The 57,671-nt window shown below is 51.3% G+C and carries 41 protein-coding genes (2 of these 41 cut by a window edge); 8 read left to right on the top strand and 33 right to left on the bottom strand.

The genetic code is table 11. The features are described from left to right. From ACEVG1_RS15895 to pckA, 5 genes are all read right to left on the bottom strand, one after another. Positions 1-878 carry the 5' portion of a putative sugar nucleotidyl transferase gene (locus ACEVG1_RS15895; protein ID WP_374744701.1) on the bottom strand. 313 nt of this gene lie to the left of the window's left edge, so 878 of the gene's 1,191 nt are visible here — the first part of the coding sequence; the start codon lies at positions 876-878; its stop codon lies beyond the left edge, outside the window. A gap of 77 nt (positions 879-955) precedes the next feature. Continuing rightward, on the bottom strand, positions 956-1,204 hold the full coding sequence (locus ACEVG1_RS15890; RefSeq protein WP_374744700.1) for a type B 50S ribosomal protein L31: 249 nt from the start codon (positions 1,202-1,204) through the stop codon (positions 956-958). 106 nt (positions 1,205-1,310) lie between these two features. Further along, positions 1,311-1,955, bottom strand: a complete 645-nt coding sequence (locus ACEVG1_RS15885; protein WP_374744699.1) for a carbohydrate-binding family 9-like protein — start codon at positions 1,953-1,955, stop codon at positions 1,311-1,313. A gap of 34 nt (positions 1,956-1,989) precedes the next feature. Beyond that, complete coding sequence (locus ACEVG1_RS15880; protein ID WP_374744698.1) at positions 1,990-3,114, bottom strand: phosphotransferase enzyme family protein; 1,125 nt, start codon at positions 3,112-3,114, stop codon at positions 1,990-1,992. A gap of 180 nt (positions 3,115-3,294) precedes the next feature. Further along, the gene (gene pckA / locus ACEVG1_RS15875; RefSeq protein ID WP_374744697.1) at positions 3,295-4,911 is read right to left on the bottom strand and encodes a phosphoenolpyruvate carboxykinase (ATP); all 1,617 of its coding nucleotides are present in this window, start codon (positions 4,909-4,911) and stop codon (positions 3,295-3,297) included. Between the two features lie 277 nt (positions 4,912-5,188). On the opposite strand from pckA, the gene ACEVG1_RS15870 reads away from it, so the two are divergent. Further along, complete coding sequence (locus tag ACEVG1_RS15870) at positions 5,189-6,040, top strand: MBL fold metallo-hydrolase (RefSeq protein ID WP_374744696.1); 852 nt, start codon at positions 5,189-5,191, stop codon at positions 6,038-6,040. Positions 6,041-6,048: 8 nt separating this feature from the next. Here the strand turns inward: ACEVG1_RS15870 and ACEVG1_RS15865 are convergent, their stop codons facing one another. The 3 genes from ACEVG1_RS15865 to rbsK form a co-directional block, all read right to left on the bottom strand. Further along, positions 6,049-7,056 (bottom strand): nucleoside hydrolase, encoded by a 1,008-nt coding sequence (locus ACEVG1_RS15865; protein WP_374744695.1) that lies wholly within the window; start codon positions 7,054-7,056, stop codon positions 6,049-6,051. A 113-nt stretch (positions 7,057-7,169) separates the two neighbouring features. Continuing rightward, positions 7,170-8,174 (bottom strand): GRP family sugar transporter, encoded by a 1,005-nt coding sequence (locus ACEVG1_RS15860; protein WP_374744694.1) that lies wholly within the window; start codon positions 8,172-8,174, stop codon positions 7,170-7,172. A gap of 36 nt (positions 8,175-8,210) precedes the next feature. After that, positions 8,211-9,131, bottom strand: a complete 921-nt coding sequence (gene rbsK, locus ACEVG1_RS15855) for a ribokinase (RefSeq protein ID WP_374744693.1) — start codon at positions 9,129-9,131, stop codon at positions 8,211-8,213. A gap of 178 nt (positions 9,132-9,309) precedes the next feature. On the opposite strand from rbsK, the gene ACEVG1_RS15850 reads away from it, so the two are divergent. Then, positions 9,310-10,797: a hypothetical protein gene (locus ACEVG1_RS15850; RefSeq protein ID WP_374744692.1), complete on the top strand. Its 1,488-nt coding sequence runs from the start codon at positions 9,310-9,312 to the stop codon at positions 10,795-10,797. 774 nt (positions 10,798-11,571) lie between these two features. On the opposite strand, the gene ACEVG1_RS15845 is transcribed toward ACEVG1_RS15850, so the two are convergent. The 3 genes from ACEVG1_RS15845 to ACEVG1_RS15835 form a co-directional block, all read right to left on the bottom strand. After that, positions 11,572-13,506 (bottom strand): OmpA family protein, encoded by a 1,935-nt coding sequence (locus ACEVG1_RS15845; protein WP_374744691.1) that lies wholly within the window; start codon positions 13,504-13,506, stop codon positions 11,572-11,574. Between the two features lie 50 nt (positions 13,507-13,556). Further along, positions 13,557-14,519, bottom strand: coding sequence for a PorP/SprF family type IX secretion system membrane protein (locus ACEVG1_RS15840; protein ID WP_374744690.1), 963 nt, complete (start codon positions 14,517-14,519; stop codon positions 13,557-13,559). Positions 14,520-14,606: 87 nt separating this feature from the next. Beyond that, positions 14,607-25,793 carry a gliding motility-associated C-terminal domain-containing protein gene (locus ACEVG1_RS15835; protein ID WP_374744689.1) on the bottom strand — a complete coding sequence of 3,729 codons (11,187 nt, stop codon included), beginning with the start codon at positions 25,791-25,793 and terminating at the stop codon, positions 14,607-14,609. An 807-nt stretch (positions 25,794-26,600) separates the two neighbouring features. Here ACEVG1_RS15835 and ACEVG1_RS15830 point away from each other — a divergent pair. Then, the gene (locus ACEVG1_RS15830) at positions 26,601-29,111 is read left to right on the top strand and encodes a hypothetical protein (RefSeq protein WP_374744688.1); all 2,511 of its coding nucleotides are present in this window, start codon (positions 26,601-26,603) and stop codon (positions 29,109-29,111) included. A 13-nt stretch (positions 29,112-29,124) separates the two neighbouring features. Here ACEVG1_RS15830 and ACEVG1_RS15825 read toward each other — a convergent pair whose 3' ends face one another. The 6 genes from ACEVG1_RS15825 to radC all read right to left on the bottom strand — a co-directional run bounded on the left by ACEVG1_RS15825 (position 29,125) and on the right by radC (position 35,458). Further along, a complete protein-coding gene (locus ACEVG1_RS15825; protein WP_374744687.1) occupies positions 29,125-29,667 on the bottom strand; it encodes a hypothetical protein in 543 nt (180 codons plus the stop codon). A gap of 34 nt (positions 29,668-29,701) precedes the next feature. Continuing rightward, positions 29,702-31,252 (bottom strand): ribonuclease Y, encoded by a 1,551-nt coding sequence (gene rny, locus ACEVG1_RS15820; RefSeq protein WP_374744686.1) that lies wholly within the window; start codon positions 31,250-31,252, stop codon positions 29,702-29,704. 323 nt (positions 31,253-31,575) lie between these two features. After that, entirely contained in the window at positions 31,576-31,866 is a 291-nt protein-coding gene (locus tag ACEVG1_RS15815) for a cell division protein ZapA (protein ID WP_374744685.1), read from the bottom strand. A 36-nt stretch (positions 31,867-31,902) separates the two neighbouring features. Next, entirely contained in the window at positions 31,903-32,211 is a 309-nt protein-coding gene (locus tag ACEVG1_RS15810; protein WP_374744684.1) for a hypothetical protein, read from the bottom strand. Between the two features lie 113 nt (positions 32,212-32,324). Further along, on the bottom strand, positions 32,325-34,721 hold the full coding sequence (gene pheT / locus ACEVG1_RS15805; RefSeq protein ID WP_374744683.1) for a phenylalanine--tRNA ligase subunit beta: 2,397 nt from the start codon (positions 34,719-34,721) through the stop codon (positions 32,325-32,327). A gap of 41 nt (positions 34,722-34,762) precedes the next feature. Then, complete coding sequence (gene radC / locus ACEVG1_RS15800; protein WP_374744682.1) at positions 34,763-35,458, bottom strand: DNA repair protein RadC; 696 nt, start codon at positions 35,456-35,458, stop codon at positions 34,763-34,765. 126 nt (positions 35,459-35,584) lie between these two features. Between radC and ACEVG1_RS15795 the strand changes: the two genes are divergently transcribed. Together ACEVG1_RS15795 and ACEVG1_RS15790 are read left to right on the top strand one after the other, a co-directional pair. Beyond that, on the top strand, positions 35,585-36,034 hold the full coding sequence (locus ACEVG1_RS15795) for a peptidylprolyl isomerase (protein WP_374744681.1): 450 nt from the start codon (positions 35,585-35,587) through the stop codon (positions 36,032-36,034). After that, positions 36,031-36,468, top strand: a complete 438-nt coding sequence (locus ACEVG1_RS15790) for a DUF5606 domain-containing protein (RefSeq protein ID WP_374744680.1) — start codon at positions 36,031-36,033, stop codon at positions 36,466-36,468. Before ACEVG1_RS15795 ends, ACEVG1_RS15790 begins: the two co-directional genes overlap by 4 nt. Before the next feature lie 47 nt (positions 36,469-36,515). Here ACEVG1_RS15790 and ACEVG1_RS15785 read toward each other — a convergent pair whose 3' ends face one another. The 5 genes from ACEVG1_RS15785 to rlmH form a co-directional block, all read right to left on the bottom strand. Further along, positions 36,516-36,707, bottom strand: a complete 192-nt coding sequence (locus ACEVG1_RS15785) for a hypothetical protein (protein ID WP_374744679.1) — start codon at positions 36,705-36,707, stop codon at positions 36,516-36,518. Further along, a complete protein-coding gene (locus ACEVG1_RS15780) occupies positions 36,697-37,866 on the bottom strand; it encodes a PepSY-associated TM helix domain-containing protein (protein WP_374744678.1) in 1,170 nt (389 codons plus the stop codon). The genes ACEVG1_RS15785 and ACEVG1_RS15780 overlap by 11 nt, the downstream gene beginning before the upstream one ends. Positions 37,867-37,899: 33 nt before the next feature. Then, positions 37,900-40,317: a TonB-dependent siderophore receptor gene (locus ACEVG1_RS15775; RefSeq protein ID WP_374744677.1), complete on the bottom strand. Its 2,418-nt coding sequence runs from the start codon at positions 40,315-40,317 to the stop codon at positions 37,900-37,902. A 122-nt stretch (positions 40,318-40,439) separates the two neighbouring features. Then, on the bottom strand, positions 40,440-40,562 hold the full coding sequence (locus ACEVG1_RS15770) for a hypothetical protein (RefSeq protein WP_374744676.1): 123 nt from the start codon (positions 40,560-40,562) through the stop codon (positions 40,440-40,442). Between the two features lie 87 nt (positions 40,563-40,649). After that, the gene (gene rlmH, locus ACEVG1_RS15765; protein ID WP_374744675.1) at positions 40,650-41,123 is read right to left on the bottom strand and encodes a 23S rRNA (pseudouridine(1915)-N(3))-methyltransferase RlmH; all 474 of its coding nucleotides are present in this window, start codon (positions 41,121-41,123) and stop codon (positions 40,650-40,652) included. A 73-nt stretch (positions 41,124-41,196) separates the two neighbouring features. Between rlmH and ACEVG1_RS15760 the strand changes: the two genes are divergently transcribed. After that, a complete protein-coding gene (locus ACEVG1_RS15760) occupies positions 41,197-42,093 on the top strand; it encodes a DUF3078 domain-containing protein (RefSeq protein ID WP_374744674.1) in 897 nt (298 codons plus the stop codon). A 71-nt stretch (positions 42,094-42,164) separates the two neighbouring features. On the opposite strand, the gene ACEVG1_RS15755 is transcribed toward ACEVG1_RS15760, so the two are convergent. The 8 genes from ACEVG1_RS15755 to ACEVG1_RS15720 form a co-directional block, all read right to left on the bottom strand. Next, a complete protein-coding gene (locus ACEVG1_RS15755; RefSeq protein ID WP_374744673.1) occupies positions 42,165-42,464 on the bottom strand; it encodes a septum formation initiator family protein in 300 nt (99 codons plus the stop codon). 124 nt (positions 42,465-42,588) lie between these two features. Further along, positions 42,589-43,881 (bottom strand): phosphopyruvate hydratase, encoded by a 1,293-nt coding sequence (eno, locus tag ACEVG1_RS15750; RefSeq protein ID WP_374744672.1) that lies wholly within the window; start codon positions 43,879-43,881, stop codon positions 42,589-42,591. A gap of 130 nt (positions 43,882-44,011) precedes the next feature. Beyond that, complete coding sequence (gene carA, locus ACEVG1_RS15745) at positions 44,012-45,133, bottom strand: glutamine-hydrolyzing carbamoyl-phosphate synthase small subunit (RefSeq protein ID WP_374744671.1); 1,122 nt, start codon at positions 45,131-45,133, stop codon at positions 44,012-44,014. Positions 45,134-45,456: 323 nt separating this feature from the next. Next, positions 45,457-47,328 carry an ATP-binding protein gene (locus ACEVG1_RS15740; RefSeq protein WP_374744670.1) on the bottom strand — a complete coding sequence of 624 codons (1,872 nt, stop codon included), beginning with the start codon at positions 47,326-47,328 and terminating at the stop codon, positions 45,457-45,459. 401 nt (positions 47,329-47,729) lie between these two features. Then, positions 47,730-48,785 carry a hypothetical protein gene (locus tag ACEVG1_RS15735; RefSeq protein WP_374744669.1) on the bottom strand — a complete coding sequence of 352 codons (1,056 nt, stop codon included), beginning with the start codon at positions 48,783-48,785 and terminating at the stop codon, positions 47,730-47,732. Continuing rightward, positions 48,775-49,680, bottom strand: coding sequence for a hypothetical protein (locus ACEVG1_RS15730; RefSeq protein ID WP_374744668.1), 906 nt, complete (start codon positions 49,678-49,680; stop codon positions 48,775-48,777). Before ACEVG1_RS15730 ends, ACEVG1_RS15735 begins: the two co-directional genes overlap by 11 nt. Further along, complete coding sequence (locus tag ACEVG1_RS15725) at positions 49,677-49,898, bottom strand: hypothetical protein (protein WP_374744667.1); 222 nt, start codon at positions 49,896-49,898, stop codon at positions 49,677-49,679. Before ACEVG1_RS15725 ends, ACEVG1_RS15730 begins: the two co-directional genes overlap by 4 nt. A 241-nt stretch (positions 49,899-50,139) precedes the next feature. Then, complete coding sequence (locus ACEVG1_RS15720; protein ID WP_374744666.1) at positions 50,140-50,331, bottom strand: cold-shock protein; 192 nt, start codon at positions 50,329-50,331, stop codon at positions 50,140-50,142. Positions 50,332-50,469: 138 nt separating this feature from the next. Between ACEVG1_RS15720 and ACEVG1_RS15715 the strand changes: the two genes are divergently transcribed. Further along, positions 50,470-51,678 (top strand): exo-beta-N-acetylmuramidase NamZ domain-containing protein, encoded by a 1,209-nt coding sequence (locus tag ACEVG1_RS15715; RefSeq protein ID WP_374744715.1) that lies wholly within the window; start codon positions 50,470-50,472, stop codon positions 51,676-51,678. Between the two features lie 11 nt (positions 51,679-51,689). Here ACEVG1_RS15715 and metA read toward each other — a convergent pair whose 3' ends face one another. From metA to ACEVG1_RS15700, 3 genes are all read right to left on the bottom strand, one after another. Continuing rightward, positions 51,690-52,634 (bottom strand): homoserine O-succinyltransferase, encoded by a 945-nt coding sequence (gene metA / locus ACEVG1_RS15710; protein WP_374744665.1) that lies wholly within the window; start codon positions 52,632-52,634, stop codon positions 51,690-51,692. A gap of 124 nt (positions 52,635-52,758) precedes the next feature. Beyond that, the gene (locus ACEVG1_RS15705; RefSeq protein ID WP_374744664.1) at positions 52,759-53,541 is read right to left on the bottom strand and encodes a GLPGLI family protein; all 783 of its coding nucleotides are present in this window, start codon (positions 53,539-53,541) and stop codon (positions 52,759-52,761) included. Between the two features lie 5 nt (positions 53,542-53,546). Next, complete coding sequence (locus ACEVG1_RS15700; protein ID WP_374744663.1) at positions 53,547-56,345, bottom strand: outer membrane beta-barrel family protein; 2,799 nt, start codon at positions 56,343-56,345, stop codon at positions 53,547-53,549. A gap of 459 nt (positions 56,346-56,804) precedes the next feature. Between ACEVG1_RS15700 and ACEVG1_RS15695 the strand changes: the two genes are divergently transcribed. Further along, positions 56,805-57,671, top strand: the 5' portion of a protein-coding gene (locus ACEVG1_RS15695) for a dipeptidase (RefSeq protein WP_374744662.1). 501 nt of this gene lie beyond the right edge of the window; 867 of the gene's 1,368 nt are visible here — the first part of the coding sequence; it begins with the start codon at positions 56,805-56,807; the stop codon falls past the right edge of the window.

Genomic DNA, 57,671 nt, shown 5'->3' with positions numbered 1-57,671 from the left:
GCCCGCGTATAATCATATAAACGTACGGATTTATAATTGTTCTTTAAATTAGAATTATTGGTATCTGCGCCCCAATTGCACCCCTCACCCAACACGGAGCTTCCGAGGTAGCCGTCGTGCCCCTTGGCCGAGCGGCCCCAGATCACGCAGGTATTCAGTTCGCCCCCTACCCGCGAGTAGGGCCCTACCGACACATTGCTATAGATCCTGGTTCCCATTTTCACTTGCGCATTTTCGCCCAGTGCAAATGCACCCCTGATGAGGCTGCCCTCCCACACTTCGCTATTTCTACCCAAGTAGATGGGGCCCTTGGTGCTGTTGAATGTCGCACATGTTGCCTGAGCTCCTTCCTCGGCAAAAAGCCGGTCACCAATGAAACGGTTGCTTCCGCATAATATTGCCGAGTGCCGCCCCTTGGTGAGCCGCTCGAAATCGAGGCCGATCTGTTCGCCGTTCTGCAGGAAAATATCTTCGGGATGGTTGATCGTTACTACCGGGTGGTGGTATGGCATGGGGGAATAGCTGGCCAAAGCGGGAAAGCCTCCACCCTGTACTTCCGCCGAAACCGTGCGTATGGCAACCATATCGTCCCCATGCAACAACGCCTCACCGGTGCGCAATGCCGCTACCGCATCGACCAACCGGCTATCCGGGCAGCAATTGCCCCGTATTAACAGGATATCTCCGTTCAGGTGGCCCAACGGGTATTTCTCCTGCAAATAGTCTTCCGTGAGAAAGGAATAGGAAGCCCCCAGCCATTTCGCCCACTTGTCGGCGATGGTGAGGATGCCCACGCGCAGGTCGGCCACGGGGCGTGTCAGCGCCAATGGATAAAGCCCTATCCGCCATTCCGCCTTGTCAAATAAAACGATATGCATAGGTTTCCATTTAGAACGGCTAAAATAAAAAAGTCCCGATAAAATATCGGGACTAATATTTTTTACCTATCGTAGTGTTACTTTTTACTGTAACGGCTACGGAATTTGTCGATACGCCCTGCGGTGTCGACCAATTTCATTTTACCGGTATAAAAAGGGTGGGAAGTATGTGAAATTTCAAGTTTCACCAATGGATATTCATTTCCATCCTCCCATTGAATGGTTTCTTTGGCGTCGATGCATGATTTCGTTACGAACGAATAATCGTTTGACATATCCTTGAAAACCACCAATCTGTAATTCGCTGGATGCAAGTCTTTCTTCATTTTATCTCGAGTTACTATATTCCTAATGAGCGTGCAAAGATAGGTTATTAGAATTTAAATTCCAACAATACTTCGTTTAATCCTCAGCTAATTTATCGCACCGGGCCTATTGGAACACCAACTCGCCGAAATATTGGGGCAGGTGGAAATTAGGTGTTGGGTAGTCGATGGGATTCCAGGCCACATAATGCGGTTCGGGCAGGTCATCCCCGCACTTATAGAAATTGCCGGTACAGCGCATCCCCGCAAGCGAGTCGATCGCATCGGCCTCAAATACCGTATAAGGGATATGCAGCAATAGACGCCACTCCGTATCGCCGCTATCTGTGGGCCGCGATGAGATGCTGCTGTATGTTTTCACCCGCTCGATGGTCGCCTCGGGCAATCGCTTCCGCTCCATCCGCTGTGCCGGGCCATATCCGATTAGTCCGGTTCCCAAGCAGTTGAACTCCAGGTTGTAATAATTGGTACCATCAAACGAAAGGAAGAACTCCACACAACTATCCTTATAAACGGGATCGTTTGTATTTCGGTATACCGCTTTTACATGCTTTTCCCGCACTTCGTACAAGAGCAGCACACCCACTGCCGTATGGGCTATCTTGAAGTGGACCGAAGGGCGGTACGGGAAAGCCGCCCATGGCACCTCCCTCAGCTCATTGGCGGCCAGGGGAGCCGTGGTGGCCAGGAGTTCTTCGATTGTCGTATGCTGATTGATCCCTTCGAGGAAAGGGATGGTTATCGTATCCATGGGGTATCATTTTAATTAACTAGGTTCGCCTTATTCATTGGTACCGGGCGGCCACCCGCGCTACGATATCCCGCAATTCAGGCTCGTGTGCTTCCAGTTCGCTCACCAACTTGAGCTGGGCGCGCGTGCGCTGCAAATTATGGTCAGCATGGTGGGTTTTATAGTAATGGTCACCTTCCAGAAAATCGGTAAGGAACCGTACCGCTTGCATGTAGGGAAACAGCAACACACCTTCCATCAGCGAAGCTACCTCATCACCGGTCAAAAATTGGTGTGCTTCTTCGAAATACCCATCGGCATAGGCCTCAAATAGCGGGATATTCAGTTGTACGTTATCCAAATCGGCCTCATCCTCGGCAGCGCGGTTGATGATGGTCCGTATGGCATCGCCAAAGTCATACGCCACGTATCCCGGCATCACCGTGTCCAAGTCGATTACACACTGTGCGCGGTCTCCGTCATCCAGCAATACGTTGTTGAATTTGGTATCGTTGTGGGTAATCCGCACGGGTAACCGACCTTGGGCCGCCAGCTCCAGAATAGCGTGCATACGCCGTTCCCGGTCCTTGATAAAGCTCAGTTCTTCCTGCACGCGCCGAACGCGGCCTACCGCATCCGAGTCAACGGCGCGGCCAAGTTGGCCCAAACGATTCCCGATATGGTGGAAATCGGGCAGCACTTCATGGATAAGGCCGACGTCCAAATCGGCCAGCAGCCGCTGGAACTGTCCGAATGCGCGCCCCCCTTCCCTCGCTTGCTGCGGGGTTTCCACGATGTCATAGCTGCGCGTGCCATCGAGCAGTATAAACATCCGCCAGAAATTGCTGCGCTCGTCCCGGTGGTACGATTCGGCATCCTTTGCCGGAATCAATGTCAGCACCCGGCGGTCAAGGTGATTGCACCCCTCAAATTCAGTGGCATAGCGTGCCTTCAAGTGGTTGGTTACGCGCTGGATGTTTTCCATCACCGCGGCTACATCCTTGAATACATGATGATTCACCCGTTGGAGTAGGTAACGTGCGCCCCCCGACCCATCGGTTATCACCCGGAAGGTATCGTTGATGTGTCCCGACCCGAACGGCGAAACATCCATTACCTCACCCTCTATATCAAATTCATTCGCTAGCTTGGCTAATTGCGCTGGACTAAAATCATTCATAAAAAGAAAAGGAAAACCGTGTTTTCTGTTTAATTGACGCGCAATATGCAAATTAGCGCACGAATAACCATATCATTTCACCAAACAATCGTTTGCGCTATTTACCAAGTGGTTGGTCGCCGCAAAAAAAGCCCCTTGAGGCGAGTGCTCCAAGGGGCCTACGTGCGATTTATTAAACTATCAAACCAGCGGAGTAGGTTCCATCACCATGGGCGATACATCCAGTACGTCTTTGCTCACCTCCTGGCCGTACCGCTTGAAATTATGGATGAAAAGCTTAGCCAATTGATTGGCTTTTGCGTAGTACGCATTTTCATCGGGCCACAACTGCACCGGATCAAGCACCGCATCGGGCACGTCGGGGCAGCTCGTGGGGTAACGAAGCCCGAAAACGGGGTGCGTGTTGAACGCCGTTTCTTTCAGCACACCCGTTAGCGCGGCCTTGATGATGGACCGTGTGTATGCCAGCTTGATCCGGCGGCCCACCCCATATGGGCCTGCGATCCATCCCGTATTCACCAGCCATACGTTGACGGCATTATCTGCCAGGCGTTGCCGCAACAGCTCGGCATAGTGCGTAGGGTGCAATGGCAAAAACGCTTCACCAAAACAGGCCGAAAAAACCGCTTTGGGTTCCTTGACCCCTTCCTCGGTACCCGCCACCTTGGCGGTATAACCCGACATGAAGTGATACATGGCCTGCGTGGTCGACAGCAGTGATACCGGCGGCAGCACACCGAACGCATCGGCGGTAAGGAAGAAAATATCTTTCGGTGCGGATGCTTGGCCAATCGTCACACTGTCCATGATATGGTTAATCGGATAAGCCACGCGGGTGTTTTCCGTCTTCGATACATCGTCGTAATTCGGCGAGCGCGTACCCGGTACGTATCGGATATTCTCTACGAGTGCACCGAATCGTACCGCATGGAATATTTCGGGTTCCTTACTTTCATCCAACCCGACACATTTGGCGTAACAACCGCCTTCGAAATTAAAGATACCTTTGTCGCTCCAGCCATGCTCGTCGTCGCCCACCAGCATCCGGTCCCGATCTGCAGACAGTGTTGTCTTACCGGTACCCGAAAGCCCGAAAAACAATGCCGTATGCCCTTGGGTATCCGTGTTGGCCGCACAATGCATGGAAAGCACCTGTTCCTGCAGCGGCAGTATAAAGTTCATGACCGAGAAAATGCCCTTTTTTATCTCACCCGTATACCCTGTACCGGCAACCAACACCACTTTCCGGGTAAAATTGATCACTACAAAATTAGGGTGGTGCAGTCCATACCGCTCCGGATCGGCACAGCAGTAACCCGGCGCCGCAAGGATGGACCATTCCGGGCGGGCGGACGGATCGGGTGACGCCGGTCGGATGAATAGGTTATTGACAAATACACTTTGGTAAGCCGTTTCGGTTACGGCCCGAATCCCAATGCTATAACTTGGATCAGCACCGGCAACGGCATCACGGACGAAGATATCCCTGCCGCTCAGGTATGCGCCGACCTCTTCCAACAGGTGCTCAAAAGATGCCGTTGATATCGGCTGGTTGATGTCGCCCCACCATACGGTGTTTTCGGTCAGCGCATCGGAAACGATGAAACGGTCGTAAGGTGTGCGCCCCGTAAAACGCCCGGTGTCTGCCGCCAAGGCACCGGATTCCGACAGGGTTCCTTCCCCCGCGAGAACGGCGTACTCAACCAGCTCCGCTACGCTTTGTTGATAGTGTACCTTTTCACTTTCCTTGATAAAAAGGTAATCTAGCTTTGGAATAGCTTTCTTGGAAGCATTCATGGCAATTTATTCTATAGTGTGCATTGATTCAATGCGGCAAATGTAGGGATTAAAAACAGATAAAATAAAGCAAAAATAACTGAAAATCAGCTTTTTGTATAAAATACACTAAGTCAACTAACTGTAAAACAGCACCATTTATCGTTTTAGCCCAATTTCATAAAAAACCAAACATCCGGGTAGCGCAGACGTTTTACATAGCGTACTCGTATTTTTTAGGGTTGAGGCCCGGTATTTAGCGGGTATTTTTTACCTTTAGCAATTAGACAGATGACATATGGAACTGTATCCAATTGATACCGGATTTTTCAAGCTCGACGGCGGTGCGATGTTCGGTGTGGTCCCCAAATCGATTTGGCAGCACGCAAACCCGGCAGACGATCGGAACATGTGCACGTGGGCAGCACGGCTATTGCTTATCAAGGAAGGTGGCCGCCTTACCTTGGTCGATACCGGGCTGGGCGACAAACAGGGTGAAAAGTTTTTCAGCCATTATTACCGCCATGGCGACGACACGCTGGATGGATCGCTCGCCAAGCATGGCTTCCATCGTGATGACATCACGGACGTAATCCTCACCCACCTCCATTTCGACCACGTGGGGGGCGCCGTCATGCGCGAAGCGGGCCGTTTGGTTCCCGCATTCAAAAATGCCACCTATTGGAGCAATAAACAACATTGGGAGTGGGCGCTTTTCCCAAACCACCGCGAAAAACCTTCATTCCTGCAGGAAAACATCATACCGCTCTACGATAGCGGGCAATTGCGCTTCATTGATGTGGAAGACGGCATCAGCTTTTCCGACCATATTACCGTCCGGTTTGCTTACGGCCATACCGATGCCATGATGCTCCCACAGATTGGCTACGGAGGAAGGACATTGCTCTATATGGCCGACCTCCTGCCATCCGCCGGCCACATCCCCCTCCCCTACGTGATGAGTTACGATGTGCGGCCATTGATTACGATGGAGGAACGCAAGCGGTATTGGCAGGAGTCCGTAGACAACGACTATGCCCTGTTTTTGGAACACGACCCGTTCAACGAATGCTGCACCATCCAACTGACGGACAAAGGGTACCGGCTGAAAGACACGTTTTCGCTCAGCGATTGGCTAGCTAAGGGGTAAGCACTGCCCTATTTTGCGGGATTGTGCAACATCAACCTTTCAACCACATCCGAAATATGCTGGTACGGGTATTTATGTACAACAAAATAATGTCCAGCGTCGGTTGTGGGATCCCATTTGTTGAAGCCCTTTTCATCCACCGTAAACTTGCCCGGCCCGTTTACGTAGAAATAGTCCGACGGATTGCGGACAGCGATCAGCACCGCCGTCTGGTCCCACGACTGGCGGTTGGTTTCGCCACCCTCGGCATAGGTTTTCAGGTTATAATCGTAAGCTTTCGTTACGGGGCCGCTATCGGTGCGCGCACCTACCCTGCAACCCGTGAAAATATTCGCTCCAATCTCAAAACCACTGAACAGGATCGGTGTAGGCCAGTTGTCAAACACGTTGGCAGATGCCGAAGGGTCTTTGTAAACGTTAAATTCAATCCCTTCGGGAAATAGCCCAGCCATCGAAACGAGCTGTTTCACTTTGGCTTTTACAAGTTCTACGCCATTAAGCGCTGAATACGCATCCGGCTGCGAATCCAATAGCGCACTAAGGTTTGAAAGAAACCCTACGGTAACAACCGTTACGCTTTGGTCGGGCTGGCCTGCCAATGCCTGCCGGTACACGCTCACGGCATCCGGATAGCTTTTATTCCGTAAATCCGGTGCATATGTATGGATGAGTGTATCATTCCATCCATTTTCCGCCGTAAAATCGGGGGCACCGTGGGGGGCTATACCCACTGGCAGGCCGTCACGACCAAAATACCGGTTGAACACCTCAATGGTGGGCGCAATGGATGGATGTGCATCGCTGGCCACCGTGGCTAGGATCTCGCATTCGCCGCTGTCGGCGAGTGCATGCAGCACCGCAATCGCTCCAACATCGTCATAATCGGGGCCCATATCGGTGTCGAAGATTATTTTAGGGGGTTGTGTGACCGACCGTTTAACCTGATCATCTGATTGCGTAGAACAGGCCGTACACCAAAGAACAGTACTCAAAAGGAAAATTGCATTAGTTTTCATCTGTATATAATTTGTTTATTCATCATTGTTTTGTTTTTAAAGGCATTCATGCTGCCTTCGGCGGTTTTAATGGCGATGAAGCTATCAGATTTTTCAATCCCGTGTGTGATCCTCTACCCTCCCGCGGAAATAACCAGCCCCAATCCTACGACAAATAGCACGAACATCGCGGCCACAAGTACCTTTACGGATTTTGTCCCCCCTTTAAATTCTTTCCAGATCAATACGCCCCACAACGCGGCAACCAAGGTAGCACCTTGTCCCAGCCCATACGAGATGGCAGGACCCGCTTTGCCGGCGGCTAGGAGATTGAACAGATTACCCAAGCCCCAGACACCGCCGCCAAGGATACCCACCAAATGGATGGAGAACCGGCCACGGAAATATTCGCCATAGTTGATGGGCGCTCCTTCAAGTGGCCTACGCATCAAAACGGTATTGAACACCAGATTACTTACCACAATACCCGCAGCAAACACCACAAATGCCGTGTAAGGTGTCATTTTGCCGGCTGCTGGGTCTACGAAGTTCTCCAGGTCCATACCGGCTGCAATAAAGGGGTAGAAGGTAGACATCAGAATCCCGGCTATGACCGAGACGGCAATCCACTTGCCCACCTTCTTCTTACCGGCACTACCCGAATGCTTCCCGTATGCCACCGCATTGAGGATAATAGCCAGTGTAACCAAGCCAACGCCCAGGAAAAGCAATACGGGGTCGCCTTTGCTCAACATCAAGTAGTTAATCAACACACCGATAACCAACGCCAAGCCGATACCCACCGGAAAAGCGACAGCCATGCCAGCACCTGCAATGGCCGCCGTGAGCAGGATATTCGCTAGGTTGAACACCACCCCGCCGATGAGTGCACTGCGGATATTCCCTCCATCAGCCTGAGCCAGATCGACCAGAAATGACCGACCCGAATCGCCCATGCTGCCCATGGTGAATGCGCCGACAAGTGCCAAGAAAAAGATTCCCCATACATAATCCCAGTAAAACAGCTCGAAACGCCATTCACGCTGCACCAATTTCTGCGTGTTGGCCCACGAGCCCCAGCACAGCATCGTAACGATGCAGAACAGGACCGCCAGCCCATAATTTTCTACGATAAACATAATTTGATGGTCTTAAAATTGGTTTACAACGAACTATTATTTCATACGATTCAGCAACACCTCATTACGAAATGGTATCGATGACTGCGCGCCCATCTTGGTAACTGCGATCGATGCCGCACGGCACGCAAAGGATGTCGCATCCGTCAACCCTTTACCTTCGGCCAACGCTACCGCCAATGCGCCGTTGAACACGTCACCAGCCGCCGTGGTATCCACCGTCTCCACTACGGGAGCCGGAATGTGATAGAACACGCCATCCTCCAACAATGCCGCCCCCTGTTTCCCCAAGGTGACAATGACATGTCTCACGCCTTGGGCATGTATGCTTTCCGCGGCCTGCCGTGCACTCGGAATATCCACGATACGTACACCCGATAACATCTCCGCTTCATTCACATTCGGTGTGAGAATATCCACTAGATGGAATACACCGGGCACCAACTCATTGGCGGGAGCAGGGTTCAGGATGACCTGCATCCCCCGATGCCGTGCAATGCGGGCTGCGTGCTCCACCGTCCGCATCGGGATTTCCAATTGCATCAACAATATGTTGCTGTCCGAATACTTGTCAAGCACGCGTTCCACATCCGCTGGTTCAAGGTGCGCATTCGCTCCCGGCGCCACCACAATGCTGTTTTCACCTCGCTCATCGACCGTAATGAGCGCAATGCCCGATGGGCTATCGTGGTCGGATAGTATACCATTCGTGTCTACCCCCTCTTCATCGAAGAGTTGGGCCGATTGCTTTCCAAAAATATCGTCGCCTATCTTTCCCACAAATGCGACGTCCCCTCCTAGCCGCGCCACCGCGACGGCCTGGTTGGCCCCTTTCCCACCAGGATTCATAAAAAACGATCCGCCCAACACCGTCTCTCCGGGTTGGGGAATATGACTGGTTTTTACCACCATATCCATGTTCATACTTCCTACTACGATGATGATTTTATTACTCATATAACTGGTCACAAAAACAATAACTGGTTTAATACAATAGCAAAAGTAAGTGGGATTTCTGTTAGGAATTAACCATTTTTTATTAATTTTATGAATTATAAAATTCAATTTAAAACAACATATACTTAGTTAATCACTATTAATAAGACAGTTAAATATTTAATAATAGCTAAATAAAATGCTGACATTCGAACTAGAAAAGCTTATTTTGTCACTTTCCGCCGCGGAGAAAAAACATTTCCAACTCCATTGCGCTAGGCTCAACGGACCAAAAGATTATCTACTACTGTATGAATTGGTTCTCAATAAGAGCCCGAATGTCGGCGACAGATCGTGGGAACAGCAATTCCGCGAAAATTATCCGTCCAAGTCATTCGAGAACACCGCCAGCTACCTATATAAAGTGCTTACCGATACACTCGTACAGATACGCATCGAACAGGATACCTGGTACGCACAATACCACTATTTGATGAAGGCTCGGTTATGTTTCGAGCGCTCCATGCCAAACCGCGCACACAAAGCATTGAAAAAGGCAGTTAAACTGGCCGCTGAAAGCCAGAACCATGCAGTTGCCTACCAGGCATCGCGGATGGAGCTCACGGCATTGGCGGACGTGGGTTTCCCCGGCGTGAGCGAACAGCAACTGGTGGACAAGCAAATGAAAGCCAAACACACGCTGCAATCGCTCCGACAGCTACATGAACATTATTCGTTGTATGAATTATTGAGCTATCGTTTGACGAGAGGTTCGTTAACTGTTAGCGGCAAGAGCGACAAGAAAATCAACGACTTAATCTTAAGTGAGCTAAGCCTGACCACCCGCGGTAGCCAGCATGAATTCGAACCGCAGAAACTCCATTTGTTATTCCAGTCGTTCTTTTTCATCCATACCGGCGAGTACAGCTCAGCTTTACGGATTTTCAACGAGCTTAACAAGCTGATTGAATCCAATGAATCGATGTGGGATTACCCACCATACGACTACTTATCTGCATTAGACGGTATTTTAGATAGCTTGCGAAGCATCGGATATTACAAAGAGATGGCACTATTTATAGAGAAAGCATGGTCTCTTTCCAAACGGCCGTATCCCGATCATTTCAGCAACTTCGCCATGCTCACTGCACAAGTATACCAGTTGAATATGCTACTCGGTTCCGCCAATGTTCAAGAAGCCTTATTGTTGCTAAACCGATACCACGACGACCCCCAATCGGCTTCTGCCATCGAGGGCCATGAAAAACAATTGGAATACAACTACTTCGAAGGATTGACTTATTTTCTTGCACAACAATGGACCAAAGCCAACCGATGCATCAATCGCTTATTGACAGCAGAAAAACAGCACATGCGGCTACCGGCTTTCCGCGCAACACGACTTTTGCATATCCTTATCGGCTACGAACTGGACGACCTCAGCTATCTCGACTATGAAATCCGTTCCTACAAACGTGCATTCAGCAAGTTCGGAAAAGCCTACAAAACAGAAAAACTAGTATTCGATACCATCGCAGCCGACCCGAAGCGCCGGGGAAATGCATGGAAGGAAACAGCCCGGAAAAAAATATCCGAAAAACTATTGGACATACAAGCAGAGAAACAGGAAAACCAGCTACGGAAGTATTTCGACTTTGGACAATGGGCTCTGGACAAACATCGGTAATTCATCTCGCATGATACGATGTGAGTAAACTTCATCTAATCTACTTCATTTCCGATCTGGAAACCGTAGTTCCCGACCGGGGATTAGGCGCTTTGATATATGTCTTGAGCCTCATGTATTACCTATCAGGCGCCATGTGTTACACCGTATGACACATGACATATGTCATAAGTCCCATGCAGCACGTCATAGGCGCTACGTAATATCTCATGAACCTCATGTAGTACGTCACAAGCTCCGTGTAGTACGTCAGAGCCCCTATGCTATATGCCATAAGTCCCATGTAGTACATCATAGGCGCTGTGTAATATGCCACGAACCTCATGTACTACGTCGTAAGCCCCATGTAGTACGTCAGAGTCCCTATGCTGTATGCCGTAAGTCTTAAGTAAACACATCATGGGTGCTATGTAATATGTCATGAACCTCGTGTAGTACGCCATAAGCCCCATGTATTACGTCAGAGTCCCTATGCTGTATGCCATAAGTCCCAAGTAATACATCATAGGCACTATGCTTCATGTCTTAGGCGCTATGTAATATGCCATAAGTCCTGTGTACTACATCATAAGTCCCCGTGTAGTACGTCATAATCACTATGTATTATATCGTAAGTTCCATACCATATGTCATAGCACTCGTACTATACGGCAATGGCGCTATGACATACGGAAACTATCCGGAAGCATACATCACCTTTGCACGTACATACCGCAAAGCAAAGGCATAAACCGTTTACACAATCTTTTTTTAACCCTCCTCGCTCAGAAGTCCTTAATTGCTCTCAATCACAAAAAATTCCACTCGCCTATTCCACTGGTGCTCTTCTTCGGTACATTCCACGCCCTTGGCGCAATGGTTGGCCAACTTCGTAAACCCATAGCCTTTAGCCACCAAGCGGTCGGCAGCTATCCCTTTACTCACGAGGTAAGCAACGGAAGAATCGGCACGACGCTGTGTCAGTTTCATGTTGTATTCATGCGTGCCGCGTGAGTCGGCATGGGCACTCAGCTCGATCCGAACACTGGGATCACTGTTTAGGAATGCCGCGATCTTATCAAGTTCCAATGCTGCATCCGGCCGGATATCCGCTTTATCGAAATCAAAATAGATGTTGCGGAGCACCACCACCTCTTTCTCTTCGACCGGATCGAGAAAGATATCCTTAACCAGCGTTGTGCTCGAGTCGATTCCCGAAGTAGAGAATGCCATCGGCGTGAACGGCCGGAACCCGGTTTGCTCTGCCGTCAGCGTATAGTCGGCATCCTCGGCTAGGTTGAATTTGAATTTACCGTCGGCACCCGAACTCACCACCACGGCATTGGCATCATCACCTGCCGGCGTCAACGTTACCTTTGCGCCGGTTACCGGCAGTTTGGTCTTGGCGTTGTACACACCGCCTTCGAGGTCGATCTGTACGATTTTGTTCAGGTTAAACCAATAGATGTCGTCCGCTCCTGCGCCACCGCTCCTGTCTGAAGCTACATACCCTTCCAGTTCCTTATCAAACCGGATGGAAAAATCGTCATAAGGTGAATTAAACGGAAACCCTAGATTCACGGCTTTAGCACTGCGGCCACTCCGATCCAATCGATACACGTCCAACCCGCCCATCCCCAAATGGCCGTTGGACGAGAAATAGAAATCGCCTTTCTCGTCTATACCGGGAAACCGCTCATCGCCAGGCGTGTTCACACCCGGCCCCATGTTGACAGCTTCGCCCCAACTACCCTCCGACTGGCGTACCACGTAGTAGATATCTGTGGCACCAAGGCCGCCCGGCATATCCGACGTGAAATACAGCGTATCGCCGGAAGCGCTCAGAAAGGGGTCACCTACCGACCACTTCGTGATGTTATTGTAGCGGAAGGGAGTTGCGTTTTCACCCCAGTTTGCCGCATCCAGCGAATTGGAGAATATCTCGATGTTTACCGTTACATCCTTGCCTGCATTGCGTTTTTCATCGCGGGTGAGGTTGCGTGTCACAGCGAAATAAACCTCTTTCCTTCCCGTGGAGAATGTCGCCGGCCCGAAATGGTTGGCGCCGTCGCTCCATTTGGCGTCGACCTTGCTGACGGAGGCATCTTTAGCCACGTACATCGCCAGGTACGGATTGCCTGTCCAGCCGTATATCACATCGGGGTGTGAAGCCCCGTCAAACCTATCGGACGCAAAGTACAGGCCCTCAGGCCCTTTGGTGGCGCCAAATTCGGCCTGTGCCGAGTTCCATTTCTTCTGGTTCTTGATTTCCACGGCCTTTATGGGGTTCTCTAACCACACCACCGCCGAATCGCACGACGCATACAATACCGCCAACTCCTCTGGGGTAATGATACCTTCGGCCTTAAGGGCTACCCGCTGGTATTGGGCCTTCGCCTCCCGGAATTTCGAATTATTGCGTAATATATGACCATACTGGAGGATATGGTCTATCTTCGCTTCATCGTGGTTTGCCAAACGGGCATACCATATTTCCGCCTCGCGGTAGTTGCGGATGTGGTAATAGGATTCAGCCAAGCGCTCTGCCGTGCGGATATCGGGTTTCACCTCATAGGCCCGCTGGTAGAGCTCAATGGCATTGATGAAGTTGAACGTATCAAATTCGCGATCGGCAGACTTCAGCAGGGAGTACTGTGCCTGTAATGGCAGTACAGCCAATAAGCAAAGTGCCAGGATCAAGTTAAACTTATTGTCGAAATATAATTTCATGGGTCGGTATGGTTTTGTACGTATCAGCATTGAATAAATGAATTTCCCGGTTAGAAATATCGTGGCGTACGAACCCGCTGTGTTCCTTTTTGGAGGGTATACCCGAGTGATATCTCATGCGTACTCCCCACCTGGTTATGTAGTTTGCTCAACGCATAGTCGAACGAATAACCCACCCTGAATTGCCCCCCGGCAACGAACTCGGCCAGCGCGATGACGGAATTGGGACGGGAAAGGTCATTGGCCAACTTCTTACCGCTCGATAGCGCAGTACGATACGACACGCCGAATGTGAATTGTTCGGCAAAGATGACCGCGGCATTCAAGTCGGTCGTCCACGCACGGCTGCCCGCATTATTGGCGTTCTTCACCAATACCGATGGCTTGAACAACATGTCTGTGGTGAAGGGAACGATTCCGCCCACGTTAAGGTAATACTGGGTTACCGGCGGCACCTTCGTTGAGCTCGCATCTTCATTGAAGAGGAGCTGTGAAATGAGGTTATCCACCCCTATTCCGGCAAAGAATGTATTATTTGAATAATGGATACCGAACCTTGCATCGGGCAGGAACGAATTTTCGACGTTCAGTGCCTCTGCGTCGCCGGGGTCCCATTTGGCGTTATCGAACGCCGAGTGGATAACGCCCACCCCCAGGCCGAATGCGAGCCGATCTTCCGGATCCCATCCCACGCGCAAGCGGTAGGCATAGTTTGCATAGGCATAGATGCGTTTTTCCAATCCCACCCGGTCACTCATCAGGTTAAACCCGAGCCCCACGTTATCGGTTGAGGTGCGCATATCAGCCGCCAACGCCAACGTGCGCGGACCATCGGGCATGCCGGTCCACTGCGAACGGTAATACGTATGTAGGTTGATCGGCCCCCTGTACCCTGCGTAGGCGGGATTGATGTATAATGCGTTGAACATATACTGACTATATTGTGCCACCTGCTGAGCTACGGCGGGAGCGGCGAATGCGGTAATCAGTACGAGAAAAAATATCCTTTTCATCTTAGTTTTCCTTTATTGAGGGGTAATCGTTTCAGCTTGCTATTGGTCATGCCTGCCGGGGTGTTACGCCCCGGCAGGCCTTCCCTTCTATCGGTTGGTTACGCGGATAATTGCCACAGGACCCTTAGCCGTTTTCCATTCGCCACCATTGCGGTAACGGAGGATGTAATAGTAAGTGCCTTCAGCCAGGCTTCCGCCGTCCCAATCGTTATTGTAGTTATCGCTCTTGTACACTTGGTTACCCCATCTGTTGACCACCGTCAGTTCCCTGCCTTGGTATTGCAGCAGGTTTTTGATAACGAAGCGGTCGTTCAAACCATCCCCATTCGGGGTGAATACATTCGGGATGTGCAAGGTTGCGTCCACCGGAATCGGATCCGTATCGTCCTCGTCGTCCGGGTCGTCCGTATCGGGATTGCTGTCGGGGCCCCAAACGGTAATGCCATTCGTAATGGTTCCCGTGGCCGTTTCCGCCACTGTGGCAGTGATCCGTACGGATATCGTTGCTCCCACACCCACTACGCCTGTTGTGGTCAACGTTGCCGTGTTTCCTGTACCACTCACCGTTGCCGCACCCGAAATGATTTCATACCCGGTGATGGTAACACCGGTTCCCGGGCGCTCTCGTAACGGGATGACCTTACCGGCCTCGATAGCCAGCGGGCCATTGTTTGTTACGGTTACGGTGAACGTAGTAGATTCGCCCGCGGTTACCAGCGACTGATCCGCCACCTTCTCAATGCTGAGCGTGTAGGGCCGATCCACCGGAATCTCGGGGGTTTCATCTTCATCATCTTCGTCGTCCGTCCCGGGATCTTTATCCGGTCCCCATACAGCAATGCCGTTGGAAATCGTCGCTCCAGCCGGGGCCGTAACGTCTGCCGACACCGTAAACGTAATGGTCGCTCCCACCCCGATTGCGGCGGTGGTTGTGAGTTGCGGAGTGTTTCCGGTTCCGTCTACCGTCGCATTGCCCGAGGTCACTGCATAGCCGGTGATGGTTATCCCGTTGCTTGGCCGCTCTTCCACAGCGATCGTTTCGCCCACCGCAATGGTGGCCGGACCGTTGTTCGTTACCGTTACGGTAAACGACGTGGTGCCACCTGTTATCACGCGTTCGTCGTTGGCCACCTTGGTGACACTCAGTACGGACACGTGGTCTACCGGAATCGGCGGGGTATCGTCATCGTCATCTTTCGGATCGGTATCCGGATCTTTATCCGGACCCCATACGTCGATGCCGTTGGTGATGGTTTCGCCCGCGTTCGCGGCGATGTCGGCAGTCACTTTCACCACAATCGTTCCGCCCACAGCGATGGCTGCGCTGGTGGTTACGGTGGCGGTATTGCCGCTACCATTAGCCGTACCGTTGCCACTGGTCACTTCGTAGCCGGTGATGGTAACACCCGCACCGGGTCGCTCTGTCAAGCTGATTACCTCACCACTGGCAACCACGGCTGGCCCATTGTTGGTGATGGTCAGCGTAAAGGTAGTGCTCTCACCTGCTCTCACACGTGCTTGGTCAGCTACCTTTGTGATGCCCAACACGGCATCACGATCAACCGGAATGGGTGGTGTATCGTCCTCATCATCTTCCGGATCGGTATCGGGATCCTTATCCGGTCCCCAAACCGTAATACCATTGGTGATGGTTTCACCTGCGTTCGCCGCGATATCGGCGGTCACCTTCACCACAATCGTCGCACCCACGGTAATCTTGCCGGTGGTTGTCAACACCGCCGTATTGCCATTGTCGATTACCGTCGCCGCACCACTAGTTACTTCGTAGCCCGTTATGGTTACGCCGTCGCCGGGGCGTTCCGTGAGGTTGATGTCCTTGCCTACTTCAATGACCGATGGTCCGTTGTTGGTAATGGTCAGGGTGAAGCTGGTGCTTTCACCTGCCTTTACACGCGCTTCGTCGGCCACTTTCGTAATGCTCAGGTTCGACTTGCGATCAACCGGAATCGGCGGCGTATCGTCGTCGTCATCTTTCGGATCGTTTTCCGGGTCCTTATCCGGTCCCCATACGTCGATGCCGTTGTTCACCGTCGCCGGCGCATCGGCGTCGACATCCGCCGTTACGGTCAGAGCGATGGTGCCACCCACCGGTATGGTGGTATTCGTAGTTACCGTTGCGGCATTGCCACTACCATTGGCTGTCGCGTTGCCGCTGGTTACTTCGTAATCCGTAATCGTAAGTCCAGGGCTCGGACGTTCGCCGAGTTTGATGACATCGCCGCTGTGCATGGCTCCTGGCCCTTCGTTGGTGATGGTCACCGTGAAGGTAATGGGTTCTCCCGCGGTCGCACGGTCGGCATCCGCTGTTTTCGTAATAGATAGCAGCGAAGTACAATCGTTTATAACGGGAGTCACAGCTAGACGTTCTACACTTTCACAGTTGTCGCCCGTTTGCGTTGCGTAATAGGTTACGCCATCCTCAAGTACGGTCGTTTCCGGCAGTACGTCGGTTGACGTAGCGGAAGCGTACCACTTGATTGCCGTACCGATGGCGTCTAGGTCCGCCAGCGTCCTATTGTCGGTTTCGCAGAACTCAGGTGCATTATTGTCTATGGTGGGTGCTGGCGTAACCGTAATCGTCACTTCGACGGCCGTGCGCGCTATGCTCTCACAGTTGTCGCCAACCTGGGCGGCGTAATAGGTACCGTCTACCAGTGCGGTTGTCGGCGCGAGTGGTGTACCGCCCGTAGCCGCCGTATACCAGATCACCGTGCCCGTAGCTCCGTCCTCGTTCAAATCAGCTACCGTGGCCGCATCGATCTCGCAGAAGACCTGCTCAAGCTCGGTCAATGCCGGCGGCGGGGTCTTGGTGATCGTCACTTCGACCGCCGTACGCGATACACTTTCGCAGTTGTCGCCAACTTGTGCGGCATAGTACGTGCCGTCAACCAATGCAGCCGTCGGAAGGAGTGCTGTGCCGCCCGTAGCCGCCGTATACCAGATCACCGTGCCCGTAGCGCCATCGTCGTTCAGGTCAGCTACCGTAGCCGCATCGATCTCGCAGAAGACCTGCTCAAGCTCGGTCAATGCCGGTGGCGGGGTCTTGGTGATCGTCACTTCGACCGCAGTGCGCGATACACTTTCGCAGTTGTCACCTACTTGTGCGGCATAGTACGTGCCGTCAACCAATGCAGCCGTCGGAAGCAGCGGTGTGCCGCCCGTAGCCGCCGTATACCAAATCACCGTGCCCGTAGCTCCGTCCTCGTTCAAATCAGCTACCGTAGCCGCATCGATCTCGCAGAAGACCTGCTCAAGCTCGGTCAATGCCGGCGGCGGGGTCTTGGTGATGGTCACTTCGACCGCAGTGCGCAATACACTTTCGCAGTTGTCACCTACTTGTGCGGCATAGTACGTGCCGTCAACCAATGCAGCCGTCGGAAGGAGTGCTGTGCCGCCGGTAGCCGCCGTATACCAGATCACCGTGCCCGTGGCTCCATCCTCGTTCAGGTCGGCTACCGTGGCCGCATCGATCTCGCAGAAGACCTGCTCAAGCTCAGTCAATGCCGGCGGTGGGGTCTTGGTGATTGTAACCGTCACTTCCGTACGCAATACACTTTCGCAGTTGTCACCTACTTGTGCGGCATAGTACGTGCCGTCAACCAATGCAGCCGTCGGAAGGAGTGCTGTGCCGCCGGTAGCCGCCGTATACCAGATCACCGTGCCCGTGGCTCCATCCTCGTTCAGGTCGGCTACCGTGGCCGCATCGATCTCGCAGAAGACCTGCTCAAGCTCGGTCAATGCCGGCGGCGGGGTCTTGGTGATCGTCACTTCGACCGCCGTACGCGATACACTTTCGCAGTTGTCGCCAACTTGTGCGGCATAGTACGTGCCGTCAACCAATGCAGCCGTCGGAAGGAGTGCTGTGCCGCCGGTAGCCGCCGTATACCAGATCACCGTGCCCGTGGCTCCATCCTCGTTCAGGTCGGCTACCGTGGCCGCATCGATCTCGCAGAAGACCTGCTCCAGTTCCGTCAATGCCGGCGGCGGGGTCTTGGTGATTGTAACCGTCACTTCCGTACGCAATACACTTTCGCAGCTTGCACCGATTTGGGCAGCATAATACGTGCCGTCAACAAGTGCCTCGGTTGGCAACAGCGGTGTGCCGCCCGTAGCCGCCGTATACCAGATCACCGTGCCCGTAGCGCCATCGTCGTTCAGATCAGCTACCGTAGCCGCATCGATCTCGCAGAAGACCTGCTCAAGCTCGGTCAATGCCGGTGGCGGGGTCTTGGTGATTGTAACCGTCACTTCCGTACGCAATACACTTTCGCAGTTGTCACCTACTTGTGCAGCATAGTACGTACCGTCAACGAGTGCCGTAGTTGGGTCTAGCGGTGTCCCGCCACTCATTGCATCATACCATACAACCGTACCAGCAGCTCCAGCGGTATTCAAGCTGGCTACTGTAGGCGCATCTATTTCGCAGAAGACCTGCTCAAGCTCGGTCAATGCCGGTGGCGGGGTCTTGGTGATTGTAACCGTCACTTCCGTACGCAATACACTTTCGCAGTTGTCACCTACTTGTGCAGCATAGTACGTACCGTCAACGAGTGCCGTAGTTGGGTCTAGCGGTGTCCCGCCACTCATTGCATCATACCATACAACCGTACCAGCAGCTCCAGCGGTATTCAAGCTGGCTACTGTAGGCGCATCTATTTCGCAGAATACTTGTTCCAATTGGGCTAACGCAGGCGGAGGTGTTGCCGTAACGGTCACCATTACTTCCGTACGGATTATACTTTCACATCCATCTGTAATCTGCGAAGCGTAATATAAACCAGTAGCAAGTGCATCGCCCGGACTAAGTGGTGTCCCACCTGTGGAAGCCGAGTACCAGCGAACGTCACCCGTAGCGCCGTCTTCGTTCAGGTTGGCAACCGTAGGCGCATCTATTTCACAGAACACCTGTTCCAGTTCCGTCAGTGCCGGCGGCAGTGCCTCTTTCACGATAACGGTGATGGGCGTCCGCTCCCCTACCTCGCAAGAACCAAAACGAATGGTTTGCAGGTACAGCGTATGCGTGCCCGATGGCAAACTGGGAACATCTGCCACGACCGTTCCATCTACTGTGGTATATAAAATATAACTTGTACAATCATCCGGGTCGGGAATTACAATATCCCCTCCCGGGCAAATTTCAAAGGTATTATCCGCATTTGGACCAACAATCGGCGTCGGGATTTTGCGGGTAATTTCAAATACGCGCAATTGATCCAATACGCTAACTACCCCACCGTATAGTATCTTAATCCGGTCAAAAGGCGCGTTCGCGATGAATTGAATCGTTGCCTCCTCTTCACCCGGAAGCAGGTTGATTTTCAATAAGGCAGGATCGTTATGGATGGGTGCACCTACGGCAGCATTCCCTAAATACGGCTGGATGGTAAAATTATCCAATAAGCCGACATTCAGCAAGGCACCCGGTTTACCCACCTTAATGGTTACGGTATCGCCCGTCAGTGCCGGAGTGCCGTAGACGACCTCCAATTTGCTATAGGCATTGGCGCCGACGGTGTTGGTAAGGGTCGCATAGGAAGTTTCATCTTCATCCACGGCATCCCAAGGGTCGGAGACGCCCGTGAGGCCCGTCACAAGGTTAAGTACACCAATCGGGAACTCCATGCCTCCCAACACATCTATTACCCCATTTGGTTCGGCACAATCCGGCGTTCCGGATTCATGGTAGTAAGCATGGTAAATCCGGGCGGATTGTGCTACACTAAGTACCGACGAAAGTGCCACCCGCACACCACGGTAATCTTGTGTTGGCGCGAACGTATATTCGAATACGTTAACCCCGTTTACAACAGAAGCCAGATTCGGATCGACCCATTGGCGGCTGCCCACGTCGTTTCCGCTGGCATCCACCGCTTGGATATAAATACCACCGATGACACCGGCAACCCCGTATTCTTTCGCCAGCTTCACGGTAACGGGCGTGCCGGCTGGTATGTCGCTATTCCAGGTCAAGGTTTGCGAAGTCTCACCGGTCAATCCCAACAGGCTGGTGGCCAACACTTCCGATATCGTTGAGTAGGTTGTCACATCTGACGAGGCCGCGGCTTGCGGCGATTGCACGTTCCCTAACGTAACAAGCCCCAATAAGGAAGCTACGGTACCGTTATTGGCGGCATCGTTGTACACGCGTGAGAATACCGGCGGACAATCACCGGGATTGTACACATTCACAACAACCGTCACGGCGGTTTGGCAACCTGTGACATCATCCGTAGCGATAAGCGTATAGGTGTAAGTACCAGCGGCGTCAAACGGGCCGAATGAAGTCACTGTGGCGCCGGTCTGATCTACCCATTCATAGCTTACACCCGGCAACACATTGTAGCCCGGAACAGCAACCGTTCCGCCGATTTCGATGGAATAGGATGCGGGATCGGTCAGGACAACTTCCGGTGCCGGATTAACCGTCACCGTGACTTCTTTCGCCGTACCCGGCACATTCTCACAAACCCCTTCGCCGATTACGGTTACGTAATAGGTTCCAGCCTCGACCGGGTTGATGGATAATGCGGGGCCCGTGAATATCAAGTTGTTCAATGCGGCATCGGAATACCAGTTAAATACCGGATCGGTTACGCCCGGAGCAGAGGCGGTCAATGTCACCGCACTGCCTTCACAGACCTCGGCATCGGCCACCACGATATCGGTGGCTATCGCCAACGTACAATTGGTTTGTATACGGAATACAGCCGTTTCCGTCTTATCACCGGTATTATCTTCATTGCGATACGTAGCCGTTGCAGCATTGTCAATTGGCGGAAACGACAAATCGAGGCTCGTTACTTGCGCGGTAAAGGTGAACGTTTGTGGTGCAGCACCGACCGCCAGCGAAGCAATGGTAAATTCTAAATCAGATCCAGTTACTGTACCACCACCGCTGTCGATAATAGTTAAGTTGCTTGGTACAGCATCTACCACCGCGATATTGGTCAACGTTTTATTCCCCGTATTGGTAATGGTCAGGGTATAGGTAATGATATCGCCCACCACGGCTTTTCCGGCACTTTCGATGTTATTGCTAACTCCACTCTTCGTAAAGTCGATGTCGTGCAAGGGCGTAACAGGGATATCGGTGCCTGTACCGCCACCGGTATCCGGATCGGTGGGCGTATCGTTATCCGCAGGGGGGTAGCTACCCGTAGGTGGCACGTCTGTGGCGCCTACGGTCGCTAGGTTATGGATAACATCTATGCCTGTCAGATCTTCATCGACGGTCACATAGAACGTCTGTCCGGCAGCCGTTGCACCCACTTCGATCGATGGAATCGTGAAACTCACTTCGCCACCGGCGAATGTACCGCCGGAAGCATAGGTGGTACCCAGCGGCACGGCATCGGTAATCGTTACGTTGGTTAATCGTTGATTACCGGTATTGCGCACAAAAACAGTGTATGCCACGGACTCGCCACCACCGACTGCATCGATGGAGGCATCGCCGTTTACGACATAGCTTTTCCAGGAAACCAACGAAGAGATCGGATCGACAGGTATGCGTGTAGGCGTACCCGGTGTAGCCGTTGGATCCGGCCCGGCTGTGGGGTCATCGTTGTCTGCCGGAGGTACCGTTTCCGTACCGGGATCCGTCGGATTGGCTTTCACGGTGGCCACGTTGCCGATTTCCGTTACACCCGTCAAATCGTTGTCGACAGTTACCTTAAAACTCACGGTTCCCGTAGCGCCTGCTGCGATGTTGATATTATCAAACGTAACCACTCCGGCCGCTTCCGTTCCACCTGAAGCCGCCACATACGTGGTATGCGCCGGTACCTCATCCGTGACGATAAACCCGTTGAGATCGGTCGTTCCGGTATTCCGTATATGGATGGTATAGGTTACTTCCTCACCACCGCTTACTGCGGTTTGCGTGCCCGGGAGCACATAGCTTTTCCAGCTTTCGAATTGGGGGGCGGCAATATCACACACTTTGGCGACTTCGTATAACCGCAACGGCGGCAATACGCTCGCAGCAACGAGGGCATTGATACCTACCGAGATCCGGTCAAAAGGCACACCCGGAACGAAAGGAACGGTAGCCATACCTCCATTGTTGAGCAGGTCTACCACGTTCACACCATTGACAATACCACTCTGCCAATCCAGCTCAGCGACTTCCGTTAAGCCGTTATAGGCTTTCAATTCGATGTTGCCGATCAATGAGAGGTCTACAGCACCTGTGCCGAACGAAATCGTCACATCCACTTGGTCATCGGCATCAGCGAGTTTGTTAAAGAATATATACTGCTTAACCGTTGCTCCAACTCCTGCCGTTCCCAAACTGATTTCCGAATAATTGGTGGTATTGCCATCAATTGCATGGGCCGCATTGGTTACGCCCACACCGGAAAGCCCACCGGCATCCAACGTCAGCCCCGACCCATCGAAGGAAGTGGCAAACGCCGGAGGACAGGCCGAAGTCGGCGTATCGAAACATACGCCATAGACGTTCATCGTATTTGGTTGGGCCAATAGACCCACTGCGGCATTGGTATGGTCCGTAATCCGGATGGTTTTATAGGCCTGACCCGGGGTCAGCGCAATGTAATAGCGCCCCAGGTTATCTTGGACAATCCGAATCCGATCGGTATTCGAACCGAATCCGTTGTTACTTGCACCAGACAATACCGAGGTGCCAGCACCGTTCTTCACATCTACGGAGAAGTAGTGGTTGCCGAGTAAAAGGCCATCCACGATGCCGGCCAATGTGCCGCCAAGGCTGCCACCCAACAATCCATTCAATAACGTAGGCTCAAAGTCAATCCGTACATACGAAGTCGTATTCGCCGGCACGGTCCCGGCAAAACCCATTTCTACAAAACCTTCAAACTGCCCGATCCCCAATAAACTGCCAGCACCCGAATTTAGGGTAGCGTAGCTATCGAAATCGTCATCAAAGAGATGCTGGATATCGTCCGCATTGGACGCATCAATTAAATCACTGGCGCAGGTAGGGTTTTCAAACGGAGACAACGTAGCAGGGTCTGGCGGGCAATCCGCACCGATCCGCTTTACACTGTACAAGCGCAACGGAGGTGTAAGCCCGGCACTCAATAAGGAGTTGAGTCCGACCACCACACGGTCATAAGCACCTGTAGGGACATAGCTCAGGGTCACGATTCCACCGGCCTCAAAGATATTCAACACATTCAAACCCGCAATCAGCCCATCCTGCACGGTAAAGTCATCTACCAATTGGCTGCCCAGGTAAGTTTGTATCTTATATCTACCAAGTGCATTGACATCCAATAAGCTTGGCGCCCCGACTTGTACCCGTACCTTTAATTCATCGCCGGGTGTTGACGGCCCGTTGAAATAGATGGTTTGGTTTACTTCAGCGGCAACAGCGGCCGTTCCCAGACTGATCTCGGAATAATCGGACGAATTGTCACTGATTGCGTTGTCCGCATTGGTCACCCCGGCACCATTGTCCAATATCCCTATTGTCAGGCCAGTGCCATCAGCCGATGTGGCGAAAGCAGGCAAACATGTGTCGTCGCTTGTCTCGAAACACAGGTCAAACACTTTCATCGATTTTTGCACACCGGTTCCCAGTAGACTGGAAACATGGTCCGTAATCCGGATGTATTGGTAAGGGGTGTTGGGCGTTATGGCAATGTAATACCGGCCGATTTTATCCTGCACGATCGTGACCACCCCGCCAGTCGTTGTATCGAATGTATTGGCGCTGGATCCCGACAAAACAGAAGCGCCTCCCTCGGTAAGTTTAGCCTCCACCGTGAAATAATGGTCGCCCAATACCAACCCGCCTACACCGGAAAGGAGTTGGCCAATCGATCCATTTACTAGGCGTTCAAGTATATCGTCTTCTACATCAATGCGCACATAGGAGGTCTGGTTGGCACCGAGCTGTATTGGCAATTTCATTTCAAGATAACCGGCCACGGGCGAACTCACCAGTAACGTGCCGTTGCTTGCATTTAATGTAGCGTAGGTTTCGTTGTTGCCATCCGCTGCATTTGCTGCGAAATCCACATGCTCAAAAGCGACCAATTCCGAAGCGCACGATGGAATATCCAACGGACTTTCTGTTGGCGACGGCGTGGGCAGGTTCGGGTCGGGACAGCCGGGGCCGTAACGCTGAACATCGTAGACTTTCACGGATGAACTTGCCGCGCTCAGCCCAATGAGTGCATTCACACGGATTTCGATCCGGTCAAATTCTTTGGAAGGGCCAAAGGTGAATGTGGCGGGCTGACCGCTTTGCAAGAGCGATAGGGCGTCCAGTCCATTAATAATACCACCGGCCAATGAACGCTTGTACACTTCTTGCGTACCGTTCCATGCTACAATCTCATAGGCGCCCAACAGGTTGGCACTGAGTGTCTCGCTCGTGTTGATCGCGAGTTTTACCGTGAAATGATGGAAAGGTGTAGCCGGCGTTGGGAAGTCAACGTATTGCGACATGGATGCCGCAACGCCCAATAGACCTACGTTAATTTCAGAGAACGTATTGCTTGCATCGCCATCGATTGCAAAATGAGGATTGGATACGCCCGTATTCCCCAGTTCTAATAAATCAAGTGTAATCCCCGTTCCATCGAACGATGTGGCGGAAGCAGGTGTACAATCCGTTAAACCATCAAGGTAATATGCATTATATACAAAAAAACGTTTAACGGGCGCAACCAAACCTAACGCAGCGTCACTTTGGTTTTCGATAACCACTTGATTATACGCGGCATCTGGTGTAATAGCCAATAGATAATGTCCTTCTGCATTACGCACCAGTTTTAATCGGATATCGGGAAAACCATTTTTACTATTCGCACTTAACAGCGAACCCCCGCCATTATTATAGACCTCTACTTTAAAGAAATGATCACCAAGCAACAGACCGTCCACCAATCCGGTTACTATATTCCCTATACTTCCCCCCAATAAGGCGTCCAATAAACCGTCCTCTTCCGCGCCTATACGCACATAAGTTGTTGTATTAGCCGGCAGTTCGGTTGAAAACTGGAATCCAAGTTTCCCGTTATACTTCCCAATCCCAAGTGCTGCTCCTGGCCAAGCATTCAGCGTTGCAAATTGCTCATCATCGACGTTTGCATTTGTTGCATTGTCGACGTTTTCATCTTGGTAGACGGTTGCCGGCACTTTCGTCTGCCCCACCACATCCCCCACCAAACCTGGGGAGCAAAGCAACAATGGAACGAGCACGAGTGTGTAGAAAAAGCGCAAAAAAGAAAATTTCGGATAAGTAGATGATGTTTCCATTTAGCTATGGGATTATAATCGTAAAATGTTTTTCAATAGATAATGTATAGTTCGGCCGCCGCATTCACGTTCCAACCGCGTTATACGACGGGCCAATGTTTTTCGTAGTAGGTAATCGAAGCGTTTACTAAAAGCAAACCCCTTCCTTATTTGCTGGCCGACAATGAATTACAGAAAATCCACTATCAAGCCAAAAACGGTATGGTTATTGCAACTATCTCTCCGGTAGATGTTTTGACATTTCTGGGGAGCGGCCTCGCTCTCCGGAAGTGTCTATTTTCACCAGATCCCTGGCCAACCCATCCGCTTTGCACGCAAATATAGCTTGGTCGTTACACCAAACCTTTGTTCACTATGTTCATTTTAATGAATACCATTCATTTCGTTCACGTAGTATATCACCCCTCCATGTACCACGGATTTTTCCTAAGTTTGGCGCAGGAAACCTTATGAATAATTGATTTTTTGCCCGTACCGGGGGAAAGAGGCAGCAGCAGCGTAGGGCATGGGTGATGGATACCACTGCATGGGCGTTAACCACAGCCGAGCAGGTGCATTCAAAGTATTCATCAAATAGTTACCGAGGACGAAAGAAATATCTTATTTTTGGAGACAGCCTTTGCTAATCGCGAAAACTTGATGAAACTGGCTATTTTAGCAAAATGGTTACCCGGCAATAGTTATAAATAAAAACACAACAGCTATGCAGCATTATCAGTAACCGATGATTCGAAAAACAATCAACGTGTAACCGAAACCGTTGATACCGTGACGCAGCCATCGGCATAAACATCTACATCCTATGCTATGAAAACATATTTACATGCTTATTTTGATAAGCTAAAATTGCTCGTATTAAAGAAAGCAAAAATCGCCCAATTGGTGCCGGCCGACTGTTACCGGCTGGCGCTCGAAATCAAAGTAACCACTAACAAAAGCGTAAGCGAAACCACGCTAAAGCGGGTATTCGGGTTCGCCTCCTCCATACACCAGCCTTCCATCTATACATTGAACGCATTGGCAGAATATTGTGGTTTCGAAAGCTGGGACAACTTTTACACCGACCTCGAGCAGAGCAAACTGCATACCGCACAGCAACGGACGTGGGGCGAAATTTCACTGAACGCCACAAAAATCAGCCTGTTCAATATCCAAAGCAATAAGTATAAGTGTGGCATACCCTATCATTTGACCATAGATAGAGAATACATCAACCAATTCGCCGAGCGGTTCCTCTCCAGCGGAGCAACCACCGGCATCCTCCATGGTCACGTGGGCTGCGGTAAAACCATCGCAGTATCGCGCTGGGTGGAAAAGCAGATCGGCCAGATACACGTCGATTCATCCAATGACATCTACCTGTTTACCAATGGCCTTTCCCTGCTGCAGGGTACGGCGTTCGGTTACCACAGCAACCGCTGGCTGGCCCATCTCCTGGGGTTCGAAACCACCGAACTCCTAGATAGTTTTATGGAAGAACACCGCAAAGGGGCTCCGGGTAATTTCTACCTCATCATCGATGAGCTACATAGCGACCTGGTGGCCGATAGGCAATTCTACATGGTGATTTCCCAATTCATGGACATGGTCAACCACTTCGCCCAATTTACGTGGTTCCGCATCGTACTCATGCTACGTACCGCCTCGTTGCTGAAGTTCGAGGACCTATTCAGGGAAACGGTCATCAACCCCCAATGGTTTTCGCTGCAGCTTGGCGGGCAACCCAGGGAAGCTGCCGGCATGCCGCCATTTTCGCATGCCGAACTCCACCAGCTGGCACAAAATATCAACGGATCATTCAGACCCTATCCGGCGCTGCGGACCCGAAACACCCAGCTCATCCATACGCCTTTGTTTTTCCAGTACTACTACGAGCTGGTTGGCGACCGCTTGGACCCCAACCAGGTCACGTCGTTCAAAGAATACCTTATCATCATCCAATACCTGAAAAAGAAAGTGTTCAACGGCGTGAATACGCTTGGCAAACAATCACTCTTGGAAGAACTGTCGCCAGCGATAGAGCAGCAGGACGGCCGGTTGCAGGTTAACAGGAAGGCAGCCTACCCAGCCATCAGACAGCACCGGGTGGCCTACAACGACCTGCTTTATTCGGGCCTGCTGCATGAAACAACTTGCGACTTCGAAGTGCGGCAGCAAACCGTGGTGCAATTTCAATCGGACACCATTGCGAATTACTTCATTGCGCTCGAATTATTCAACGGGTATACCGATATAGAGGGGCTAATCGATTCGGTAAGTACATCACCCCTCGATGAAAACGCGAAAAGGGAACAGCTGAAGTGGTTGCTACTCTTCCAAATCAAGTCGGGAGACCTCCGGTTGGTCAATCAGTTGGAACATATCCCATTCATCGGAAGCGATACGTTCGATGTCATCTCCTTCGTCTGTGATGGCCTCTATAGGCTAGCCAGACGCGATACGGCATTATGCGAGAAAATCAACGAAGGGCTCCAGCATGCATCCTTCCTTGACTATATGCTCCGTTATATCAGTTTCCAGACCGAGTTCGAACCTAACCTTGAGAAGCTGCTCTTTTTCGACCTGACGGAAAAACATGAGATCTCCCTACGCAGCAAGTTGGCTACCATAGCGCTATTGAAATGGGATGAAGAGGCCCTGCTCAAACAGCTCGAACCGCTCGCTGCCCTGCCACCGGAAGCATACACGCCTTTTGCCATCAACCCGTTTCTCCTATTGTCTTACCTATACCAGCGCTTCAAGGGCGGCACCATCGACCAACAGGCTATGCGCGAATTGAACGCATTGCCTTACCGCCTGCCATTGGCAAAGACGTTGGCCGCGCCGTTCCATATCGATGTATTGCTTTACCTCTACATGAAGGTGTCTGGCAACAAGGCAGTGACGCTTCCCTACCAGGAACTCATCGATAAGCGACTTGAAAAAACAGCCACGGCAAACCGATTCGAAACCGATGTGGAAATATTGATCAATGCATTCTACCTATGGGAGAATGGGCGGGGTGAGGAAGCTTTGTCTCGCGTAAAGCGACTTTCGCTAAATGCACACAATAATTCCACATACCAACTGCTATATATTATTTTCCTGCTGCAAACGAGCGATGCCGCGAGTAGCCATGACGTAGTAGAAATCGGCCAACGCGCCATTGCCCTTTGCGAAGCCCGCGGCTTCAAGCTACTTGAAGCCTACTGCCGCTTCCTGATGCTGGAACGGGTTTCAAAAGAGGAGCGCATCCAGCATATCAACAACCTCAAGTTCCAATTTGCCGCATACGGCTATACAGCTGGATTGGGAGCGCTGTCAAAGCGGTACGGTTAAACGACCGTAGCGGTCAATACGGCAGATTCAACTTTTTAAAGATGAAATGCCAAAGCCAGATAGGTCCTAGCAACAGTAACTTGAGGAAGCTACGGAACGGAACGGCTACCTTTTCCATGTTTTTACCGATGTAAAGCGCCAGCAACGACGCCATCAATAAACAAGCGCATACCGACCAAACCGGGGGTCCACCAGCTTGCTCTACATATTCTAACCGGACAATCAAAAAACTGTATATCCCGGTGGTGAGCAGCATCGCATACGACAAGGTAGGTGCTAAACGGAGGTAGTAATAAACCATCCCCGCAATGAAAAACGACCCCCAGTTGATAAAGGTATCATAGCCGTATTTCTTCAGGAAAGCAACCTCCGGAAAAGGCACCATCCATACCAAGCCCAATATCGAAAATGCGAAAACAGGAAGTGCTATCCACTGGACGATCTGGTTCACCGGATGCCGGTATTGGCGGTTGAATGTTTCGAAACAGACGTCCACCGGCCGTTTCGGCACCTCCGGTATCGATTTCTGTGTTTTGACTCCTGACTTACGACTCACAATTAGTGACTTACGACTAATGACATACGACTATTTATTTCGCATAAGAAACCGACCGTGTTTCACGGATGACCGTTACTTTGATCTGCCCGGGGTAGGTCATTTCCGTCTGGATACGGGTGGATATATCCGCTGCCAACAATTCGGCTTCCTGATCGGATACCCGTTCGCTTTCAACTACCACCCGCAATTCGCGCCCTGCCTGGATGGCAAAGGTTTTTTCCACACCCGGATAAGACAACGCCAATTCTTCCAGCTCCTTCAGCCGCTTGATGTAGTTTTCCACGACTTCCCGCCGGGCGCCGGGGCGGGCGCCGGAAATGGCGTCACAGGCCTGCACGATCGGCGATATCAACGATGTCATTTCGATCTCGTCGTGGTGGGCACCGATGGCATTGCACACTTCGGGGTGTTCCTTGTATTTCTCTGCCAGTTGCATGCCCAGGATGGCGTGCGGCAACTCCGGGTTGTCATCCGGCACCTTGCCGATATCATGCAGTAATCCGGCACGCTTGGCCAGTTTCACATTCAGCCCAAGCTCAGATGCCATTGTCGCCGCGAAGTTGGCCACTTCGCGCGAGTGTTGGAGCAGGTTCTGCCCGTAGGATGAGCGGTAACGCATCCGTCCCACCATCCGTATCAATTCGGGGTGAAGCCCGTGGATGCCCAGATCGATCACCGTCCGCTCACCAATTTCCACAATTTCATCTTCGATCTGCTTCTTGGTCTTCGCTACCACCTCTTCGATACGTGCAGGGTGTATACGCCCGTCCGTTACCAACCGGTGCAACGCCAGCCGCGCAATCTCCCTGCGTACGGGATCAAACCCCGAGAGGATGATGGCCTCAGGGGTGTCGTCAACGATGATCTCCACACCCGTGGCAGCTTCCAGCGCCCGGATATTGCGTCCCTCACGGCCAATGATACGCCCCTTGATTTCGTCGTTTTCAATATTGAAGATAGACACCGTGTTTTCGATGGCGCTTTCGGTAGCGGTGCGTTGTATCGTTTGGATGACCACTTTCTTGGCTTCCTTGGTGGCGGTAAGCTTCGCCTCATCCACGATGTCCTTGATCTGGATGATTGCCTTGGAACGGGCCTCCTCCTTGAGGTTTTCGATCAGCTGCGCACTGGCTTCTTCGGCCGAAAGGCCAGCAATGGTTTCCAGTTGTTTGATGTGCTGCGCTTTGAGCTGCTCCACCTCCTTTTGCTTCTTTTCGCTGATCTCCGTAAGCCGCTCCAGGTTTTTGCGCTGGTTCTCGACCTCTTGCTTCTCACGATTCAGGGTTTCCAGCTTCTGGTTGAGCGACTGCTCTTTCTGCCGGATGCTGTTTTCGCGTTGATTAAGGTTATTGTTCTTCTGGTTGGTTTCCTTCTCGTGCTCCGCTTTCAGTTGCAGGAATTTCTCCTTCGCCTCCAGCTGGCGCTGCTTCTTCAGGTGTTCGCCTGCCTGCTCCGCTTCCTTAAGTATCTTCTTGGCCTTGTTTTGGGCCGCCACCTCTTGCCGCTTAAATAAAACCCGCAGCGCAAAGCGGCCGATGACCACCCCCACTGCAAATGCTATGATAATGTATATGATATCCATGTTTTGTTTGTTTTTTGCTATTTGCTTGTTTGTTATTTGCTGTTTTGCTGTTTGCTTGTTTGCTGCATGCAAATCGCAAAGAGCGAAATGCAAAGCGCAGAAAAAAAAGTAAAAAAAAACCGCAATTAAATGAATCGGGTCTCATGTATCATAAACTTCATCTACACAGGTTTAGCGTATTGATCCTGACCAGATGGCTATCGCAAAATGGCCTACATCTCATTTACGCCTTGTGATATTGAAGCGTTAAGTTTAAAATAGTGAAACCCGAATTTAACTGCGGTTAATTCGTTGTTTAAAGCTCTATCCTATCAATAAGAACGTTATTTGTTAAAAAATTCAGTCAACATACCGTCCAACTCGTCTACCGCCTTTGCAATCCCCGCGTCATCCGCACTTGTTTTCCGTTCCGCTTTCAGCATCCCGGTGGCGTAATGAAGTACACTCATCGATAATAAATCCTGCTTATCCCTTACGGCGTAGTTTTCCTGAAATTCTTTAATCCTGTCGTTTATCAATTTAGCCGCTCGCCGGATAACCTCCTCCTCTGCCATGTCTACCCGCAATGGGTAAATCCGGTCCGCGATGTTTATTTTTATGGAAATCTCTCCCATGTTTGAGCTAATTCACCATTTCTCACGCACTGCCCACTACTTGAGCAACTCGATACACTTATCTATTTCTCGCACAAAATCGTTAATTTTTTGTTTTGTGTCAAGTATTTTTTCATTTATCCCCGCCTCACCTACTTCAACCTCATCCAACGAACGGGCTACCGTAAGCGCTTTCACTTTTTCTTCTAACTGCTTATTCTTGTCGATGCTCGTATCAACCGCCACTTTCAACGACTGCACCTCCAGCTTCAGCATATCATTCTCCGCCTGCAAAGACCCGCATAAATCCAACAATTTACGCGTATTCGCCACCACACCGGTCAGTTGTTTCGCTAATGAGGACATTGTTGCTTTTTGCTATTTGCTTTTTTGCTCTCCCGATGCACTACGCTTTCGGGATGTCACTTCGTTCCATTTGCTGTAGGCGCAATCCAAACGTTTCAATCTAAAACCCCGTTTCAACTTCTCACCTCCGCTCCGGCTTCTTTTTCAAAATTAGCAATTAATTTTTTAACAATCGCATCAATTTGTTTGTCGTTAAGGGTTTTCTCCTCGTCTTGCAGCACAAAATGCAAGGCGTACGATTTCTTTCCCGTGGGCAATTTATCCCCTTTGTAAACGTCAAACACGGAAATGTCCTTCAACAGCTTACGCTCGGTGCGCTCGGCAATCTGCTTGAGCATGCCGAAGGTCACATCGGCATCGATCAAGAGTGAAAGGTCACGCCGCACCGCCGGGTACTTGGCCACTTCGCGGTACGTAATCTTGTTCTTACGGATAGCTTTAAGGATGCCCCCCCAGTCGAAATCCGCGTAAAACACCTCGCCGGCCACATCGGCCTTATCCAGTGCCGACCGTGTTACGGAACCGAACGAAACCAATGCTTTTCCACCCCGCTCATAACTTACCCCATAAGCGTAATGCGATGCCGGGGCATCGGACTCCTGCCAACCCGAAATCTGCAATCGCCGCAACAAAGCATCCACGGCGGCCTTGACATCGTAGAAAGATACGGCCTTGCCAGCATGGTTCCATTGCTGCGCCAAACGGCTGCCAGTTACTGCAAGGGCGAGGTGCTGCCGCTCGATGTATCCCTCGCCATCCAGCCGGTAAGTGTTGCCGAATTCGAAAAACTTCAAATCCGCATGCCTGCGCTTCTGGTTGTAAGCAATGGCTTCCAGCACGGAAAACAGCAGGTTTTGCCGCATGGTATCCAAATCAGAACTTAGCGGATTCAATATCCGTACTGCGTGTGCGGGATCATCCGCATAGTCCAGCTTCGTCAACGAATTAGACAAAATCTCGCGGAAGCCATTGCCAATCAGCAAATCGGCAACCTGGTTTTGCACCACTTCCTTATCGGGTTTGGGCGATGTATTGAGGGACGCCCTGATCTGCCTATCGATTTCGATGTTGTTATACCCATAGATACGGAGTACCTCTTCAATGATGTCCACTTCGCGGGTTACGTCTACTTTATAGGGTGGCACCTGTACCGTGAGCACGCCGTTAGCCTCGGCCAGCAACGTGATACCCAGGGCGTCGATGATGGCCTTTATCTCCCCATCGGGGATGGCTTTCCCGATAAGCCGCCGCACTTCCGCACACCTTACATCAAAGGTAAAGGGCCGAATCGGATCGGGGTATATATCCGATACAGCGGTAGCGACCTGCCCACCTGCCAGCTCCGTAAGTAACAGGGCCGCTCTTTCGAGTGCCAATACCGTTATATCGGGATCGGTGCCCCGTTCGAAACGGAATGAAGCATCGGTTTTGAGGCCATGGCGCTTAGACGTTTTGCGTACCGATACCGGATTAAAGCAGGCACTCTCCAAGAATACGCGGGTCGTGCTCTCCGTTACGCCAGAATGGATGCCACCGAATACACCAGCGATACACAACGGCTTCTCCGCATCACAGATCACCAGGTCCTCTGCGTGTAACTTGCGCGCTATACCGTCGAGCGTAACGAAAGGCTCATCGGGCTTGGCCTGCCGGACGATCACCTGGTTGCCCGCCAGCTGGTCGGCATCGAATGCGTGCAATGGCTGCCCCAATTCATGGAGCACGTAGTTGGTCACGTCTACCACGTTGTTGATAGGGCGCACGCCGATTGCCTTCAGTCGATCCTGGAGCCATTGCGGCGACTCCTTTACGTGTACGCCATTGATCGTTACCGATGTGTACCGGGGGCATGCCGCGGTGTCTTCTACGGCTACAGGCAGCGGTTGCGACCCCGCCGGGGCAAATGCCGATACATCCGGCATGCGGTACCCGCAGCGCATAAAGGCCGCTACATCGCGCGCAACGCCCAAGTGCGAGGCCGCATCCGCGCGGTTTGGGGTGAGCCCTATCTCGAAAACATGGTCATCTTGCAATCCGAAATAGGTTTTGGCGGGCATACCCACGGGCGCACCTTCATCGAGCACCATGATGCCATCATGCCCAGTGCCCAAGCCAATTTCGTCTTCCGCACAGATCATGCCTTCAGAAACTTCGCCACGGATTTTGGATTTGTTGATTTTGAATGGTTCGCCACTGGTGGGATACACGGTCGTACCCACGGGGGCCACCACTACCCGTTGGCCGGCCGCCACATTGGGGGCACCGCAAACGATAGGTAACAGTTCGTCCGCCCCGATGTCTACGGTGGTTACTTTCAATCGGTCGGCGTTGGGGTGCTGGCCACAGGTTTTCACTTCACCGATCAGCAGCCCCTCGAGGCCACCGGGTATGCGCTGCACCACACCGAGCGATTCCACTTCCAGTCCGATGTCCGTAAGAATTGCCGAAAGTTCCGTCGGTGTGCGGTCGGTTTGTATAAAATCTTTAAGCCAAGTATATGATATGTTCATCCTGATTTCGGAATTTGTGCAAACTTAGATTTTTTTTCTTGTTACAACAAGCCCTCATCGCGGAAGCTGTAGTAACCGGCATCGGTGAAAATCAGGTGGTCATTGATGGATAGGTCGAGCAGCATAGCCGCTTCGGCTAATTTCTTGGTCAGCTGCACATCCGTTGTACTGGGCTTGAGCGTACCGGAGGGGTGGTTATGGGTAAGTACGATGCCCGTTGCGCGGTACTCCAGCGCAAAGCGCAATACCTGCTTGATATCCACGGGCGTGAAGTCATTGCCGCCCTTGCCAATCAACTGCTTGGCAATGAGCTTGCATCCACCGGCAAGGTAGAGCACCCAAAATTCTTCATAAGGTAAATCACGGTACACATGCTCCAGGTAATCGTAAACCCGCGTGCTGCTATTGAGCACCGGGCGTTCTTCCTCCTTTTGCACTTTACGGCGCCTCCCAAGTTCGAGCGCGGCGACGATACTGATGGCCTTGGCTTCGCCGATGCCCTTGTAACGGCACAGTTCTGCCACCGACAGCCGCGACAGTTCGTTGAGATCATTTGCCTGATCGTAGAGGATACGCCTACAGAGTTCTACCGCGGACTCATCGCGCGAGCCGCTACCGATAAGGATAGCCAGCAACTCGGCATCCGACAGTGACCGCCGGCCCCGCGCGAGCAGTTTTTCCCTCGGGCGGTCCGCTTCCGCCCATGCTTTGATGGTTACACGTGATAGGTTATCCATAGGTATATAGTAAGGTTACCGCATCGACACCCAAATATACGCAACCGCCGGCAGTTTGACAAATAAATCGGGTCCGCTTGCTTTTATTGGCTTGCTTTCCTAAGTTTGCGGTCCAAATTTAAAGAGATGAGTAAAGCAATTATCAAGACCGAAAAAGGCGACCTCACCGTCCAGTTTTACGATGCGGATGCCCCGGGCACCGTTGCCAACTTCCTGAAGCTGGCTAAGTCGGGCTATTACGACGGCGTAACGTTCCACCGCGTTATCCCCGATTTCGTCATACAGGGCGGTGACCCCACGGGTACAGGTGCCGGCGGACCGGGATATTCCATCAAATGCGAGTTGGATGGCGACAACCAATATCACGACAGGGGCGTACTTTCCATGGCACATCGCGGCCGCGATACGGGTGGATCCCAGTTTTTCATCTGCCACAGCCGCAATAATACGGCGCACCTCGACAGGAACCATACCTGCTTTGGCAAAGTGGTTGAAAATGTAGATGTGATCGACGACATCCGCCAAGGGGACAAAATCTTGGGAATTGACATCATTGAGGAGGACACCACGTCATGAACTTAAAAGCACTGGTATCGGTAACTGGCAAACCGGGGCTGTTTAAGCTGATCGGCCAGAACAAAAGCGGGTTTATCCTGGAAACCCTCGACGCACAGAAGATAAAATCGGTGGTCAACATCGCCACCACCAAGCTGGCTACACTGGAAGACATCACCGTCTATGGCGAGGAGGAAGACCTGAAACTGCCGGATATCCTGGAGCGCGTGAAGGCAACGGGCAATGTGCCCGACAGCAAGTCTGACGGCAAAACGCTGCGCGAATTTTTCAGGGAGGTGGCACCCGGCCATGACGAAAGCCGCGTGTACAGCTCAGATATCAAAAAGATCATCACGTGGTATGGCATCATCAAGGGATTGCCGCTTTTCAACGAGGAGCGACCCGAACCGGTGGATCCGGAGCCCTCAGGAGGGAAAACGGTAACCGACGAATAACTCTTTCAGCCAAACCTGCCCATATCGCCTTGATATGGGCAGGCTGATTACCCTTTCTTGAAAAAGCGGGCCCCATACCTGGCCATGGCGAACAACGGTATAGCCAAGGCAATCCACGAAAGCACATGCAACCACAAGCCGGTACCCATAATCGCCAACAATAGCCCCACGAGCGTAATCAAACCCATCAAGATAGGCATTCCCCAGAGTCTTACCCAAGCCTTGTCGTTAACGGGCATCTTCTTCAACGGTAGAAAGGGTGAGTGATTCGATATTCTTGACCATTCTCTTCAATTGGGCCGCTTTTGCCTTGCGCCGGGCAAACCAAAGATATAGGCCAGATACCAGGACGACGATCGTTAAGAGGTCAAAAAGGGCCCACATGACCTTCATGGGCATGCCGCCATAATCGCCGAAATGGAAGGGCTGGGAAATGAAAATCGTTTTGAGGTACCAAGGCATATCTTGCATGGCCGTCAGTTCGCCTGTTTTGGCATCAATGAGTGCAGGCTTGATGATCCTAGACGTAAGCGGAGTGGTGCCGATCATATATACCGCATAGTGGTGGGCACTGGAATAGAGCGTTCCCGGATAGGCAACAAACGAGACCTCCATTTCGGGTGCCGCCGCCTGCGCGGTATCGAGCGCCGCTTGCAATGAACTCAACTTACCCTCCACCTTGGGCTTATTGCTGTATGCCGACACCAACTCGGCCAATTGCCCCGATCGCCAGCTTTCAAGAGCAGGGTCAGCTAGGGTATTAATCACACCGGAAATACCCACTACCGATGCCCACACCAACGTAACAATGCCGAGCAGGTTATGCAAATCCAGCCAACGCAGCCGTGCCGATTTCTCGGTGCGGATCATGCCGAAATCAAAGCGCTTCATGATGGGACCATACAGTACCACACCCGATATGATGGCGACGATAAACAATGCACCCATCAGCCCCAGAAATAACTTGCCCGGTATCCCGGCCAGCATTTCCACGTGCAGGTAATACATCACCAGCATGAAATCCAGTTCATTGGGCGGCGCATCCAGCACGGCCGCGGTATGTTCGTCCATCGTGAGGTAGTGGTCCGCTTCAATGGGTGCTTCCGCAGAATCAGCCAACGTCACGAACATCTGGCCCGGGTGGTGGTCCGGGTCCCAGAAGATATATTTCACTTCCTTCCCTGGAATTTCGTTCATTGCTCCTTGTAAGACCACGTCTTTCGAAAGCAAGGAGGCCCCCGATGCCGATGCTTCCAATTCGCCGTGCATCCAGTGGTCGATTTCCTCGTAAAAGATTAACGGGAGCCCGGTAATACACAGCATCAACAGGAATACCGTAGAGACCAAGCTGGTCCACTTATGTATATTAAACCAATTCCTAATCGTCTGCGCCTTCATGCTGGCCGAAGATAAACAATTCTATCGAAGGTATTAAAATTTATAAGCTACGCTGGCAGCGACATTACGGCCTTTCTGCGGGTTTACCGACCAGTAGCCAATATAGTATTCCTCGTCAGCGATATTGTTCACGTTGAATGTCACCCGTACGCGGTCTCCGTTATAAAACATACTGGCATTCAGCAAGGTATAGGCAGGCAAGTAGAAATCACCTGTCTGGCTGTTATCGATCACCTTGTATTGGCTAGCATAATTGCCGCCTATGCCAATGCCGTAATTTTTAAGCGTACCGTTCTGGAACCGGTAGGTAGCCCATAAATTGGCCAGGTTCTGTGGACCCTGTCCACCGGGGCTTCTTCCCGGCTCGGAATAAAAGTCGTCGTCGTTGCCTTCGATTACCTTCGTCTCATTGTAACTGTAACCCGCAATCAGGCTCAGGCCCGCGACCGGATGTGCACTGAGGTCAAACTCCACCCCTTTGCTACCCACTTTTCCGCCCTGAACGGAGTTGTAAGGATTGGTTGGATCGGGGTATACCCTGTCGGATACCTTGATATCATACAGCGATAACGTAGCGTACAACTTATCGGAAAACAAATTGGTCTTCACACCGTATTCCCATTGGTTGGCCTGTTCCGGCCTAAAGGAATGCACCCGCACGAAATTGCCATCTTGGTCAAACACCTGCTGCGGCGCTACGTTTACAAAGGCATTCATGTAGCTGGCGAAAATAGACACCTTATCTAATACGGGTTGGTACACCAAGCCGAACTTCGGTGATAGCGCAAATTGGCCGAAGTCGTCTTCCGTCGTGTTTTTTTCGCCAAGGGAGTCGAAATAATCGGCGCGCAGGCTTACCATCGCCATGATACCCCGCGTGACATTGAGCACGTTGGAGAAATATGCTCCGTAGGCGCTATTGGCTATATTGCTCAGGGTTCCTTCCAGTCCGCCCAACAGGTTCTCTACCGATGCCCGTGTCATATATACCGGCGCTTGCTCCTCACCGGTATAGGGATCGATGTAGTTCACATCGCCCTGAGGCGTCACGTTACGCGCCCATCCCCACCCCGATCCATTGTCTACGATGTCACGGCGGTAATAGTCAAGGCCGGCCACCAAGCGGTTGCGCAGCTTGCCGATCTGAAAATCGCCATTGAAATTTTGCTGGATATTCGTGGTATGGGTTGTTTGCATTTCCTTATGGAAATATTGGCTGAAATCGTTGTCACCGGCTACGTCGTCCCATATATAGGTATAGTAACCGTCCGATTTCACCGTGCCGCGGGAGACGACGGTCTGCGATGTCCACTGGTCAGACAATTTATACACCATTTGGCCCTGCAGGTTATATTTGGGGGTTTTGATGGTGATGTCATTGCTTGTAAACGACAAGGACGGATTGAGATTAAGTTCCCCGAGGGTCGTGAAGTCCAGCGGACTGAACCGATCGGAATGGAAGAATACGGGTGCCACGGCACGTTCCTCTTCGAGTATTTCGGCCATCACCTGGAAGGAAAGCCTGTCATTCACATCATAGGCCAACGTCGGTGCGATGAAGAACGATTTCTTGAACCCGGCATCCTGGAAGCTCCCTTCGGAGTGGTAGGCCGCATTCACCCGCAGCGCAATTTTTTCCGACGTGCTGAGGGGGGTGTTTACGTCTGCCGTGATGCGGTTCAAGCCATAGCTACCCAAGCTATAGGCCACCTCGCCACCAAACCCGTCGTAGGGTTTTTTCGTAATCGTATTAATCAGTCCGCCATAGCTGTAAAAGCTGCCGCCGAACAACGTTCCCGAAGGGCCTTTCATCACCTGGATTTCCTCAATGTTTGCGGGGTCGAGGTTACCGCTGGTCAAGCCCGGCAAGCCATTGGTCAATGCCGGTTGCGCATCGAAGCCACGCAGCGCGAAATAAGCAGCACCATCCCCTGCCCTCCCGGTGGCCTCCCAAGTGCGGGTGATGCCGGGCACATTACGCAGCGCATCATCGTAGGCCGTGATCACCTGCTGTTTCATCAGCTCCGCGGATACCGTATTGTATACCTGTGGGTTCTCAAGGTTTTTCAGCGGAATCTTTGCCACATTTGTTGGCTTATTGGCGGGCCGCTGCGACGACACGATCACCTCGCGTAGTTGCGCAGCACTCTCGGCTAACACGAAGTTTACAGCGACGGCCTCACCGCCCACCACGGTTACGTGGCGTTCCTGGGTTTCGAGGCCGATAAACGAGGCCATGACGGTTACCCTGCCAGCCGGAACATTGTTGATTTGGTAATTCCCCATGCGATCTACGGTAGCACCCCGGTTGGTACCTTTTATCCTGACATTCACCGATTCGGCCGCACTGCCGTCAAACGTGGTTATCGAGCCTTGGATGGTTCCGGTCTGCGCATAGGTAGACACCGCAGCAAAAAGCAGCAGGAGTGTATAATAAAATTTCCGATTCATTTGTTTTGACTTGTGTGCGGCAAAAGTATTTTATTTAAATTAAATCTAAACAATTTAATTTAAAAAAACTTCCGTAGCCAAACCCAGGCATAAAAGAGACAAGCGGGGGATGAAATAAAGGCTTAGAGCCAGAAAATAATAGCGGCTACGATTGCTAAACCGATGATGACCATAATCCAGAAGACGCGGCTTTCACGGGTGGTATCGGCACCTTTGTAGTGATATTTCCGTTTGGGTATATTCATGAGCTGATTAGTTAACAATTGTTTCTTCCTATTTGTTTGGATGCGGAAACACCCTCAATTCCATACGCATTGGCCACAAACCACGGCTCACTCATGATGATACGGTTCCCCTTTCAGGATGGTGAAAGCCCGGTAGAGCTGCTCCACAAAAAACAGCCGCACCATTTGATGCGAAAAGGTCATTCTCGAAAGTGAAATCCGGCTATTGGAGCGTTCATAGATCGCTTCATCAAAACCATAGGGTCCACCGACCACAAACACCACATGCTGCACACTGCCCACCATCAGCTTATTGAGGTACGTGGCAAAGTCGACCGAACGGTATTCCTTCCCCCGTTCGTCCAGTAATACCACGTGATCGCCGGGCGACAAGTATTTGAGTATGGCTACCCCTTCCTTGGCTCGTTGCTGGTCTGCACGCAGGTGCTTTGTGTTCTTCACATCGGGAATGCTAACCATACTGAACGGTATGTAGTGTTTCAGCCGCTGCTGGAATTTATCAACAACCGTAGCTAGCTGGCCATCGTCTGTTTTGCCCACACACAACAGGGTTATACGCATGTAGCAAACTTAGGCAATTTTGGCATCCCTTTTGTTTTTCTGTAGGCAATTTTAAACATATCTTATCACAATCATGAAAAAAACACTATCCTTGCTTTGCATAGCGCTGGCTATGGTTTGGTATGCCCGGGCCCAAGAAACTTCCGCAGACACCAGCTGGCGGGTGTCAGGCGAAAACACGCTGCTGCTCAACCAGAGCTCCTTTTCCAACTGGGCCGCCGGCGGTATCAACTCGTTCGCGGCCAACTTGATTTTCAATTACGACTTCAACTACAAGAAAGACAAGTGGAGTTGGGACAACAAAGTCATCGCCGCCTACGGCCTTACCAAGCAGAAATCAATCGGCTGGCGCAAGAACGACGACCGGTTCGTGCTGAACAGCCTGCTTGGCTATGAAGCGACCGAACATTGGCTGTATACCTTCTACCTGAACTTCAACACGCAATTTGCCGATGGCTTCCAATACGATGCCGACAATAACAGTACGCTGATTTCGACTGCCTTCGCACCGGCATACCTCAGCTTCGGCCCCGGTTTCGCCTACAAGAAATCCGACAACTTCCGGTTCAACCTCTCTCCTGCGGCAGCCCGTTTCATTTTCGTAACGCATGACGACCTTTCGGCACAGGGGGCTTTCGGGGTCGACCCCGGATCGACATCCCGGTTTGAGTTCGGTGCTTCGTTCGATGCGTACTACAAAGCCAACCTGATGGAAAACATCAGTGTGGAAAACATCCTCAAACTGTACTCGAACTACCTGGAAGATCCGCAGAACGTGGATGTGGACTATACGCTTAACCTGTTTATGAAGGTAAACGATTATATCTCCGTAAACGGCGGTCTGCAGCTCATCTATGACGACAACACGCTCATCCCACGCCAGGAAAACGGCGCGTTCGTTCCAGGTTCGGAACGTCCCACCCTGCAGGTACGGCAGGTATTCGGGGCAGGGATTACGTATAAGTTTTAAGGCGTAGGTCTTCTTTAGTCGTAGGTCATTAGTCGACTAATGACTTACGGCTATTGACTTATGACTTACGACTATTGACTTACGACTTCCTCTACAATCACGAAAACATCTTCGTTGTCTTTCTTCATCTGGTAGCGCTCGCGGGCTACGCGTTGCTGTTCCTGGGGGTTGGTATTTAGGTCGTGTATGGCTTTGGTTATCCGTTCTATCTCCGTGGTGTAAAACGCTCGTTCCGCCTGAAGGCCTTTCAGTTGGCTATAATAATCGTATTGGGTAGCTACGTCATGCCGGTCGAAAAACAGCATCCATACCGAGAATGCCACGACTGCGATCAGGTATTTGTTGCGTACAGCGCTCAGGAAACGTTCCATGCACACAAACTTAGGTATTTTTTTTTATATGCAAGCAATTTGTCAATTGGTTTGGCATGCTGCGCAAACAGAAAAGGGAGACCCATCCGCGGCCTCCCTTTACGATCATTGATATATGGTATGATTACTTCGCGAACTTAAAGTTCTTTCCCAAGAACCGCGCGTTGCTGCCCAACTCCTCCTCGATGCGGAGTAATTGATTGTATTTGGCGATCCGATCGGAACGCGATGCAGAGCCGGTCTTGATTTGCCCGCAATTGAGGGCCACGGCCAAGTCAGCGATGGTATAGTCTTCTGTCTCGCCACTTCGGTGGCTCATCACCGAGGTGTAACCGCTCGTTTGGGCCAATGACACCGCGTTGATGGTTTCGGTCAGCGATCCGATTTGATTAACCTTCACCAAGATGGAATTTGCCGTATGGGTGTCGATGCCTTGCTGCAGGCGCTTCGTATTCGTAACGAATAAATCGTCACCTACCAGCTGTACCGTGGCACCTATCTTATCCGTCAGCAACTTCCAACCCGCCCAATCGTCTTCCGCCATACCGTCTTCGATGGAAATGATGGGATATTTGCCCGTAAGTTCGGCCAAGTAAGCTGCTTGCTCTTCGCTACTGCGTACCGCGCCCTTATCGCCTTCAAATTTGGTATAATCGTATTTACCGTCCTTATAAAATTCGGACGACGCACAATCGAGTGCCAGGTAAATGTCGCTACCCGGCGTGTAGCCGGCCGTTTCGATGGCTTTCAAAACCGTTTCAATAGCATCTTCCGTACCTTCGAAAGTAGGTGCAAAACCACCTTCATCCCCTACGGCGGTGGAAAGCCCCCTGTCGTGCAGGATTTTCTTGAGGTTATGGAACACTTCCGTGCCCCACCGCAGCGCCTCCGAAAACGACGGAGCACCGGCAGGCATAATCATAAACTCCTGGAAAGCAATAGGCGCATCCGAATGCGAACCACCGTTGATGATATTCATCATCGGGATAGGCAAGGTATTGGCATTGACCCCGCCGATGTAACGGTATAGGGGCTGACGGCTTTCTTGCGCCGCCGCCTTGGCTACCGCCAACGAAACACCAAGGATGGCATTGGCCCCCAAGTTGCCTTTGTTTTCCGTGCCGTCGAGGTCGATCATCACTTTGTCGATGGCGTTCTGCTCAAACACATCAATGCCCTGCAGCGCGTCCGCGATTTTAGTATTTACATTTTCGACAGCTTTCAGCACGCCTTTGCCCAGGTAGGTGGCCTTGTCGCCATCCCGCAATTCCACGGCCTCGTGCACGCCTGTGGAGGCACCGGAAGGAACGGCTGCACGGCCTACAAAACCGTTTTCAGTGGTTACGTCCACCTCGATGGTGGGGTTACCGCGCGAATCCAATATCTGCCGCGCATGTACGTCGATGATTAAGCTCATGTATTTTAATCTTTAGTATTCAATCGTTAGTATTCTTACTTAAATCCTTACCGCGCCACTCTTAGTGTAATCATTACACCAATGGGCTTTCCATGGCAAATATAGCTTTTTCTACCTTACCTGCCAAACGTTAGCTCGCTGATACGGGCTTTCCATTCTCCATCAACCGCACGAACTCATCAAACAGGTAACGCGAGTCGTGCGGACCCGGCGAAGACTCGGGGTGGTATTGTACCGAAAATGCGTTCTTGCCTTTTACGCGTATGCCTTCGATGGAATGGTCATTGAGATTTACATGGGTGATTTCTACCTTGTCGGATTTTTCGATGTCTTCGGCTACAACGCCGAACCCATGGTTCTGGCTGGTGATTTCACACCGGTTTTCGATGATGTTCTTTACCGGGTGGTTGATACCGCGGTGCCCGTTGAACATTTTGGTGGTGCGTATGCCGTTGGCCAGTGCCAGCAACTGGTGGCCCAAGCAGATGCCGAACAACGGTTTGTCTGAAGCCAGGATAGCTTTCATCGTCTGCACGGCATAATCCATCGCTGCCGGATCTCCCGGCCCGTTAGAGACGAAGTACCCATCGGCCCCCCACGCCTCCATCTCCGCGAAAGGTGTTTTTGCCGGGAATACCTTGGCGTATACCTTGCGCGCATCAAAGTTGCGCAGGATATTGCGCTTTATGCCCAGATCGAGCACCGCCAAACGCAAGGGTGCTTCTTCATTGCCATAATAGTACGGGGTTTCGGTGGTTACTACCGACGACAGCTCCAAACCCGCCATGGAAGGAACCCCATCCAGTTTCCTTTTCAATTCTTCCACGTCCAATACCTCCGAGGAGATGATGGCATTCATCGCACCCTTGTTGCGGATGTGGCGTACAAGTGACCGCGTGTCGATATCGGAGATGCCAACGAGGTTTCCGTCTTCGAAATACGTTTGGATGGACGAATCCGCCTGGTTGCGGCTGTAGTTCACGCTGTAGTTTTTGCATACCAAGCCGGCAATCTGGATCTGGTGGGATTCAGACTCATCATTGGCAATCCCGTAATTGCCGATATGGGCGTTGGTCGTCACCATGATCTGCCCATAATAGGAAGGATCCGTAAAAATCTCCTGATAGCCTGTGGTGCCGGTATTGAAACAGATTTCGCCCGTGGTGGTGCCGATCTTTCCGGCTGCCTTGCCATGGTAAACAGTTCCGTCTTCCAGTAACAAGATGGCCGGTAGCTTGCTGTAATTCGTCATTCGTCGTTATTAATAGTGTTGTAGTGTCCGTTAGTCATCTAGCCCACAGCCATAAAAAAAGCCCTCTACGGGCCAAATACAATCAGAAATGCGACATACATCGGAAAGGTTTCCGGGTTTTGGAGATTTCGTCTGATAGCAGTGTACGCTAAATTTCACGAGGGACAAAGGTAAGGTTTTTTCTGCTTCTTTAAACATATTTTTTCATCTGTCTATTTTTTCTCCAAGGACGATGAAGCTGTCATCGTTTTATCATTCCCGTGTGTGATTCTCGAAAACCATGACGGTTTCATTTCCGTTGCATTTCAACCGATGGCTTCGGGTCAATGGGGCAATTCCAAAAAGAACGTGGTACCCGGTTCGTTGTCTGCATTGCTTTCAAACCAGATACGGCCCCCGTGTGCTTCCACGATGTGCTTGGAAATCGCCAACCCCAAACCGAACGGCTGTTCGCCGTCGGTGCCGGGCCGCTTCGCTTCGGTAAACATATCAAAAACCTTGGCACGGAGGTGTTCGGGTATGCCTATACCCCGGTCTTTCACCGATATCCGCACGCCGTTCGGATTCACGCGGAGCAGCACGTCGATTTGCCCACCCGGCGGACTAAACTTGATGGCGTTGGCAATGAGGTTGCTGACTACCCGCCACAGCTTCTCGCGGTTGGCAATGATGGTTACGGACCTACTTCGTAGCGCAATGTCTTGTTGCTTTGCCACGGCCTTGCTTTGCATAAGGTCCACGCAATAGCGGAGGAGTTCGTCGAGGTCCACCGATTCTTTCGGCATATCGGCCGCCTGCTTGTTTACTTCGAGCAGGCCGGTTACGAGTCCGAGGGAATCCGTTGCGGACTTGCGGATCAGTTCGAGCATTTTCCGCTCGTGCTCCATACCGCCACCCATTTCCAGAAGCATGGATGCCGCGGAGCTGATTGCACCGATGGGGTTCCGCAAGTCGTGCGCCACCACATCCATGATGCGGCTGTTCTCAGCTTGGCTCTGTTCCAACGCATCCAACGTTTTCTGCAAGTGCAGGTTCTGCGCCACGATCCGCGCATTCAGCCGCCGGCTCACGCGAAGCGTTTGGCGGATAGCCAATATGATCCCCACAGCCAACACACACCCCAATAGGGCGAGCAACAGGAAAAAGGTCTGGCTGCGGGATTTTTCCTCCAATCGCTCCAGTTGCTGTTCTTTGATAGCATAGTCGACGTAATCGATGTTTGCGGTATTATCCAATAGTTCCTGCTTGTCATATAGCCCTACCAGCAACCGGCTGTAATGGCTTGCCTCGGCAGGTTCGTTAATCGTTGTATACAGGTCGTACAGCTTGCGGGCCATCACCTTGCTATAGAAAAGGTAGTCGAGGCTATCGGCAATATCCAGCCCGCGGCTGTAGTAGGCTGCGGCACGTGCGGGATCATCGGTTGCCACAAGATCACCGATTCCAACCAGCATATCCATACTTACGTAATAAAGCCGCTTTTCTATGGCCTGGTTTATCACACCGTCCCACACGGCGAGCCCCGATTCGCGCTCTCCCTTGTCAATCAATGCTTGTGCCGTGAGGTGATCAAGCGCAATAAGGGTGCGTATATCATTATAACGGGAGGCTATCTCCCTGGCATCGCGCATGTAACGGTCCGCTTCGGCTTGCCCGGTGCGTTCGGGGAAAAGAAGCAGATAATTGTAGATAACCAGCGAAAGGATCGAATCCTGCGAGAGCCCATAGCCTAAATCGAGCGCCGACTCTACATATTCGATGGAGCGGTCATTCCGTCCGAGCTGTCGGTATACACCGCCGATGTTCATGAGGGTTTGTACCACGTTTACCGTATCGGAAATCCGGGTATAGACCATATGGGCGTCGTTGTAATATTTCAGTGCCAACTGTGGGTTTCCCTTGATATCATATACCACCCCGAGGTTATTGAGCGCATCCGCCCTCCCCTTTTGATAGTGGAGGCGATCGGCAATCTGGCGCGCGCGGACGGCATAATGGAAGGTTGTATCCGCACTTTGCTCGTATGAAATCAGGGCTAACCGGTTTAATGCGTCTACGTAGGCGGTACTATCTGTAATCTGGCCGAGGCTTCGCTTCAAACGCTCGGCTTCATCCGCTTGGGCCAAAGCAACGGAAGTGCTGAGCAGATAAGCCATCAACCAAAACGGCATCACGTATTTTGAATAAGTATTCATAGGCATCCAGGTACTACCGATTCCCTAAATTACAATTATTTTGGAAAAAAATGCCGGAGCACGAAAATTACAACCGATAGATATAAAAATAATTGCGAGCTTGCCATACCCGGTAGAATCTACTTCCCACTCATTTTCTTAACCTTTTTACCTATTTTTAGCGCCGTAAATGCAACAGTGGATCATACTTCGATGAAACTGGTTTGGCTCCTCGTCATCGGCTTGTTCGGGAGTGGGTATGTGTGCACCTACCTGCTATCGCGGGATAGCCGCCGATCTTTCCTCCCCGCGGCCGGACGTAAATCGGTACGGCGGTTTGGAATCACCTGTTTCTTCATCGCGGTGGCACTTTGTCTGCTTATTTTATACATAAGGCTGAAACGATAACCAGGTAGCTTCGCCTACCAAGTGGTGATCGTACTTGAATCCTGCAGCGGGTTTAAACCGATGCGCTCAGTAATGGAGTAGTTCATTAACGATCCTTTCCACTTTTTCAGCGTATACGTACGTGCGTGGTCTTCATTTTCAAAATCATAGGTATAATTTACCGCCGTGATAACCAACGTATCGTTGGGTGTCACATCCCCGGGGTATTTGGCCAACAGCGCGTCATGCAGTGGATTTCGTTCCTTACGGCCATCCAGCAACTCAAAACCGGTGCTGATATAACACTGTGGCGGGTAAATAACATCCTTCACAGGACGGACCAACTCAAACTCGGGCTGGGCGATGTCGTGGAGTACCCGGGAAAACTGGATCTGGTTGGCGTTATAGCCTGCTTCGTACAGCGTGTTGGGGCTGTTGGGAACGGTCATTGAAAGAAACGTGATGCCACGTTCGGTGATTTTTGCATTCACGAAGTAATTGGCCGCGGGTGAGAACGCATTTTCAAAATGGATGAACAGGTCCGATCCATTGATCGTGTAATAGCCACGGAGGTATTGCTCGAAACGTTTCTGGCTCTTTTTCGGGATCGGATACGCTTCCCTGTCGAAATAAAGGGGAATGATATTCCGGGCATCCCCCACCGACCGGTCATCGTCGAAACTAAGGTAAATACACCGATGATCATCGATAAAGTATAGGTTATTCCGCAACACGTTGCCTTCTTTGGCAATATAGCTTTGCTGGTCGTTCTTGAATGTTAGCAGCTCCGCATTGGTAATGGTGCGGTAAATCGAAACGATACTGGTATCCGCGCCTTTGGTCCGATCGGGATGGAGCAACTGGCGCTGATTGCTCAACACGAAGTTATGCTTGATGGTCTTCCATGAATAGTAGCCGTAGCTATCGTTTACTATCTTGACGAGCGCATGGGCATCCTGCATGATCGAATGGCTGAAGTGCCGCTCGTCCTTAAACGAAAGGCCGGAGTAAAACTTACCCACGGAGGCCTGCTTTGCATGGCAACCGAACAGCACGAGCGCAATGCATAGCCCTGGTAAATTAGTTCTCATAGAAGCCGATGATTTCAAAGTCGACATGTTTTTTCCTGAGTTTGAAGTGATACGGATCGCTCGAAATATTGCGGTGGATAAAATCCTGGAAATCGAAAGGCGTATTCCACCAGTTGACCGAAGCCCCGAAATACAGGGATGGATGGAGGTAACGAATCGAATATTTACTCGAATTGTAACTCGTTTCGACGGGATCCCTGTACATCACATTGTCGGCATACAACAAACCGCTGGCCTCGAAGGCATGCTTGATAAACCCACTGTACTTATCGAAATTCAGGGCAATATGCTGTACCTCTCGCTGATGAGTATACTTGATACCCAACCCACCGCCCCCCGTCCAATAACGGTCTTCCTTATCGCCAAACCACTTGTTGATGGGACCACCATCGTTGTAATAAAAAAAGTAGGCCCATTTGGTCGAAACGAAAAGCTGCCCGATGCGTTGCGACTTTAGCGAAGGCCGGATCTTTCCAAACCCCATTTGCCATACGTAAATGGTGGATAGCCCGACATTATTGTCGTAATCGGTGTTGGCCATCCCGAAGAACGTGCTTGAAAAAACGGGTATATACCCGGGGTTATGGGGGCTGGATTTGCCAAAAGAATAGCTCATCACCGGAGAGAACGCAAGGTTCACATGAAGCCTGTTTCTGAATGCGGGTAGTACCGAACTCCCCAGGTTGTTGTTATAGATTGATATTTTTGAATCGAGCATCGGGATGATGGCTTGCCCGCCCGATGTAGGGATGGGGTAAGCGATGTTGGGATTATAGCTTAGCAGGTACTTGAATTCGTTGCCGAAGTACAGCGAGAAGCCCACACCATGCTGAAACCGCAATTCTTGGGCAATGGCCGATTGGCAAATCATCAGCATGATAACAAGACGCTTCATACCGCATAGATATTCAGGATGCCCAAGTGGGGATCAGGGATCAGACAAGCCAACAGCTGATCGCGTGTCAGTTCTGCGAGATCGTCCAATTCGTAGATATTGATGGGCGCGTGTCCTTTGCGCCTGTTGTGGTTTCCTGCAGCCGTCTCGGCATCCGACAGGCTGTCGAATGTATACGCGTAATCGCTTTCGGTACAGACTACTTTATAGCGTGCCATGGTGGATAGGGTTTTAAGTAACACATATATGAATGATATATGGCTGAAAGTTAGCGCTTAACAGCTATATGTGAAATACCTAAAAATAGGTATATTTCCAAGGCTTGGTTTGGCCCTACGGTGTTGAAGACAGGTCGCATTGCCGGGGTATACGCCACTAGTGCGGGCCGGATCGGGAAGGTATAAAAAAACCACCCGATGAAGGCCATCGGATGGTCAATACAATATCTGAAAAATGGACTTAAATCAATTTGACATTTACTGCGTTGGGCCCTTTCTGGCCTTGGGCTACTTCAAATGAAACTTCGTCGTTCTCACGGATACGGTCTATCAGGCCGGAAGAGTGAACAAAAACTTCACGTCCGCCGTCATTGGGCGTGATGAATCCGAAACCTTTGGTTTCATTGAAAAATTTTACTTTGCCTTCTTGCATGGCATTTGGATAAAAATGAATAAAATAATTAATTGCACACGCAAGGTAGAAATAAATTATTGAATATCAGATTTTTTAAAAACACAACCGGCTTCGAATCGTAATCCTTATATTTAGCACGGTCAATTAACGTTTATGATGAAGAGAAAGATGGTCTATATGATTGCGGGTCTGTTACTGATTTCGAACGTGTTGTATGCCCAACTAAAATATGCCAACGACGTGATAAAGACGGGCGCGGAACAGACCGAGCGGTATATCGGTAAACTCGGGGGGAAACGGGTCGCGTTGGTAGCCAACCAAACGAGCGTAATCGGTGATACCCATTTACTGGACAGCCTGTTAAAACGGGGCGTAACCGTGGTAAAGGTTTTCGGGCCGGAGCATGGTTTTCGGGGGAACGCCAGTAACGGAACGGAAGTCTCGGATGAGGTGGACCCCGGTACGGGCGTCAAGATCGTTTCGCTTTATGGTAAAAAGAAGAAACCCAGCGCAGCGGATTTGAAGGACGTGGATATCGTCATCTTTGATATCCAGGATGTGGGCTGTAGGTTCTACACCAACATCAATACGCTAAGGGATGTAATGGAATCGTGTGCGAGGTATGGAAAGGAATTGATGATCTTGGACCGCCCGAACCCAAACGCGTATCTGATCGATGGCCCTATCCTGGACATGAGGCTTAAATCGGGCATCGGCCAATTCCCGATACCGATAAGCCATGGCCTAACGGTGGCTGAATTTGCGCAGATGGCCAATGGGGAAGGCTGGCTGGAAGATAACCTGAAATGCAGGCTCACCATCGTTAAAAATGACAACTATAACCACGACATGCTGTACAAGCTACCGGTGAACCCTTCGCCCAACCTCAACACCGAAGCCGGTATCCTACTTTATCCGTCTACCTGCCTTTTCGAAGGCGTGGCGCTAAATCACGGGCGTGGCACGGATTATCCATTTACCATGGTTGGTGGGCCTATGTATCGTGGCATCTATGATTTCTCTTATACCCCTGTCTCCATGCCCGGCCGAGCGGAAGATCCCATCTACCAAGACCAAACATGCTACGGCATGGACCTCCGTGATGAGGACTTGGAAAAACTGGTGGCAGCGAAGCAAATCAACCTGGATTGGATAATCGAGCTGTATGCCAAATTCCCCGACAAGGCCCAGTTCTTCGATCGGAGCATACACCGGCAAATCGGCAATATCGATTACCTGGCCGGTGTCTATGAATTTAAGAAACAGATCGAAGCAGGCGTAGCAGCAGCGGAAATCCGCAAATCATGGGAACCGGGCTTGGAGGCCTATAAAACGATGAGAAAACAATACCTACTCTATAAATAGGGCGCGACGTGCTATCCGTGCGGTTTTATTTCCCCTAAATGTGCGATATCCGTCAAATCGTACGGTGTCTCCTGGTAAACGAAGTAGTTCAGCCAATTATTGAACAATAGGTTCGCGTGGCTGGCCCAGCGGACTACCGGCTCACTTTTCGGATCATCGCCCGCGTAATAATGCTTCGGCAGGTCGATGGGAGCCCCTTTTTCCAGGTCGCGGATATACTCCTCATGGAGGGTCCATGGCGCATATTCCGAATGCCCTGTCAGGTAAAACTCTCTGCCGCCCCGTGTTGCCGCAATCGCCACGCCTGCCTCCGCCGACGTAGCGAGGACATCAACCCCTAACGCACCGTTCAGGTCTTCATCCGCGAGGGTGGTATGGCGGCTATGCGGGATGTAGAACTCATCGTCGAACCCCCGGAACAAGGGATGTCTTTTATCAAGCGCCGTATGCTTGAAAACACCGAACAGCTTCCTATCCAACGGCACCTTCCTCACATCGTGAAAATGGTAAAGTGCCGCTTGCGAGGCCCAACAGATATACAGCGTGGAAGTAACGTGCGTCCGCGCCCATTCAAAAATCATCTTCATCTCGTCCCAATAGGAAACATCTTCAAACGCCAACTGTTCTACCGGCGCACCAGTGATGATCATGCCATCGTAATAGTTATCGGCCACCTCCTTGAAACCCTTGTAAAACAGCTCCAGGTGCTCTAAAGGGGTGTTTTTGGGCGTATGGGTATCTAAGCGCAGAAACTCAATCTCCACTTGCAACGGGTTATTGGATAGCAACCTGATAAAATCGGTCTCGGTTGATATTTTCAACGGCATCAGGTTAAGGATGATGACGCGCATCGGACGGATATCCTGCGTGTTGGCCCGGCGGTCATCCATCACAAAAATATTCTCATTCTTCAGTTGCGCTATCGCTGGGAGACTATCGGGTATCTTTACTGGCATGCTGTTTCCTTGCACCTTAATGAAGGCACAAACTTAGGCAAATTCTCTTAATCTCTCCGCCGCCATTGAAAGATTACGCTGATGGCAGGGATTTAAGGAGAGTTTTGGGGCTGAATGGCCGGGATCAGAGCAGCATGGCTTTCAGGATGGATTTCGCATAGTCGCCCCAATTCTTCAGGCTAGCTTCCAGCTGCTCGCGCAACTCGCGGTAGTTGACCGCCTTCCCCTTAGTGGGCGGTGCCAGCTCTTTGGCCGATACCGGCCGGTCGTCTACCTTGGTAGCGAAATAGGTTACGTTTTCGTGGGGAAGAGCTACCCCAAGTATCATACCCGGCAAGCCGGTAAACGATTCGGGGCCACCCGAAACAGGGATCTGATCGGTGTAAAACGCGACAACGTAGATGGAATCGAGCACCAGTGCATTGGCGCGGCGGCATTCGTAGCCAGCAATTTCACGCGATTCGTTGGTGAAACGCCATTGGATCTGGCGCACGCTGTCGGTAATCAAATAGGTTTCCTCGTAGATGCTTTTCTGGCCGGTGCTTTGCTGGGCAAGCAGATCGGTAACGATGGTATTGCCCATGTCTATGGACGGGTCACTGCCGAAGAAGCCGCCCGATGCCGCCGCCTGGCTTTCCTGGGGCCAAAACCGTGTTGTGGTGCCGTTGAACGCCAAGTTATATTTGAACGCCTTGAATTGCGGGTTGGATCGCTTATATTGCTCATAGGCCTGCTCCATAAAACTGCTGTTGCCGATCCGGTCCTTGATTTTGGCATACATATTCACCCGCTTTTCAAACTCGATGACACCGCTCTCCACAAACCGGGCATACTGCGCCCGCACCGACTGGGCACAAAGCACCGCCGCAAACAAACACGTGAATAGCTGAACTGTTCTTATCTTCATAGTCGTTAATTTTGAATGGATGCGCCGCCCATTTTGTTGAAATCCCACGTAAGCGAGAACATCAGGAAGCGCGTGATGGTGGTATAACGGTTTTGCGTAATGTACGTGCTGCTGGCCGAGCGGCTGAAACCGACGTTCTGATTGAAGATATCGTTTACGCCCACAGAAAACTGGAGGGTTTCGTCTTTCAGGAATTTTTTGCTCACCGAAGCATCGGCGATAAACCGTTCGAAATTTTCGTCAAACGATTGGGTAGCCGCCGTATACATATAATTTCCCTCCGAAGTGATCTGGAATTTCCAAGGCAGGTAAATATTGAAGGAATACCGGCCACTCATTCCCCAGCCGTTGTTATTCCGATCCGGCTGCAGGGAAGACTCGCCATACGTGTAGCTGGGTCCGAAACTAAGGTTGAAATCGTATTTCTTTTGGATGTATTGCCGCAGGAAAACCGTTCCCGAATAGCTCGAGCTCACCGTCTTGTTGAGTGCGCCGTTCGTGAGGTTGTAATAGATATTGCCATTCGTATTCAGCCCCGCGCCTACGTTGATGTTCCACTTCTTGAGGTTTTTGCTGAAATTGGAATAAAAGTAGTAGTTCATCGGCGTCTTATTGTCCAGGTTGGCATACTGGAAGGTATTGCGCCCCACCGAGTCGGTGTACGTATTGCTTACGATGGCGTTGTTGGTGTTGGAAAAACTACCGGAGAAATACATGTATTGGTTGCCCAGCACCTTAAACGAATTATACGACATATTAAACCGGTTGGTATACGATGGCTTGAGGTCGGGATTGCCCAGCACGATATTCATCGGGTCATCGTTCACCCGCACCGGCTGTATCTGGTTGATGGTTGGTTGTGTATTGTTGCCGTTATACGAAACATTGAACGATTTTTGCTGCGAGAACCGGTATTGCCAGCGGAGTTGCGGGTTGTGGTTGGTGAAGCTGCGCTCAAACCGATTGTTGATGTAACGGTCGGTCTGATCGAATTGTACCTGGCTCGCCCGCGTACCGAAATTGAGCGTGGATTTGCCTTTTTTGAAATTAAAGATGGCTCCCAATTGGTTGGCTAACTGATTTAACTTAAAGTCGTTGCTGTATAGCGAGTCCAAGTCCGTATAACTACCGCTGCCTGCGGGGTTGAACGATTGACGGAGGGACGTACCGTTATTGGCCGTAAGCCGGTAGTTCACCACCAACGAAAGCGCATTTGTGAACGGTTCGGAGTAGGTAATATTCGAATTAAACACCGAGCTTTTCGTATCGTTGATCTTTAGCTGGTCTACCAGCAGCAGGCTATCTACCCCGCCTGCATCATTGTAAAATGAGTTTTCGGAGTAAAGGAATCCGTTGGCCTTGCTCTGGTTGATGGTCTCATTGACCTCCCACGATAGGGTACGTCCCTTTTTCCGTAGTTTTTTGGTCCAGAGTGCCGAAAGGTACACATCCTGTCCTTCGGTCTTGTTATTGGTATTCCGTGTCGATCTGTTGAGCAGCTGCCCGGTACCATTGCTACCCTCCGATTCGTTGAACTCCGTGGTCTCCCCATTTCTGAGGGAGCCATTCACGGTAACCTTCACATTGGACGTTGAGTCGAACTGCGCCTCGAAGATGGCACCGCCGCGCTGGCGGAATATACGCCGATCGAACGTTTGGCCCGCTTCGGTATTGATGGTACCGGTAGGGAGGTTATTCTGGCTGATGGTGCTGCTGGAGCCTTTTACGCCCAGTTCGCCGATTTTGTAGTTACCGTTGATCGACTGCTTTCCATCGTTCCATTTATTGCTATAGAATGCACCACCATTCAATACAGAAGGTATACCGCGCCCGTCATAGCGGCCGCCCCACGACTCGATCTCGTCTTGCCCGCCACCGAATGAAATCATGATCCCGCCATCTTCCATCAGTGTTGTGTTGCCTGACGGCGAATAGCGGTCGGCATCCTGCCAATTAAGTCCGGTACGGCCCGTATTGCCGAGGGTACCGAAAGCAGAGAACCGCTGCTTGTTGTCGAATCGGTTGAACATGGCCTGCCCCTGGTACATCTCATTGGTCCCCGCGCCAGCATCTACTTTACCAAAGTAGCCTTTCTTCTTATCCTCTTTCAACTTGATATTGAGCGTTTTCGAACGTTCGCCATCGTCCACACCGGTGAACTCAGCCTGGTCGCTCATCTTATCGTACAACTGCACTTTGTCTACCATGTCTCCTCGCAGGTTGCGGGTCACCAGCGTGGGGTCATCACCGAAAAACTCCTCACCGTCCACAAGCACCTTGTTCACCGTCTGCCCCTGCGCCGTGATCTTGCCATCTTGATCTACCTGGATACCGGGAAGTTGCTTAAGAAGGTCCTCTACCTTGGCGTTGGGCTGTATCGTAAAACTAGCGGCATCGTACTCGGTAGTATCACCCCGGATGGTGATCGCCTGGCTTCGGCTTACCAACACCTCTTCCAGCAACTTAGACCGCAATACCAATCCAACATGGCCGAAATCCATCATCGTGGATGTGCTATCGAGTGTAAAACGCTCCACATAGTCCGCATACTCGGGGAAGGTGGCGAAGAGCATATATTCACCCGTATCAAGATTACCGAGTTTGAAACTGCCCGCCTCGTCCGTGCGGGTGAAGCGGTATAACATCGAATCCTTGGCGTGGACCAGCACGATGGATGATTTGGCAAGTTTTTGGCCGGAAGCCGTATCTACGACCGTACCAGTGATGGAGTACACCCCTTCTTGGGCAGATACTGAGAACCAATAGGCACAAGCCATAAGGAACGTAACGAGCGATCTCTTCATAGTTGGTTTTATACTACAATTTAAAGGATGGTGGCAAATGCCTTCCGTATCAGCTCACCTACCGACCGGTCTTCGACCGCCGGCAAATATAGAACTAAAAAAATAGTTTTTATTTTTTCCACTATTATTTAACATTTTTTAGCAAATCCGTTACATTCACGCCCGCTACCGGATCCATATTTCGAATTTGCCGTAAAACTACGAAAAATTAGTAATAATCCAAACTGTACCCCGGGGAAAATATCCAACGGCCCTTGCTGCACTATCACTTCTTTGACGCGCAGGGATGCCAGATGTTGCATAATGAACCTATTTTCCTTAGGTGAGAGACCGCTAATTTGGCTATCTCTGGCAATTTAGCTAAGTTTCACCTGGCATATCATTTTCTAAGGCAGGTGAGAGACCGCTAATTTGCCTATCTCTGGCAATTTAGCTAAGTTTGCCACAAAGCCTTACGATATGCAGACAATCAAAAAATATGTGGAAGCGAATACCCAGCGCTTTTTGGATGAATTGATCGAATTGCTCCGCTTTCCCTCGGTCAGCGCCGACCCGAAATACAAGGGCGACGTACGGAACGCCGCGGAATATGTAGCCCGAAAATTGCGCGACGCAGGTGCCGACAACGTAGAAGTATGCCCCACAGACGGGCACCCCATCGTGTATGGCGAGAAAATCATCGACCCCGCTAAGCCCACGGTATTGGTATACGGACACTACGATGTACAACCACCCGACCCACTGGAGCTTTGGGAGACGCCACCCTTCGAACCCACTATACGCGACGGCAAAATTTTCGCCCGTGGCGCGTGCGACGATAAAGGGCAGTTTTATATGCACGTAAAAGCGTTCGAACTGATGCAAGCCACGGACACCCTAGCCTGCAATATCAAATTCATGATCGAGGGCGAGGAAGAAGTGGGATCAGACAACCTCGGCACTTTCGTAAAAGCCAACAAGCAGCGGCTGGCAGCCGATGTGGTGCTGATCTCCGATACGGCCATGATCAGTCTCGACACCCCTTCGTTGGAAACGGGGCTACGCGGGCTGTCTTACCTTGAAGTGGAGGTAACCGGCCCCAACCGCGATCTCCACTCGGGCGTATACGGCGGAGCTGTAGCCAACCCCATCACCGTCCTGGCCAAGATGATCGCCTCCCTGCACGACGAAAATAACCACATCGCCATTCCCGGATTCTATGATGACGTCGCCGAACTGGACGCCGCCGAGCGGAAGGCGCTGAACGCAGCGCCGTTTGACGAAAACGAATACAAAGCCGATCTGGGCATCAAAGCCGTCTGGGGTGAAAAAGGATACACCACGATC

The organism is Parapedobacter sp. 2B3 (genome assembly GCF_041925275.1).
GTDB lineage: Bacteria > Bacteroidota > Bacteroidia > Sphingobacteriales > Sphingobacteriaceae > Parapedobacter > Parapedobacter pyrenivorans_A.
Note: the sequence above shows the minus strand (reverse complement) of the source record. Positions and strands in the feature narration are given on the sequence as shown.

Coding starts and splice junctions, on each gene's coding strand:
- ACEVG1_RS15715 (WP_374744715.1), top strand. CDS start 50,470: ATGAAGAGAAAGATGGTCTATATGATTGCGGGTCTGTTACTGATTTCG.
- ACEVG1_RS15795 (WP_374744681.1), top strand. CDS start 35,585: ATGAGTAAAGCAATTATCAAGACCGAAAAAGGCGACCTCACCGTCCAG.
- ACEVG1_RS15720 (WP_374744666.1), bottom strand. CDS start 50,331: ATGCAAGAAGGCAAAGTAAAATTTTTCAATGAAACCAAAGGTTTCGGA.
- pheT (WP_374744683.1), bottom strand. CDS start 34,721: ATGAACATATCATATACTTGGCTTAAAGATTTTATACAAACCGACCGC.
- ACEVG1_RS15870 (WP_374744696.1), top strand. CDS start 5,189: ATGGAACTGTATCCAATTGATACCGGATTTTTCAAGCTCGACGGCGGT.
- ACEVG1_RS15700 (WP_374744663.1), bottom strand. CDS start 56,345: ATGAAGAGATCGCTCGTTACGTTCCTTATGGCTTGTGCCTATTGGTTC.
- ACEVG1_RS15815 (WP_374744685.1), bottom strand. CDS start 31,866: ATGGGAGAGATTTCCATAAAAATAAACATCGCGGACCGGATTTACCCA.
- ACEVG1_RS15705 (WP_374744664.1), bottom strand. CDS start 53,541: ATGAAGATAAGAACAGTTCAGCTATTCACGTGTTTGTTTGCGGCGGTG.
- rlmH (WP_374744675.1), bottom strand. CDS start 41,123: ATGCGTATAACCCTGTTGTGTGTGGGCAAAACAGACGATGGCCAGCTA.
- ACEVG1_RS15845 (WP_374744691.1), bottom strand. CDS start 13,506: ATGAAATTATATTTCGACAATAAGTTTAACTTGATCCTGGCACTTTGC.
- pckA (WP_374744697.1), bottom strand. CDS start 4,911: ATGAATGCTTCCAAGAAAGCTATTCCAAAGCTAGATTACCTTTTTATC.
- ACEVG1_RS15790 (WP_374744680.1), top strand. CDS start 36,031: ATGAACTTAAAAGCACTGGTATCGGTAACTGGCAAACCGGGGCTGTTT.
- ACEVG1_RS15810 (WP_374744684.1), bottom strand. CDS start 32,211: ATGTCCTCATTAGCGAAACAACTGACCGGTGTGGTGGCGAATACGCGT.
- ACEVG1_RS15725 (WP_374744667.1), bottom strand. CDS start 49,898: ATGGCACGCTATAAAGTAGTCTGTACCGAAAGCGATTACGCGTATACA.
- carA (WP_374744671.1), bottom strand. CDS start 45,133: ATGACGAATTACAGCAAGCTACCGGCCATCTTGTTACTGGAAGACGGA.
- ACEVG1_RS15880 (WP_374744698.1), bottom strand. CDS start 3,114: ATGAATGATTTTAGTCCAGCGCAATTAGCCAAGCTAGCGAATGAATTT.
- ACEVG1_RS15780 (WP_374744678.1), bottom strand. CDS start 37,866: ATGAAGGCGCAGACGATTAGGAATTGGTTTAATATACATAAGTGGACC.
- ACEVG1_RS15860 (WP_374744694.1), bottom strand. CDS start 8,174: ATGTTTATCGTAGAAAATTATGGGCTGGCGGTCCTGTTCTGCATCGTT.
- radC (WP_374744682.1), bottom strand. CDS start 35,458: ATGGATAACCTATCACGTGTAACCATCAAAGCATGGGCGGAAGCGGAC.
- ACEVG1_RS15835 (WP_374744689.1), bottom strand. CDS start 25,793: ATGGAAACATCATCTACTTATCCGAAATTTTCTTTTTTGCGCTTTTTC.
- ACEVG1_RS15755 (WP_374744673.1), bottom strand. CDS start 42,464: ATGGAACGTTTCCTGAGCGCTGTACGCAACAAATACCTGATCGCAGTC.
- ACEVG1_RS15850 (WP_374744692.1), top strand. CDS start 9,310: ATGCTGACATTCGAACTAGAAAAGCTTATTTTGTCACTTTCCGCCGCG.
- ACEVG1_RS15775 (WP_374744677.1), bottom strand. CDS start 40,317: ATGAATCGGAAATTTTATTATACACTCCTGCTGCTTTTTGCTGCGGTG.
- ACEVG1_RS15865 (WP_374744695.1), bottom strand. CDS start 7,056: ATGAAAACTAATGCAATTTTCCTTTTGAGTACTGTTCTTTGGTGTACG.
- ACEVG1_RS15740 (WP_374744670.1), bottom strand. CDS start 47,328: ATGAATACTTATTCAAAATACGTGATGCCGTTTTGGTTGATGGCTTAT.
- ACEVG1_RS15830 (WP_374744688.1), top strand. CDS start 26,601: ATGAAAACATATTTACATGCTTATTTTGATAAGCTAAAATTGCTCGTA.
- ACEVG1_RS15885 (WP_374744699.1), bottom strand. CDS start 1,955: ATGGATACGATAACCATCCCTTTCCTCGAAGGGATCAATCAGCATACG.
- rny (WP_374744686.1), bottom strand. CDS start 31,252: ATGGATATCATATACATTATCATAGCATTTGCAGTGGGGGTGGTCATC.
- ACEVG1_RS15890 (WP_374744700.1), bottom strand. CDS start 1,204: ATGAAGAAAGACTTGCATCCAGCGAATTACAGATTGGTGGTTTTCAAG.
- ACEVG1_RS15770 (WP_374744676.1), bottom strand. CDS start 40,562: ATGAATATACCCAAACGGAAATATCACTACAAAGGTGCCGATACCACC.
- metA (WP_374744665.1), bottom strand. CDS start 52,634: ATGCCAGTAAAGATACCCGATAGTCTCCCAGCGATAGCGCAACTGAAG.
- ACEVG1_RS15840 (WP_374744690.1), bottom strand. CDS start 14,519: ATGAAAAGGATATTTTTTCTCGTACTGATTACCGCATTCGCCGCTCCC.
- rbsK (WP_374744693.1), bottom strand. CDS start 9,131: ATGAGTAATAAAATCATCATCGTAGTAGGAAGTATGAACATGGATATG.
- ACEVG1_RS15730 (WP_374744668.1), bottom strand. CDS start 49,680: ATGAAGCGTCTTGTTATCATGCTGATGATTTGCCAATCGGCCATTGCC.
- ACEVG1_RS15735 (WP_374744669.1), bottom strand. CDS start 48,785: ATGAGAACTAATTTACCAGGGCTATGCATTGCGCTCGTGCTGTTCGGT.
- ACEVG1_RS15785 (WP_374744679.1), bottom strand. CDS start 36,707: ATGCCCGTTAACGACAAGGCTTGGGTAAGACTCTGGGGAATGCCTATC.
- eno (WP_374744672.1), bottom strand. CDS start 43,881: ATGAGCTTAATCATCGACGTACATGCGCGGCAGATATTGGATTCGCGC.
- ACEVG1_RS15760 (WP_374744674.1), top strand. CDS start 41,197: ATGAAAAAAACACTATCCTTGCTTTGCATAGCGCTGGCTATGGTTTGG.